The 53,735-nt window shown below is 61.0% G+C and carries 59 protein-coding genes (1 of these 59 running past the window's edge); 22 read left to right on the top strand and 37 right to left on the bottom strand.

Annotation, left to right across the window (positions count from 1 at the left end; all coding sequences use genetic code 11):
• Positions 1-587 carry the 5' portion of a SulP family inorganic anion transporter gene (locus HMPREF2635_RS02710; protein WP_070821245.1) on the bottom strand. 1,141 nt of this gene lie to the left of the window's left edge, so only the first 587 of its 1,728 coding nucleotides appear in the window; its start codon is at positions 585-587; its stop codon lies beyond the left edge, outside the window.
• Positions 588-828: 241 nt separating this feature from the next.
• Between HMPREF2635_RS02710 and HMPREF2635_RS02705 the strand changes: the two genes are divergently transcribed.
• Positions 829-1,725: an NAD(P)/FAD-dependent oxidoreductase gene (locus HMPREF2635_RS02705; RefSeq protein WP_070821244.1), complete on the top strand. Its 897-nt coding sequence runs from the start codon at positions 829-831 to the stop codon at positions 1,723-1,725.
• A 15-nt stretch (positions 1,726-1,740) separates the two neighbouring features.
• Positions 1,741-2,697: an NAD(P)H-quinone oxidoreductase gene (locus tag HMPREF2635_RS02700; protein WP_070821243.1), complete on the top strand. Its 957-nt coding sequence runs from the start codon at positions 1,741-1,743 to the stop codon at positions 2,695-2,697.
• Here the strand turns inward: HMPREF2635_RS02700 and HMPREF2635_RS02695 are convergent.
• On the bottom strand, positions 2,694-3,905 hold the full coding sequence (locus tag HMPREF2635_RS02695; protein ID WP_070821242.1) for an aminotransferase class V-fold PLP-dependent enzyme: 1,212 nt from the start codon (positions 3,903-3,905) through the stop codon (positions 2,694-2,696). The two genes, HMPREF2635_RS02700 and HMPREF2635_RS02695, sit on opposite strands and share 4 nt — an antisense overlap.
• A gap of 195 nt (positions 3,906-4,100) precedes the next feature.
• Between HMPREF2635_RS02695 and HMPREF2635_RS02690 the strand changes: the two genes are divergently transcribed.
• Positions 4,101-4,952 carry a galactan export ABC transporter permease subunit Wzm/RfbD gene (locus tag HMPREF2635_RS02690; RefSeq protein ID WP_049156811.1) on the top strand — a complete coding sequence of 284 codons (852 nt, stop codon included), beginning with the start codon at positions 4,101-4,103 and terminating at the stop codon, positions 4,950-4,952.
• A 12-nt stretch (positions 4,953-4,964) separates the two neighbouring features.
• A complete protein-coding gene (locus HMPREF2635_RS02685) occupies positions 4,965-5,762 on the top strand; it encodes a galactan export ABC transporter ATP-binding subunit Wzt/RfbE (protein WP_010188329.1) in 798 nt (265 codons plus the stop codon).
• On the opposite strand, the gene HMPREF2635_RS02680 is transcribed toward HMPREF2635_RS02685, so the two are convergent.
• Together HMPREF2635_RS02680 and HMPREF2635_RS02675 are read right to left on the bottom strand one after the other, a co-directional pair.
• Positions 5,759-6,649: a Fic family protein gene (locus HMPREF2635_RS02680; RefSeq protein ID WP_070821241.1), complete on the bottom strand. Its 891-nt coding sequence runs from the start codon at positions 6,647-6,649 to the stop codon at positions 5,759-5,761. The two genes, HMPREF2635_RS02685 and HMPREF2635_RS02680, sit on opposite strands and share 4 nt — an antisense overlap.
• A gap of 63 nt (positions 6,650-6,712) precedes the next feature.
• A complete protein-coding gene (locus HMPREF2635_RS02675; RefSeq protein ID WP_239663636.1) occupies positions 6,713-7,363 on the bottom strand; it encodes a GNAT family N-acetyltransferase in 651 nt (216 codons plus the stop codon).
• Between HMPREF2635_RS02675 and HMPREF2635_RS02670 the strand changes: the two genes are divergently transcribed.
• Positions 7,353-8,267: a galactofuranosyltransferase GlfT1 gene (locus HMPREF2635_RS02670; RefSeq protein ID WP_180963921.1), complete on the top strand. Its 915-nt coding sequence runs from the start codon at positions 7,353-7,355 to the stop codon at positions 8,265-8,267. The genes HMPREF2635_RS02675 and HMPREF2635_RS02670 overlap by 11 nt on opposite strands.
• On the opposite strand, the gene HMPREF2635_RS02665 is transcribed toward HMPREF2635_RS02670, so the two are convergent.
• Genes HMPREF2635_RS02665 through HMPREF2635_RS02650 form a run of 4 tightly spaced genes read right to left on the bottom strand, consistent with a single transcriptional unit; the run spans position 8,264 to position 10,462 of the window.
• A complete protein-coding gene (locus HMPREF2635_RS02665) occupies positions 8,264-8,719 on the bottom strand; it encodes a GtrA family protein (RefSeq protein ID WP_070821240.1) in 456 nt (151 codons plus the stop codon). The two genes, HMPREF2635_RS02670 and HMPREF2635_RS02665, sit on opposite strands and share 4 nt — an antisense overlap.
• Positions 8,720-8,721: 2 nt before the next feature.
• The gene (locus tag HMPREF2635_RS02660) at positions 8,722-9,132 is read right to left on the bottom strand and encodes a GtrA family protein (RefSeq protein WP_046647042.1); all 411 of its coding nucleotides are present in this window, start codon (positions 9,130-9,132) and stop codon (positions 8,722-8,724) included.
• Between the two features lie 11 nt (positions 9,133-9,143).
• Positions 9,144-10,019 carry a plasmid pRiA4b ORF-3 family protein gene (locus HMPREF2635_RS02655; RefSeq protein WP_070510700.1) on the bottom strand — a complete coding sequence of 292 codons (876 nt, stop codon included), beginning with the start codon at positions 10,017-10,019 and terminating at the stop codon, positions 9,144-9,146.
• Positions 10,020-10,039: 20 nt separating this feature from the next.
• Positions 10,040-10,462 (bottom strand): hypothetical protein, encoded by a 423-nt coding sequence (locus HMPREF2635_RS02650; protein WP_070546093.1) that lies wholly within the window; start codon positions 10,460-10,462, stop codon positions 10,040-10,042.
• Between the two features lie 36 nt (positions 10,463-10,498).
• Here HMPREF2635_RS02650 and HMPREF2635_RS02645 point away from each other — a divergent pair, with 36 nt between their 5' ends.
• The 5 genes from HMPREF2635_RS02645 to HMPREF2635_RS02625 all read left to right on the top strand — a co-directional run bounded on the left by HMPREF2635_RS02645 (position 10,499) and on the right by HMPREF2635_RS02625 (position 18,409).
• Positions 10,499-10,777: a hypothetical protein gene (locus HMPREF2635_RS02645; protein ID WP_070821239.1), complete on the top strand. Its 279-nt coding sequence runs from the start codon at positions 10,499-10,501 to the stop codon at positions 10,775-10,777.
• Positions 10,778-10,922: 145 nt separating this feature from the next.
• Complete coding sequence (locus HMPREF2635_RS02640; RefSeq protein WP_070821238.1) at positions 10,923-12,326, top strand: decaprenylphosphoryl-beta-D-ribose oxidase; 1,404 nt, start codon at positions 10,923-10,925, stop codon at positions 12,324-12,326.
• Positions 12,327-12,340: 14 nt separating this feature from the next.
• Entirely contained in the window at positions 12,341-13,099 is a 759-nt protein-coding gene (locus HMPREF2635_RS02635; protein WP_046647037.1) for a decaprenylphospho-beta-D-erythro-pentofuranosid-2-ulose 2-reductase, read from the top strand.
• A gap of 38 nt (positions 13,100-13,137) precedes the next feature.
• Complete coding sequence (locus tag HMPREF2635_RS02630; RefSeq protein ID WP_070510693.1) at positions 13,138-15,084, top strand: galactan 5-O-arabinofuranosyltransferase; 1,947 nt, start codon at positions 13,138-13,140, stop codon at positions 15,082-15,084.
• A gap of 31 nt (positions 15,085-15,115) precedes the next feature.
• Positions 15,116-18,409: an arabinosyltransferase domain-containing protein gene (locus HMPREF2635_RS02625; protein ID WP_070821237.1), complete on the top strand. Its 3,294-nt coding sequence runs from the start codon at positions 15,116-15,118 to the stop codon at positions 18,407-18,409.
• A gap of 2 nt (positions 18,410-18,411) precedes the next feature.
• Here HMPREF2635_RS02625 and HMPREF2635_RS02620 read toward each other — a convergent pair whose 3' ends face one another.
• On the bottom strand, positions 18,412-19,221 hold the full coding sequence (locus HMPREF2635_RS02620) for an alpha/beta hydrolase (protein WP_239663635.1): 810 nt from the start codon (positions 19,219-19,221) through the stop codon (positions 18,412-18,414).
• Between the two features lie 13 nt (positions 19,222-19,234).
• Complete coding sequence (locus HMPREF2635_RS02615; RefSeq protein WP_070517101.1) at positions 19,235-21,151, bottom strand: M13 family metallopeptidase; 1,917 nt, start codon at positions 21,149-21,151, stop codon at positions 19,235-19,237.
• A 42-nt stretch (positions 21,152-21,193) separates the two neighbouring features.
• On the opposite strand from HMPREF2635_RS02615, the gene HMPREF2635_RS02610 reads away from it, so the two are divergent.
• Both HMPREF2635_RS02610 and HMPREF2635_RS02605 read left to right on the top strand, forming a co-directional pair.
• On the top strand, positions 21,194-21,685 hold the full coding sequence (locus tag HMPREF2635_RS02610) for a hypothetical protein (RefSeq protein WP_049156735.1): 492 nt from the start codon (positions 21,194-21,196) through the stop codon (positions 21,683-21,685).
• Positions 21,685-22,527, top strand: a complete 843-nt coding sequence (locus tag HMPREF2635_RS02605; RefSeq protein ID WP_049156732.1) for a PrsW family intramembrane metalloprotease — start codon at positions 21,685-21,687, stop codon at positions 22,525-22,527. Before HMPREF2635_RS02610 ends, HMPREF2635_RS02605 begins: the two co-directional genes overlap by 1 nt.
• Position 22,528: 1 nt before the next feature.
• Here HMPREF2635_RS02605 and HMPREF2635_RS02600 read toward each other — a convergent pair whose 3' ends face one another.
• Positions 22,529-23,131, bottom strand: coding sequence for a zinc metalloprotease (locus tag HMPREF2635_RS02600; protein WP_046647030.1), 603 nt, complete (start codon positions 23,129-23,131; stop codon positions 22,529-22,531).
• A 100-nt stretch (positions 23,132-23,231) separates the two neighbouring features.
• On the bottom strand, positions 23,232-23,999 hold the full coding sequence (locus HMPREF2635_RS02595; protein WP_141761672.1) for a hypothetical protein: 768 nt from the start codon (positions 23,997-23,999) through the stop codon (positions 23,232-23,234).
• 291 nt (positions 24,000-24,290) lie between these two features.
• Here HMPREF2635_RS02595 and HMPREF2635_RS02590 point away from each other — a divergent pair, with 291 nt between their 5' ends.
• Positions 24,291-25,565: an HNH endonuclease signature motif containing protein gene (locus HMPREF2635_RS02590; protein ID WP_070821236.1), complete on the top strand. Its 1,275-nt coding sequence runs from the start codon at positions 24,291-24,293 to the stop codon at positions 25,563-25,565.
• Positions 25,566-25,606: 41 nt separating this feature from the next.
• Here the strand turns inward: HMPREF2635_RS02590 and HMPREF2635_RS02585 are convergent, their stop codons facing one another.
• From HMPREF2635_RS02585 to HMPREF2635_RS02555, 8 genes are all read right to left on the bottom strand, one after another.
• Complete coding sequence (locus tag HMPREF2635_RS02585) at positions 25,607-25,915, bottom strand: DMT family transporter (RefSeq protein ID WP_046648595.1); 309 nt, start codon at positions 25,913-25,915, stop codon at positions 25,607-25,609.
• Positions 25,912-26,262, bottom strand: a complete 351-nt coding sequence (locus HMPREF2635_RS02580; RefSeq protein ID WP_070510682.1) for a DMT family transporter — start codon at positions 26,260-26,262, stop codon at positions 25,912-25,914. The genes HMPREF2635_RS02585 and HMPREF2635_RS02580 overlap by 4 nt, the downstream gene beginning before the upstream one ends.
• 2 nt (positions 26,263-26,264) lie before the next feature.
• On the bottom strand, positions 26,265-26,558 hold the full coding sequence (locus tag HMPREF2635_RS12855) for an MGMT family protein (RefSeq protein WP_080975120.1): 294 nt from the start codon (positions 26,556-26,558) through the stop codon (positions 26,265-26,267).
• The gene (locus tag HMPREF2635_RS02575; RefSeq protein ID WP_070821235.1) at positions 26,530-27,234 is read right to left on the bottom strand and encodes a VOC family protein; all 705 of its coding nucleotides are present in this window, start codon (positions 27,232-27,234) and stop codon (positions 26,530-26,532) included. Before HMPREF2635_RS02575 ends, HMPREF2635_RS12855 begins: the two co-directional genes overlap by 29 nt.
• Complete coding sequence (locus tag HMPREF2635_RS02570) at positions 27,234-27,512, bottom strand: RNA-binding S4 domain-containing protein (protein ID WP_046648682.1); 279 nt, start codon at positions 27,510-27,512, stop codon at positions 27,234-27,236. Before HMPREF2635_RS02570 ends, HMPREF2635_RS02575 begins: the two co-directional genes overlap by 1 nt.
• Positions 27,493-28,179 carry a LysE family translocator gene (locus tag HMPREF2635_RS02565; RefSeq protein ID WP_046648600.1) on the bottom strand — a complete coding sequence of 229 codons (687 nt, stop codon included), beginning with the start codon at positions 28,177-28,179 and terminating at the stop codon, positions 27,493-27,495. Before HMPREF2635_RS02565 ends, HMPREF2635_RS02570 begins: the two co-directional genes overlap by 20 nt.
• A gap of 80 nt (positions 28,180-28,259) precedes the next feature.
• A complete protein-coding gene (locus HMPREF2635_RS02560; RefSeq protein WP_046648602.1) occupies positions 28,260-28,952 on the bottom strand; it encodes an SDR family oxidoreductase in 693 nt (230 codons plus the stop codon).
• Positions 28,953-28,957: 5 nt separating this feature from the next.
• Complete coding sequence (locus tag HMPREF2635_RS02555; RefSeq protein WP_046648604.1) at positions 28,958-29,494, bottom strand: NADPH-dependent FMN reductase; 537 nt, start codon at positions 29,492-29,494, stop codon at positions 28,958-28,960.
• Between the two features lie 82 nt (positions 29,495-29,576).
• On the opposite strand from HMPREF2635_RS02555, the gene HMPREF2635_RS02550 reads away from it, so the two are divergent.
• Genes HMPREF2635_RS02550 through HMPREF2635_RS02540 form a run of 3 tightly spaced genes read left to right on the top strand, consistent with a single transcriptional unit; the run spans position 29,577 to position 33,539 of the window.
• Entirely contained in the window at positions 29,577-30,719 is a 1,143-nt protein-coding gene (locus HMPREF2635_RS02550) for a Fic family protein (RefSeq protein WP_049156716.1), read from the top strand.
• Between the two features lie 23 nt (positions 30,720-30,742).
• Positions 30,743-31,357: a sugar O-acetyltransferase gene (locus tag HMPREF2635_RS02545; RefSeq protein WP_369816117.1), complete on the top strand. Its 615-nt coding sequence runs from the start codon at positions 30,743-30,745 to the stop codon at positions 31,355-31,357.
• On the top strand, positions 31,350-33,539 hold the full coding sequence (locus HMPREF2635_RS02540) for an ATP-dependent RNA helicase (RefSeq protein WP_070821234.1): 2,190 nt from the start codon (positions 31,350-31,352) through the stop codon (positions 33,537-33,539). The genes HMPREF2635_RS02545 and HMPREF2635_RS02540 overlap by 8 nt, the downstream gene beginning before the upstream one ends.
• Here the strand turns inward: HMPREF2635_RS02540 and HMPREF2635_RS02535 are convergent.
• Positions 33,536-34,312, bottom strand: coding sequence for a TSUP family transporter (locus tag HMPREF2635_RS02535; RefSeq protein ID WP_369816137.1), 777 nt, complete (start codon positions 34,310-34,312; stop codon positions 33,536-33,538). The genes HMPREF2635_RS02540 and HMPREF2635_RS02535 overlap by 4 nt on opposite strands.
• On the opposite strand from HMPREF2635_RS02535, the gene HMPREF2635_RS02530 reads away from it, so the two are divergent.
• Positions 34,305-35,381, top strand: a complete 1,077-nt coding sequence (locus HMPREF2635_RS02530; RefSeq protein WP_070821233.1) for an AbrB family transcriptional regulator — start codon at positions 34,305-34,307, stop codon at positions 35,379-35,381. The two genes, HMPREF2635_RS02535 and HMPREF2635_RS02530, sit on opposite strands and share 8 nt — an antisense overlap.
• On the opposite strand, the gene HMPREF2635_RS02525 is transcribed toward HMPREF2635_RS02530, so the two are convergent.
• From HMPREF2635_RS02525 to HMPREF2635_RS02515, 3 genes are all read right to left on the bottom strand, one after another.
• Positions 35,361-36,611, bottom strand: coding sequence for an ATP-binding protein (locus tag HMPREF2635_RS02525; RefSeq protein WP_070517082.1), 1,251 nt, complete (start codon positions 36,609-36,611; stop codon positions 35,361-35,363). The genes HMPREF2635_RS02530 and HMPREF2635_RS02525 overlap by 21 nt on opposite strands.
• A 93-nt stretch (positions 36,612-36,704) precedes the next feature.
• The gene (locus HMPREF2635_RS02520) at positions 36,705-38,366 is read right to left on the bottom strand and encodes a DUF885 domain-containing protein (protein WP_070821232.1); all 1,662 of its coding nucleotides are present in this window, start codon (positions 38,364-38,366) and stop codon (positions 36,705-36,707) included.
• A gap of 70 nt (positions 38,367-38,436) precedes the next feature.
• The gene (locus tag HMPREF2635_RS02515) at positions 38,437-39,006 is read right to left on the bottom strand and encodes an LOG family protein (protein WP_070821257.1); all 570 of its coding nucleotides are present in this window, start codon (positions 39,004-39,006) and stop codon (positions 38,437-38,439) included.
• Positions 39,007-39,103: 97 nt separating this feature from the next.
• Between HMPREF2635_RS02515 and HMPREF2635_RS02510 the strand changes: the two genes are divergently transcribed.
• Positions 39,104-40,180, top strand: a complete 1,077-nt coding sequence (locus HMPREF2635_RS02510; protein WP_046648615.1) for an ROK family protein — start codon at positions 39,104-39,106, stop codon at positions 40,178-40,180.
• On the opposite strand, the gene HMPREF2635_RS02505 is transcribed toward HMPREF2635_RS02510, so the two are convergent.
• The 6 genes from HMPREF2635_RS02505 to amn all read right to left on the bottom strand — a co-directional run bounded on the left by HMPREF2635_RS02505 (position 40,177) and on the right by amn (position 45,159).
• Positions 40,177-40,746 carry an HAD-IA family hydrolase gene (locus tag HMPREF2635_RS02505; RefSeq protein WP_049156695.1) on the bottom strand — a complete coding sequence of 190 codons (570 nt, stop codon included), beginning with the start codon at positions 40,744-40,746 and terminating at the stop codon, positions 40,177-40,179. The two genes, HMPREF2635_RS02510 and HMPREF2635_RS02505, sit on opposite strands and share 4 nt — an antisense overlap.
• The gene (locus tag HMPREF2635_RS02500) at positions 40,688-41,074 is read right to left on the bottom strand and encodes a hypothetical protein (protein ID WP_046648617.1); all 387 of its coding nucleotides are present in this window, start codon (positions 41,072-41,074) and stop codon (positions 40,688-40,690) included. The genes HMPREF2635_RS02505 and HMPREF2635_RS02500 overlap by 59 nt, the downstream gene beginning before the upstream one ends.
• A 64-nt stretch (positions 41,075-41,138) precedes the next feature.
• Positions 41,139-41,621: a ferritin gene (locus HMPREF2635_RS02495; RefSeq protein ID WP_046648618.1), complete on the bottom strand. Its 483-nt coding sequence runs from the start codon at positions 41,619-41,621 to the stop codon at positions 41,139-41,141.
• Positions 41,622-41,738: 117 nt separating this feature from the next.
• Positions 41,739-43,187 carry a SulP family inorganic anion transporter gene (locus tag HMPREF2635_RS02490; protein ID WP_049156692.1) on the bottom strand — a complete coding sequence of 483 codons (1,449 nt, stop codon included), beginning with the start codon at positions 43,185-43,187 and terminating at the stop codon, positions 41,739-41,741.
• Positions 43,187-43,702 (bottom strand): phosphoribosyltransferase, encoded by a 516-nt coding sequence (locus HMPREF2635_RS02485; RefSeq protein WP_049156689.1) that lies wholly within the window; start codon positions 43,700-43,702, stop codon positions 43,187-43,189. The genes HMPREF2635_RS02490 and HMPREF2635_RS02485 overlap by 1 nt, the downstream gene beginning before the upstream one ends.
• Positions 43,703-43,755: 53 nt before the next feature.
• Positions 43,756-45,159, bottom strand: a complete 1,404-nt coding sequence (gene amn / locus HMPREF2635_RS02480; protein WP_049156686.1) for an AMP nucleosidase — start codon at positions 45,157-45,159, stop codon at positions 43,756-43,758.
• Between the two features lie 167 nt (positions 45,160-45,326).
• Here amn and HMPREF2635_RS02475 point away from each other — a divergent pair, with 167 nt between their 5' ends.
• Positions 45,327-46,076 carry an esterase/lipase family protein gene (locus HMPREF2635_RS02475; RefSeq protein ID WP_049156683.1) on the top strand — a complete coding sequence of 250 codons (750 nt, stop codon included), beginning with the start codon at positions 45,327-45,329 and terminating at the stop codon, positions 46,074-46,076.
• On the opposite strand, the gene HMPREF2635_RS02470 is transcribed toward HMPREF2635_RS02475, so the two are convergent.
• From HMPREF2635_RS02470 to bioB, 3 genes are read right to left on the bottom strand one after another with little or no spacing between them, the layout of a single operon-like run.
• Positions 46,073-46,996: a Sir2 family NAD-dependent protein deacetylase gene (locus HMPREF2635_RS02470; RefSeq protein WP_070821231.1), complete on the bottom strand. Its 924-nt coding sequence runs from the start codon at positions 46,994-46,996 to the stop codon at positions 46,073-46,075. The genes HMPREF2635_RS02475 and HMPREF2635_RS02470 overlap by 4 nt on opposite strands.
• A gap of 11 nt (positions 46,997-47,007) precedes the next feature.
• Positions 47,008-47,262, bottom strand: coding sequence for a biotin synthase auxiliary protein BsaP (locus HMPREF2635_RS02465; RefSeq protein ID WP_046648628.1), 255 nt, complete (start codon positions 47,260-47,262; stop codon positions 47,008-47,010).
• Positions 47,262-48,242 carry a biotin synthase BioB gene (gene bioB, locus HMPREF2635_RS02460; RefSeq protein ID WP_046648630.1) on the bottom strand — a complete coding sequence of 327 codons (981 nt, stop codon included), beginning with the start codon at positions 48,240-48,242 and terminating at the stop codon, positions 47,262-47,264. The genes HMPREF2635_RS02465 and bioB overlap by 1 nt, the downstream gene beginning before the upstream one ends.
• A gap of 78 nt (positions 48,243-48,320) precedes the next feature.
• Here bioB and HMPREF2635_RS02455 point away from each other — a divergent pair, with 78 nt between their 5' ends.
• The gene (locus tag HMPREF2635_RS02455; RefSeq protein WP_070546055.1) at positions 48,321-49,637 is read left to right on the top strand and encodes a M20/M25/M40 family metallo-hydrolase; all 1,317 of its coding nucleotides are present in this window, start codon (positions 48,321-48,323) and stop codon (positions 49,635-49,637) included.
• A 35-nt stretch (positions 49,638-49,672) separates the two neighbouring features.
• Complete coding sequence (locus HMPREF2635_RS02450; protein ID WP_239663634.1) at positions 49,673-50,185, top strand: hypothetical protein; 513 nt, start codon at positions 49,673-49,675, stop codon at positions 50,183-50,185.
• 4 nt (positions 50,186-50,189) lie between these two features.
• On the opposite strand, the gene HMPREF2635_RS02445 is transcribed toward HMPREF2635_RS02450, so the two are convergent.
• Both HMPREF2635_RS02445 and HMPREF2635_RS02440 read right to left on the bottom strand, forming a co-directional pair.
• Complete coding sequence (locus HMPREF2635_RS02445) at positions 50,190-50,480, bottom strand: CHY zinc finger protein (RefSeq protein ID WP_049156675.1); 291 nt, start codon at positions 50,478-50,480, stop codon at positions 50,190-50,192.
• Positions 50,477-51,199, bottom strand: coding sequence for a PaaX protein (locus HMPREF2635_RS02440; RefSeq protein WP_141761671.1), 723 nt, complete (start codon positions 51,197-51,199; stop codon positions 50,477-50,479). The genes HMPREF2635_RS02445 and HMPREF2635_RS02440 overlap by 4 nt, the downstream gene beginning before the upstream one ends.
• 69 nt (positions 51,200-51,268) lie before the next feature.
• On the opposite strand from HMPREF2635_RS02440, the gene HMPREF2635_RS02435 reads away from it, so the two are divergent.
• A complete protein-coding gene (locus HMPREF2635_RS02435) occupies positions 51,269-51,901 on the top strand; it encodes a VC0807 family protein (protein ID WP_070681632.1) in 633 nt (210 codons plus the stop codon).
• Here the strand turns inward: HMPREF2635_RS02435 and HMPREF2635_RS02430 are convergent.
• Complete coding sequence (locus HMPREF2635_RS02430; protein ID WP_070821229.1) at positions 51,898-52,725, bottom strand: lipase family alpha/beta hydrolase; 828 nt, start codon at positions 52,723-52,725, stop codon at positions 51,898-51,900. The genes HMPREF2635_RS02435 and HMPREF2635_RS02430 overlap by 4 nt on opposite strands.
• Before the next feature lie 62 nt (positions 52,726-52,787).
• A complete protein-coding gene (locus tag HMPREF2635_RS02425; RefSeq protein ID WP_070512812.1) occupies positions 52,788-53,585 on the bottom strand; it encodes a trypsin-like serine protease in 798 nt (265 codons plus the stop codon).
• Positions 53,586-53,735: the final 150 nt, after the last annotated feature.

Here is a 53,735-nt window from a genome sequence, read left to right as displayed (position 1 = left end):
CCGGCCGCCACCGCGAGGGTCATAACGGGCGCCTGCCATACCGGAGCATCCAGCCAAGCTTTGATTGCGTCCCACGCCAACCCGAGGACCTTCTCGCCGTCCACGTCAACACCGAGTGCAGCAGGCAGCTGCTGGAGGCCGATGATCACCGCAATACCGGCTGTGAAACCTTCGACGACAGGCAACGGCATGTATTTCATCGCGCGGCCAGCGCCGGTGAATGCCAGCAAGAGCAGCATGAGCCCCGCCAGCACGCCAACGACGAGCACCCCATCGGCACCATGGTCGGCCACGATGGGGATAAGCACCACGGTCATTGCGCCGGTCGGGCCGCTTACCTGGACATTGCTACCGCCGAAGATCGCGGCCAGGATGCCCGCGACGATGGCCGTCGTAATTCCGGCTGCCGCGCCGACACCGGACGCAACACCAAAGCCGAGCGCCAAGGGGAGTGCAACGAGGGCCACCATGAGGCCTGCCGAGAGGTCGCGCCCGATCGTCGCGCGGGACCAGTCCGAGCGGCGCGGTGCAAAACGCAGGGCACGCGATCGGATGCCCACCTTGGAGACGGTGGAGGGGTAGGTCATGCTACTTTCTTGCTCCTTAGAGGCTCAACGACATCCAGCTCAACGACATCCAAAGGATACACAAGGCGCCATCCTTCGACGGGCCGCATTCGCAATTCTGGCCGATGCCTCATGTTGACGAATTCCCACCACACCCCAACCCTTCGGCACTAACTTGGCCAAGTCAGGGTTGGGCGTGACGCCTGCCACAAACTACTGAAAACCATTGCCATATAAACCCTCCTCTGGTTTGCTCGGGGCCATGCAGACAGTAGATACCCTCATCATCGGCGGTGGCGCGGCCGGCCTGCAGGCAGCCCTAGTCATGGTCCGCGCCCGCCGCAGCGTGCTCATTGTTGATTCCGCCACTCCCCGCAACCGTTTCGCCCATGAAATTCATGGAGTCATTGCCCTCGAGGGCACGCCACCCCTTGAGTTCCAGGAGCGCGGCAAGGAACAGCTGCGCAGCTATGGCGCACAAATCGTGAACGCCACCGTGGATGCTGTCACCGATAATGACCGCACGCTCACCGCCACGTTGAGCAACGGTGAGACCGTCGCTGCCCGCTCCATCATCGTCGCCAGCGGCGTGGACGACGAGCACCCCAACATCCCGGGCTTGGAAGAAAACTGGGGAAATACGGTCCTCCACTGCCCCTACTGCCACGGATACGAGGTGGCGGACAAGAAGCTCGGCGTGCTCTACATCGGCGAGTTCTCCTTCCACCATGCCGCGGTTCTGCGCCAGTGGTCGAAGGACATCACCTTCTTCACCAATGGAATGGAATTCACCGACGAGCAGCGCGCGGACCTGACTCGGCGGGGCATTGCGCTTATCGACGGCCCCGTCACCGCCTTCCAAGACGGAAAAGTCCTGCTGGAAAGCGACGAGCATGCCGTCGATGCACTGTTTTACATGCCCATTCCCCGCCCCCACGATGAGTTCCTCGCTGACCTCAACCTCGAGCGCCATAGCCCGCCACCGGCGATGGGCGGCAGCCTGATCGAGGCTGATCTCACCGGTGCCACCAGCCACCCGCGCGTCTGGGCGGTGGGCAACGTGGTCAATCCAGCCGCACAGGTGGCGATGGCCATGGGCCAGGCCAATGCTGCTGCTATCACGGTCAACGGCTTCCTCGTCGAGGATGATTGGATTTAAGTACGGTGGTGTGGCATGAAAGCTATCATTCAGACCAACCTGGAAGACCCGCACTCGCTGGAGTTGGGGGATGTCGCCACACCAGAACTAGCTGCCGGCGAAGTCCTCGTTAAAGTCAAAGCCGCCGGCGTAAACCGCGCCGACCTGCTCCAGGCCCGCGGGCACTACCCACCGCCGCCGGGCGCTTCGGAGATTATCGGCCTCGAAGTTGCCGGCGAAGTCGTTGACGCAGGCGATACCGACGTCGAGGTGGGCTCCAAGGTCGGCGCGCTGCTCGCCGGCGGCGGCTACGCCGAGTACGTGGCCGTGCCCCAAGGCCAGCTGCTGCCCATCCCCACCGGCTATTCCTTTGCCGAGGCCGCATCCGTCATCGAGGTGGCCTGCACGGTCTGGTCCAACATCGCTATGGAAGCTGGTCTTACTCAAGGCCAGACCATCCTCATCCACGGCGGCGCGGGTGGCATCGGCACCTTCGCCATCCAGGTGGCGAAGCAACTGGGCGCCACCGTCGCCGTGACGGCTGGCTCGGACGAAAAACTCGAGACCTGCAAGGAGCTCGGTGCGGACATCCTCATCAATTACAACGAGCAGGACTTCGCCGAGGAGCTGAAAAACCAATGTGATGTCATCCTCGACATCATGGGCGCGAAGTACCTCAAGAAGAACCTCATCGCGCTAGCCAAGGGTGGCCACATGGTCACCATCGGCATGCAGGGTGGCACGAAGGCCGAGCTCAACATGGGTATTCTGCTTAACAAGCGCCTGACCCTGCAGGGCACCACGCTGCGCTCCCGCTCGTTGGAGGGCAAGGCCACCATCGTCGCCGACACCGTCAAGAATGTCTGGCCTTGGCTAGAGAACGGCAGCGTCAAGCACCACCTGCACGCGACGTATGCGCTTGCTCGCGCCGCCGAAGCCCACAAAGCCCTCGACTCCGGCGAGGTCACGGGCAAGCTCGTCCTCGAGGTCTAAGCCAGCGACGCCACGACGCGGGTGAGGTGCTCCACGTCGTAGTACGTGCTAAACGGACTCAGCGAGACCGTAACGGCACCGCCGACCTCCTCCACGCCCATCTCCGTGAGCAGTGGGGTGTGCGGGGCGATCGTAATGACCAAGCCATTGTCGAAGAGCCGGCGGTGAATCACATCCGCCGGAACATCGCGCACGGCGAAGGTGAGACGCGGGAGGCGGTCATCGGAGGCGTCGGCAGCCGCCTCACCCGTCACACCCAGGATGTGAACGGCCGGCAGCGTGCCCAACAAGCTGTAAAGATCCCCGGTGAGATCCTCCATATAGCCGGAGAGAGCTTGCATCGAACGCGTCAGGCGCACGCGGCGCGAACCCCGCTCCCCGCCGGCGAGTTCCGCCAAATGGTCCACCAGGGGGCCAACGCCACCCGCCAAGCCCGCGGAAACCGGGCCAACGACAAGCTCATCGAGGCGGCGGAACATCGCGGTATCGCGGAAGACGAGCGCCGCCATCTGCGGGCCACCGAGAGCGCCCACATCCACGCCGAGGATATCCGCCCCAATCGCGTCAAAGTCGAGGAGGCGGTAGGGGGCGATCGAGGAGACGTCGACAAGCACCCAGGCGCGGGAACGCTCATGGACCGTATCAATAATCTCCGACGCCGGCGTGACCGTGCCCAGCAGCTCATGGGCAGCCGAAAAAGCAACAAACCGCGTGGAACCATCGACCAACTCGGCGTACTGGAACGCCGGCAGCTCGCCCGTGCCCAAGTCCGGCTGCGACCACCGAATATCGGCGCCCACGTGCGCAAACGGACGCGTGAGCTCTGGAGAATCAAAACGGGAAAGCACCACCGAAGACTGGCGGCGCAACAGCGGGCGCAGTGCGACTCCCAGAGATTGATACAGCACCGGCAGCGACGGGCCCAGGATGACCCGCTGCGCTGTCGCCCCCGTGAGATCCGCCACTGCCCGGCGCGCGGAAGCATACATGTCTGCCGCGTGGAGCTCCCCGGGGTCGTGATGCGCCGAGTGCGCGCCCACGGCATCCTCCAGAGGCTTCACCGTGGCGGACATTCGGAAAGAACGGGCAACGCCAGAGGCCACGCGTTCCGCAATCTGCGGCGCGGCGTGCGCGTTCAGGTAGGTCCAACCATCGGACAGACCAGTGTAAAGACCTCGCACGCTGGCGACGTCATACTGTTCCGTCATGCTTCAACCCTTCCTCGAATCGTCCGATCGACTCCCTACTCTATACGCCCTACGTAAATCTTTCCTAACCCGAGATTTTCCCAGCTCGCTCGTGTTTTCCCAGGTTAAGGGCGTGTGTGTAGGTTTTTAGCGGATGTGCGCGCTAGGGTGAATGGCGTGCAAGACAAGAAAAACCTGCGTGACGACGTCGCCCGCATGACCTCCGCGCCTGCACCCGGCGAGGAGCCGGCCTCGCGTTCCATGACCATGTCGGCGGCCTTCGCTGATCTGTTGCAAGGCGCTCGCCAGCGCGAGCTGTGGTTCAAGCTGGGCATCCAAGACATCAAGCAGCGCTACCGCCGCTCGGTATTGGGTCCCTTCTGGATCACCATCGCGACCGGCGTGATGGCCGCGGCGCTTGGCCTGCTGTACTCCATGCTCTTCCAGATCCCCGTGGCAGAGTTCCTGCCCCACGTGACCGTGGGCCTTATCATGTGGAACTTCATTTCCGGCGCCATCAAGGAAGGCTCGACGGTCTTCATCGACAACGAGGGCTTGATTAAACAGCTGCCCGCACCACTGTCGGTGCACGTCTACCGCCTGGTCTGGCGGCAAACTCTCTTCTTGGGGCACAACCTCATCATCTGGCTGCTGCTCATCATTATTTTCCCGCGCCACCTGGGCTGGGAGTTCTTCCTGTTCATCCCGGCGCTGGCGCTCTTCTTGGTCAACGGCGTGTGGGTCGCCATGTTCTTCGGCATCATCGCCACCCGCTTTCGTGACGTTGCCCCGCTGCTGGAGGCTCTAACCCAGCTGCTCTTCTACGTCACGCCTATCGTGTGGATGACCAACACCCTGAAGGAACAGGGAGGTGCCGTGGCCAGCCGCGCGCGCATCGCTGAGATCAATCCGCTCTATCACTACATGGAGATCATCCGCGCCCCCATGATTGGTGAACCCGTTGCCGGTTATCACTGGCTTATCGTCATCGGCTGCACCGTCGCCGGCCTGCTCATCGCCGGACTGGCCATGCGCCAGTGGCGCTTCCGTGTCTCCTACTGGGTCTAGAAAGGATCGTCCATGGTTTCCATTGATACGTATAACGCTTGCGTGGACTTTCCCATCTTTGATGCCAAATCCCGTTCACTCAAGAAGGCGATGCTCTCCACGGCCGGTGGCTCCATTGGCAAAAATGACCAGAACGTGGTCATGGTGGAGGCACTCAAAGACATCAACCTCCACCTGCGCGAGGGCGACCGTGTGGGCCTCGTCGGCCACAACGGCGCGGGCAAAACCACTCTGCTGCGCCTGCTGTCCGGCATCTACGAACCTACGCGCGGCGCTGCCGACGTCCGCGGGCGCGTTGCCCCAGTCTTCGACCTCGGCGTGGGCATGGACCCGGAGGTTTCCGGCTATGACAACATCATCATCCGCGGCCTCTTCTTGGGCCAGACCATCAAGCAGATGAAGGCCAAGATGGATGAGATCGCGGAATTCTCTGAGCTGGGTGATTACCTCTCCATGCCGCTGCGCACTTATTCCACCGGTATGCGCGTTCGCCTAGCGCTGGGTGTGGTGACCTCCATCGAGCCGGAGATCCTGCTTCTCGACGAAGGAATCGGCGCCGTCGACGCCGCCTTCATGGCCAAGGCCCGCGTGCGCCTCCAGGACTTGGTGAAGCGCTCCGGCATCCTGGTCTTTGCTTCCCACTCCAATGACTTCTTGGCCCAGCTGTGCGATACCGCCCTATGGATCGACCACGGCCAGATTCGCTCGGTGGGCGAGGTCTCCGAGGTCGTCGGCGAGTACGAAGGCCCAGAGGTGGGCCAGTACGTGCGAGATCTGCGCAAGCGCTTCGATAACGAGGAGAACGTTTAGCCCCTGCTACCTGCCTCGTTGACATATTGCGCGTCAATCATCCACGTTCCGCGCTGTCGGAAGGCGGGAATGGTACCCCGCGCCGCCTTATTGGCGGCGACGGACCCAGAGACACCGTTAACCTTTGCCCATTCCGACAGGCGAATTACCCTCGGCGCGGTCATGAGCGTGATGCGCTTGTGCAAGGACTCGACGAGTTGCCGCGCGATAAGTGTGCTCAATGCAGAAAAGTCCCCACTCACCGGGTAGCCACGGAACACTGGGTAGTAGTGGCGCTCTTTTCCTTTGTTCGGAATGATGATGGGTGGCGCCCCTAGCTCTAAGAGTTGTTGATTGATAATGACGCGCCCGATGCGCCCATTACCATCTGAAAAAGGATGGATGGTTTCAAATTCCGCGTGGAACCGCGCGATTCGGTCAACAAAGAAGCTAGTGTCCTCGTAGTATTCGACAATGGCTGTGTCCACCAGCCTGTCCACGTATTCAGGGTTGGCCCCCATATGAGCGCCCACGCGAACCCACTCTCCCCTTCGACGAAAGCGCCCCGCCCAGTCGTCGTTGATGCCGCGAAGCAACATGCCATGCAGTTTCAGAATGAGGTGTGCATCGAGCTTACCGACGCCCCGAATAAGTTCCTCAGTCACGTCCGCCAGGTTTGTGGCCTCAAAGACTTCCCGCAAATTATGCGCCCTAGTTGTAAGCCCGGCCAGAATGTTCTCGGTGTCCTCCAAAGTCAGCGTGGAATTCTCAATGGCGTTCGAGTTATACACTGACTCGGCCACCTCTGCGCGTGCTATCTCCGCGATGGCCTCGGGGGCGTCCTCCCGCAACGCCGCATACTGATCAAGAAGAGCGTCGATTTTTGAGGTGGTCCGCGCGTTAAGCATGCCAACATTCTACAAGTTTCCGTGAAAATGAGTACAAATTTACTCCGTTTCACGAAATCTCCGTCATAGTGCGAAGTTAATTCCCAACATCGCGCGCAGTTCCTCGGTCATGCCACTGACAGTCACTTCCGGCCCCGGCTGGTAATCCTCTTTGCGCAACACTGCTTTGTTGCCGTTGATGGTGTAGCCCAGCTTGCGTGATACCGCCTGGGAAGCTTCATTTCCCGGCTCCCACTCCGAGCGCAGCTGGCGCGCGCCCAAGTAATCAAAGCAGAAGACCGCAACGGCGTGACGAATCTGCGTACCAATACCGCGGCCCTGAAGGTGGTGGTAGATCCACGATCCGGTTACAACCTCATGGTTATCGGGAAAATTCTTCGCCCGCAGATCCACCGAGCCGATGATCTCACCATCAAGATGCACTCCGAAGTCGAGCGACCATTCTTCCGGGGACATCTGCGCGCGGTGCGCCCACCGGAAGCTCGGGTCCGGTTTCTCTTTCAGCCAGGGGAACGTGTACTCCGGAAGCGGCTCACCAAATATCGCAGCGGCGCTAACACCGTGGATGGCGGCGATGTCACTATCGCGCAGCACCCGCAAGGTCAGCTCGCCGACCTGTACGGAAATCCCAAAAGGAGCCCACATCTCTTCAATACCTTTTACAGCCATGGCTAGCATCGTATAGCTCAGCACGGGTGGCACAATGGAACGCATGACTGCCACTCTGTCCCAGGCCGGAACGACGGCCGCTGTGATCGTCACCCACCAGCGCGTGGAGCTGCTGCGCGCCTCCCTTGAACAGGTGGTGAACCAAACACACCCGGTGCAGTGGGTCATCGTGGTGGATAACGGTGCGGAACAATCCGTGGAGGATCTCCTCCACGAACTGGCCGGCGAGCGCGGCGTCTATGTGCCTTCCGAAACCAACCTCGGTGGCGCGGGCGGCTTCGCGCTGGGATTCCTCACCGCACTCGCCCTCGGCGCGGACGCAGTGTGGTGCGCTGATGATGATGGCCGCCCCGCCGACCACCACGTGCTGGAGGAGCTCTACCGCGTTGCGGAAAACAACGCACTCCACGAAGTCTCCCCCGCCGTGTGCAATATCAATGAGCCCGCCAAGCTCGCCTTCCCTCTTCGCCAGGGACTGATATGGCGGCGCTACATGAGCGAATTAGAGGGCGACTTTCTGCCCGGTATCGCCTCGCTTTTTAACGGCGCGCTCATCTCCGCCGAGGCCATGGAGATCATCGGCGTGCCAGATTACCGCCTGTTCATCCGTGGTGATGAGGTGGAGTACCACCGCCGCCTGGTCAACTCGGGCTTGAGCTTCGGCACTGCGCTGACCACCAGCTACCTGCACCCGGACGGCTCCGACGAGTTCAAGCCCATCCTCGGTGGCAAAATGCATACGCAATATCCGGAGGGCGAGTTCAAGCGCTTCTTTACCTACCGCAACCGCGGCTACCTTCTGTGGCAGCGCGGCATGCGCAAGCTGCTGCCGCAGGAATTCGCACGTTTTGGCTGGTTTTTCCTGGTCCAGCAACATGACGTGAAGGGCTTTGTAGAGTGGTTGCGCCTGCACAACCGTGGCCGCAAGGAAGACTTCCGCAGGCCCTAAAACTCAAAGGACTTGCGCGTGCTGCGGAAAATCACCCAGCGCTGCACAAAAAAGTTGATGAGTGTGGCGGTGCCTTGGGCTATCACGAAAGCCACCGCCAGTGCCCAGGACGAGGGCCAGTCCAGCGTGTGATCAAAGAAGGGAAAGGCCCAGCGATACAACAGAATGTTGATCGCATAGGTCATGGCGTAGGTAGCAAACACGGCAGCGAAGCGGCGCTTCGAGGCCCGCGCGTTGAAGGTCCAGCGCCGGTTCAGCAGATAAGCCACGAAGGTGCCCACAGCAAAGCCAATAGTTCGGGAGCCCACGTCGCCGAATACGCCTAATCCGATTTGGAAGAGCCAGGTCAGGGAGACGTCGATAAGCGCGGCAATGGCTCCCGTAATGGCGAACTTCGCGCCCTGCGCGTGCAGGGAATTCGATCGTGAGAGGCGTTCGGCGCGACCTGCCATAGTTACTTGCCCTTAAAAATGAACACGCGCTGAATGGCGAAGTTAGTCACCGTGGCCACGCCCTGCGCGATGACGAAGGCGATAGTGTCCTTCAGTGCACCCTCAAAGCCCAGACTGATCAGCGGAGCGTTGAGCACCCAATACAGAAAATTCTGCACGGCGAAGGTAGACAGGTACAGCATGCCCACGGCACCGGCGGTACGACCAGACACTTGCGCACCGAAAGTCCAGCGAGCATTGGCCACATACGCGGCGATGGTACCGAAAACCCAACCGATCGCCTTGGCCAGGGAGCGGTGCAGGCCTAGGTACGTCAGGAAGAGGGTGAGGCCATAGTCGATGGCCGCAGTGAAAACACCGACGGAGACAAAGCGCACGAGCTGTGTCTTTAGGGTGGAAGTAGGTTCAGTCACGGCGGAATACTCTACCCGCGGATGAGGGCGCGGTAAATGTCTAGGCGATCCACGGGTGCGACGGCGTCTTCACCATAGGCGCCGAGAGAAGAAAGCACCTTAAGCGAAGCCGTGCACAGCTCCCGAATCTCAGCACCGCGAAGCTCCTCGCCGTCATCGTCGACCCAGCCTAACGCCGCCATGGCGGTCTCCACCACGGAATCCGTCAGCTCGCGCCCGCCCATACAGGACAGCGCCAGCGCCATCGACCAAAAGGCGTCCTTGCCTTCGTTTGTTACTTCTCGCGGCAGAGTACGCAGCTGGCGGTACGCCCGAGCATCAATGCTGACTTCGCGATGCAAGTCCAAAGCTTGGAGGAGCGGAACGAAGTCATAGAGCCGGGTTCTTTCAATGAGCGCGCGGACGGGACTAACCACCAGATCCAGAACTTCATCAATGGTTTCCTGGCCTGTGAGCTCAGCATTCACGGCGGTGAGATCAAACGGTGTCTGAAAAGATCCGGAGCCGCCCACGCACAGAGCCTCCGGCGTGCCGTTATCGCGCGGATAGGTCTCCACCACGACTATCTCGAAATCCCACAGCCCCCAGGCATAATCAATCTGCTCGCCTTCGCGGCTTAAGAATTCGCGCACGGTATGGCTCGGATCGATTCGTTGGCCGCGGGCATCGGTATGTTCAAAAAAGTGCCACGGCGAATTCTCTTGAGGCAGGCCGAAGCAGACCTCGAGAATATGATGAAGCTCTTCCAGCGTGAGTGCATCCGAGAAACCAATCTGGCGGTGCACCTCGGCTTCCGCGCGGACGTTGGACACCTGGCACAGCAGGGTTCGAGCAGAATCACCACGTTTGGCGCGGACCTGCGCCAAATCTGTGACCTGTGAGCTCATGTGCCCCACCATACGCACTTTTAGTTGCGGGCGGCGTTCTCGCGCGCTTCGAGCTCGCTGAGGATGAACACGATGGCGGCCCCGATTCCGCCCCACACCGTCCACGGTTTTGCCACGCCGCGGCGGCGGATAAAGCCAACGATTCCCCGCTGTGCCTTAATCCCCAACCAGCCGCCAACCACAAGCGCACCAAGGCCAACCGGAAGCGCCCACAGCGGCACCTCCGGCTTCTCCGGTTCCGGTTGCCCCTCGTGGCTCTCGGCATTAGTAATGGCCACGAGTGCACCAAAACCTAAGAAAGACAGGACATAGGCGAAAACAAGCGCAGTCTTGTTCTTGATCCAATCTGGATAAGAAGTCATGATCGCCACGGCTGCGGCTTGGGTGATGCGTCCGGCAAGGGTGTCATCCAGCGCATAATTATCTTGCTTGGGAGAAGTCATACCGCCCCACTTTAGGCGGGCGGTAGGCTACCGTGCATGTACTCCTCTAAAAAAGAGCACCTCACCCCAGCACAGCGAGCAGCGCAAGATGAGCGCGCCGAGGAAGACAAGCGCCACGGCCACTTTCTGGCGACAGAACACACGTCGCTACCGCTCAATGGTTTTATGACGCGGCTCATCGCCGAGGAACTGCCCATCCTCGACTCCACTTCGCGCGGCCGTGTCTATGAAATCCTGCGTTCTTATGAAGGCCCTGAGATCACCTCGCAGGATGAACTTCCCGAGGAAATCCGGCAGATCATGGATCTGTACTAGCCATAGAAAACCATACAACCGGACGGCACAAATGTTCCGTTTGCTTGGCTTTTGTACCTAATCTCACGTTTTCACTCCCGCCACAGCCACTGCCGCCTAGGTAGTGTAGAAAACCGACCCATCACATCGATTTAAAGAGTAAGAGATGGAACTGCATACTACTGAGAAGTCCCTCTACGGTTGGGGCCGCACGGCGGCGACAACCGCCCATGTTTTATCCACCCCGGACGTCGACGTCATTAAGACTGCCGTCGCCCAGGTGGCCGAGGATAACGCTGATAAGCCTTCCCACCTGCGCCGCGGTGTCATCGCCCGCGGTATGGGCCGCTCCTACGGTGACCCCGCGCAGAACGCCGGCGGCCTCGTCATCGACATGCAACCGCTCAACAACATCCACTCCATCGACCCGGAGTCGGGCATCGTCGACGTCGACGGTGGAGTCACCCTCGACCAGCTCATGAAGGCTGCCCTGCCCTATGGGCTGTGGGTTCCAGTTCTGCCGGGTACCCGCCAGGTCACCATCGGTGGTGCTATCGGCCCGGATATCCACGGCAAGAACCACCACTCCGCCGGTTCTTTCGGTGACCACGTCGCCTCGATGGAGCTGCTCGTGGCAGACGGCCGCGTGCTGCACCTGACCCCGGAAGGTGAAAACAGCGATCTTTTCTGGGCCACCGTCGGCGGCATGGGCCTGACCGGCATCATCCTGCGCGCCAAGATCAAGATGACGAAGACGGAAACCGCCTACTTCATCGCGGACACGGACCGCACGGATAACCTCGAGGAAACCATCGCCTTCCACTCCGATGGATCGGAGCACAACTACACGTACTCCTCCGCGTGGTTCGACGTCATCTCCCCGGAGCCGAAGCTGGGCCGCTCCACCATTTCCCGCGGCTCGCTGGCCACCCTGGAGCAGCTGGAGGAGCTGAACCCGAAGCTGGCGAAGGATCCGCTGAAGTTCAACGCCCCGCAGCTGATGACCGTTCCGGATATCTTCCCGAACTTCACCATGAACAAGCTCTCGCTCATGGCCATCGGCGAGGCCTACTACCTCATGGGCGCCCCGGCCCGGAACCAGGTCAAGAACCTCACGCAGTTCTACCAGCCGCTGGATCTCATCGGCGAGTGGAACCGCGGCTACGGCTCCAACGGCTTCCTGCAGTACCAGTTCGTGGTGCCGACCGACGCCGTCGAGCCCTTCAAGGACATCATCCGGGACATGCAGCGCTCCGGCCACTACTCCGCGCTCAACGTGTTCAAGCTCTTCGGCCCAGGTAACAAGGCCCCGCTGTCCTACCCGATGCCGGGTTGGAATGTCTGCGTGGACTTCCCCATCAAGCCGGGCCTGGGCACCTTCCTCGACGATCTGGACAAGCGCGTCATGGAATTCGGTGGCCGCCTCTACCTGGCCAAGGAGTCCCGCACTTCGGCGGAGAACTTCCACAAGATGTACCCGGGCCTCGAGGGCTGGCTCAAAACCCGCAACGACATCGACCCGACTGGCGTCTTCGCCTCCGACATGTCCCGCCGCCTCGAGCTGCACTAGAAAGGATTAACCTCATGCTGAATGCAGTAGGCCAAGCACAACACATCCTCCTTCTCGGCGGCACCTCCGAGATCGGCCTCGGCATCGTCGAGGAATTCCTCGAGCGCGGTCCGGCCAAGGTCACCTTGGCTGCTCGTGCCGACTCCCCACGTATCGCGGAGGCCCGCGCCACCATCGAGTCCCGCGGCGGCGACGTTGAGGTCCTGGACTTTGACGCGACTGACTTCGAGGGCCACCCGGACGTCGTCCAGCGCGCGTTTGAACGTGGCGATGTCGACGTCGCCATCATCGCCTTCGGCACCCTCGGTGACCAGGAGGAACTCTGGCAGGACCAGGCTAAGGCAGTTGCCTCGGCCCAGACCAACTTCACCGCACCGGTCTCCCTCGGAGTCTTACTCGGCCAGAAGTTCCAGCAGCAGGGCCACGGCACCATCGTGGCGCTCTCGTCTGTCGCCGGCATGCGCGTGCGCCGCTCCAACTTCGTCTACGGCGCCTCCAAGGCCGGCGTGGACGGCTTCTTCATCAACCTCGGCGAAGCCCTGCGCGGCTCCGGCGCCAAGGTGCTCGTGGTTCGCCCGGGCCAGGTGCGCACCAAGATGTCGGCGGAGGCCGGCGAGGCGCCGCTGACCGTTAACGTCTCCGACGTGGCCAAGGCCACCGTCAAGGCAGTGCTCGACGGCAAGCAGTCCATCTTCGTGCACCCGCTCTTTGAGTACGTGTCCTTGGGATTCAAGTTCATCCCGCAGGCCATCTTCCGGAAGCTGCCTTTCTAAAGTTCCGCTATGTCCACGGCGTGTGGGAGACTAAGTGCATGACTGAGTCTCCCGCCACGTCGTCTATGTCCCCCACCGTGGAATATAACGTCGACCGCTTGACGCGTCGCGCCACTCTCGTGGGAATGGCCGCCGCCGCTGTAGGTGGCGGCCTTATCACGCTCATTGGTTTCTTCGCCTTCAAGACGGTCTCCCTGCCGGCGTTCAGCACGTCGATGGTGACCCGCGCATTGAGCACTGCGGGAACTGCGCTCACCGTTCTCCTAGTGGGCGCGTTATGCGTGTGGTGGGTGATTGGCGCCTCCCCGCGCCCCCGCTGGCGAACGTGGCTCACCACCGCTGTGTGTTATATCTCCCCAGCGCTGCTCACGCTGACCAGTATCGGCCTCCCCCTTTCGGCCTCCCGCCTGTGGCTCGACGGCGTCCAGGTAGACCAGGTTTTCCGCACCCAATTCCTGACCCGCGCCACGGAAGCCGGTTCCTATGCGGACATGAACTACGAGGGCCTACCCACCTTCTACCCACTGGGCTGGTTCTGGATGGGCGGGCGCCTCGCAAACCTCCTCAACATGCCCGGCTGGGAGGTATACCAACCGTGGAGCCTCATCTCCCTGGCCGTATCCGGGTGCATCCTGGTTCCCCTGTGGCAACGGCTGTCCGGTTCCCTTCCGGTTGCCGCCGCCATTGCCCTCACCACCACAGCGGTGACGTTGGCCATCGGCGCTGAGGAGCCGTATTCCGCGGTCATCGCCATGGGGGTGCCGGCCGTGGCCGTGCTGTGCTCGCATGCTTTCCACAGCTCCTCCTGGTTCTCCACCGCCGGAATTGCCATCTACCTGGGAGTTTCCGCCTGCTTCTACACGCTCTATACCGGTGCCGTGGCATTGACCATCGTCAGTCTCATTGCGCTCGTCACCTGCATGGCCGAACGTACATGGACTCCCCTGATACACCTCGCCACTATCGCGGCCGGTTCCCTGGCCATCGCCGCGATCGCCTGGGCGCCATACCTGCGCGCGGTTCTGCATGCCACCGCCCCGCTGGAATCCACCGCGCAGCATTACCTGCCGGAGGAGGGAACCCAGATCCCGGCCCCCTTCCTCTCCTTGTCCGTCATCGGCATTCTCAGCCTCATCGGCTTGATCTACCTCGTCCTACGCATCGACGAACCCGACATCAAGTCAATGGGCACCGCGATCGTCGGCACCTACCTGTGGATCTTGGCTTCTATGGTCATGACCCTCGCCGGCAGCACGCTGCTGGGCTTCCGCCTCGAGCTGATCGTCGCGGTGCTCTTCGCCACTGCTGGCATCCTCGCGCTGGCCGACGTCCGCCTCATGGGCCTTCCCACGCTCTACCCGGCGCGCTTCACCGAGACCACGAGCAGGCGCATAACCTTGGTATTCGCCATCATCATGGGCCTTGGCGGTATCTACTATGCCCAGCAGATCCCGGCGACGAACGTGACCGCCCTGGACCACGCCTATACCGATACCGACGGCTACGGTGAGCGCGCGGACCGCTACACCAGCGATTCCTCCGCCAACTACGCCAAGATCCGCGAGTTCATCGACTCCCAGGGCTACGACGCCACCGACACGGTTGTCCTGACGGATGAAAAGCTCTTCATGGCGTATAACCCCTACTACGGGTTTAACGCCTTCACCAGCAACTACGCCAACCCGCTGGGAGAGTTCAGCACCCGCAACCTGCAAATCGAGGAGTGGGCCTCTAAGTCCTGGGAACAAACTCCGGAGGAGTTCGCGCAGTCTCTCGAGTCTGCGCCGTGGCGCGGGCCCGACGTCCTCATTTTCCGCGGCGACATGGAAGAACCCGGTGGTGGTTACAAGACCCACTTGGCAGAAGACATCTACCCCAACCAGCCCAACGTGCGCTACCGCGCGGTGTTCTTCAACCCGGAAGTCTTTGAGAAGGGTTGGGAAGTCGAGCAGATCGGCCCCTTCGTCGTCGCGGCCAGATCTTAATAAGGCACGTCGGTGACGTACACTGATCGCCGTGTCAGATCGGAATACCTCTTCACTGCGAGCACCGCAATCGCTGCGGCTCACCGCCATCATCGCGGGACTCATCGGTTTCCTGTGCTTTGTGGCCACGCCGCTGCTGCCGGTGAACCAGACCCAGTCCTCCTTCGATTGGCCCCAGCAGGGCTCCCTGCAGTCCATCAACGCCCCGCTCATCTCGGTGGCGCCGGAAGAAATTGATGCAGAGATCCCCCTGAGCGCCGTCGACAAGCTGCGCGATGGCCAGGACCTGCTCTACGGCACCGTGCCACCGGAGTCCAAGAAGGCCTCCAACCGCGGCATGTTTGTCCGTGCCGGCGAGGGTGGTCTCTCGGTCACCAGCCTCGATGAGGTCATTTTCTCGCTCACTGCCGAGCAAGTGGCGAAGCTGCCTGACGACGCCACCCTCCGCATCCAGTCCACCGGCGACGGCACCACGGTGACCCTGGGCAAGCACAAGAAAACTTCCGATGAGGATCTGCGCCCGCAGGTTACCGGCGTCTACACCGAAATCGACGACACCCCGGAAGCCCTTAAAGAGCTGGGCGATGACCTCCGTATCCACGTCGAGATCAACTCGCGCTTCACCTCCTCCCCGACACCGCTCAAGCTCATCGCCATGTGGCTGGGCTTGGCCATGGTGGTCATCAGCCTGGTGTGTTTGTGGCGAATTGACCGCCTCGATGGCAAACGCTTCGGCTTCATGCCCGAGACCTGGAAGCAGATCCGCCCGCTGGATGGCGTCGTGGCTGCCGTACTCGGCTGGTGGTATATTTTCGGCGCCAACACCTCCGATGATGGCTTCATCCTCACCATGGGCCGCGTTTCCGATCACGCGACCTACATGGCGAACTACTACCGCTGGTACGGCGTCCCCGAGGCCCCGTTCGGTGCTCCCTACTACGACCTCGTAGCATGGCTGGCGCAATTCTCCAGCGCCTCCATCATCGTGCGCCTGCCCTCCCTCATTTCGGCGCTCATCATCTGGTTCGTGTTGTCGCGCGAGATGCTCCCGCGCTTCGGTGCCCGCGTCAACGAGCGCCGCTTGGCGCACTGGACCGCGGCCTTCATGTTCTTGGCTTTCTGGCTGCCGTATAACAACGGCATCCGCCCGGAACCCATCGTGGCCCTCGGCGTCATGCTGACGTGGGCCTCCTTTGAGCGCGCCATCTCCAACCAGCGCCTCCTACCAGCGGCCGTAGGCACCATCATCGCCGCCATTACCCTGGCCGCAGGCCCCACTGGTCTTACCGCGGTGGGCATTTTCCTGGTCTGCCTGCCCTCGCTGTTCCGCATCATGGGTACGCGCGCTTCCCAGGTCGGCTGGACAGCCCTCATCGCCCCGTTCCTGGCCTGCGGCACTGCGGTCATGGTTGCCGCCTTCGGGGATCAAACGTTAGCGTCCGTGCTCGAGTCCACTCGCGTTCGTTCCGCGGTCGGCCCGTCCCTGCCGTGGTACTCGGAGTTCGTGCGCTACTCCACGCTGTTTGAGCCCTCCGTGGATGGCTCCCTGACGCGCCGCTTCGCCATGTTCACCATGCTCTTCTGCCTGGCGCTCATTATCTACGCTTTCATTAAGGACCACCGCGTCGTGGGCGCGGAGGCAGATCCCACCAAGCGCCTGCTAGCCATCATGGCGCTGTCGGCCTTCTTCCTCATGTTCACGCCGACGAAGTGGACGCACCACTTCGGCATCTACGCCGGTGTCGCCGGCGTTATCGCCGCGCTCGGCTCGGTGGTCCTTTCCCAGATCGCCATGCGCTCCCCGCGCGCCCGGACCTTCTCCATCGCCGCGGTGATTTTCCTCATGGCCATCTCCCTGGGCGGCTGGAACGCCTGGTGGTACGTGTCTTCCTTCGGCATCCCGTGGTGGGACCGCACGGTGCAATTCAAGGCTATTGAGGCCAATACCGTGGTGCTCGCCATCGGCATGGTGGTGCTGGCGATTGGCCTCTACCAATCACTTACTCACAACAGCCGGAAGGCTGAGGTGTCCCGCTGGGCAGGCGCCATGTCCGCACCAATCGCAGTGGCCTGCATCCTCATCGTCGCCTTCTCCTGCGCCTCCTTTGCCAAGGGCTACGTGGCCCAGGCGGATTCTTACTCCGTGGGCAAGGGCAACCTGGCCTCCCTACGCGGCGATGTCTGCTCGCTCGCGGATGCCACGCTGGTGGAAACCAACACCAACGACGCTTTCCTCACTCCGGTTACAGGCGAATTCAAAGACTCCCTGGTGGATCCGAAGGAAGACAATTTCGGCTTCGGCCCGAACATGATCAAGGAGGATATTGAACCGGAGAACCTCAACTCGGCGTCGGTAGGCGCCATTGCCAACACCACCGGTGATTCCTCTGCGTCTTCTAACGAGCAAAAGGAGCTCACCGAGACCGAGGAGAAGGCCACCGAGGTCACCGACTCTTCCGCCGGCGGCGTGCGCGGAACCTTGGGCGTCAACGGCTCCGAGATGCACCTGCCCTTCAACCTGGATTACACGAAGGTCCCGGTCATGGGCTCCTACGATGAGTCGCAGCGCTCCACCGCCACCATCACCACGCAGTGGTACAACCTGCCGGAATCCTCAGAAAACTCCCCCATCCTCTCGGTTTCTGCCGCCGGCAAGATTTACCACCACGACGTCAACGGCGTGGAGCAGGAGGGCACCGAGCTCACCCTGGAGTACGGCACCCTCAAGGACGGCAAGGTCACCAACAAGGGTGAGGCCGAGCTTTCCGACGTCGGTGCTACCCCCAAGTGGCGCAACCTGCGAATCGAACTGGACAAGATCCCCGACGAGGCCAACGTCGTGCGCCTCGTTGCGGTAGACGATTCCACCGATGAGGATGATTGGATGGCGTTTACCCCGCCGCGCGTGCCGGAGCTTGCCACCATCAACTCGCAATTCGATTCCTCCACCCCGGCACTCCTTGACTGGTCCGTCGCCCTGCAGTTCCCCTGTCAGCGCACCTTTGACCACTACGCCGGCGTGACCGAAATTCCGGAGTTCCGCATTCTTCCCGACGCCGCCGCACAAACTTCCCTCACGGACTTCCAGTCCTTCTCCGGTGGTGGCGCGCTGGCAACCGCGGAGGCAGTGAACTACTCCTATGAGATCCCGAGCTACCTCAACAACGATTGGGCGCGCGACTGGGGCTCTATTGAAAAGTACGAGCTGCGCACCAACTCCCAAGGCGAGGCCCCGCTGGAGGCGGAGATCGACCAAGAAATCATTCAGCGCTCCGGCTGGTGGAAGAACTCTGAGATGAAGATTCGCCCAGAGGGCGAGCAGTAAGGCTAGAGGAACTTGGCAGCGTCACGCACCCGCTGGCGCGCCACGGCCGGGGTAGAAATGCGGTGCATCGACACGTACTCCGCGGTCTGTGCACCGGGAATCTCCACGGGCTCAGCAATCTCGTCCTGTACTGCGGTCTGGACCAAGATGTCGGAATACAGGCCCGGCAGCTTCTCAACATCGAGGACATAGTCGCCGCGGATCTCCTCCGGAAGCTTGGCAAGCGCACCGAAGTCGGGGAAGGTGAGGAGGAGGGCGTCGGCAGGCACCAGCGCTGCGAGCGCCCCACCGGAGGAGTAGCCCCACACCGTGACGCGGTTGGCACCATGATCGCGCGCATAATCGACGGCCGCTTGAACCGACTGAACCATCTGCGCCACGGTGTGCTCGGGTGCCAACGGATAATCCACATCAATGATCGTGGTCCCCGACAGCTGCGCCGCAGCAGCCACTTCGGGCCGCCACTGCATCTCTAGCGCCTTGCCGTCACCGCGCCACCAGCCACCGGAGTGCAGCGAGACTGCCCAGCGGCCATTCTGTTCCGAAGGAACAAAGATCGCTCCGACCTCGGATTCCTCAACACGCACCCCCTCCGTGAAGGCAGTACCGGGCAGCGAGTGATCCACCGCGGAACCCAGCACCATCATCGAGGCCTGCACGATGCGATCCGGCAGCAGCGCACAGTAGCGGTCCGCCTCCGGCGAACCTCCACCGGCCCACGGCGGGCGGAAGTCCGGCAGCGGGTAGTGCACCTCCATGTAGGAGGAGAGTTGCTCGAGCTGTTTTTCCGGACTTAGTTGGTAGTCACTCATGGATCCAAGGGTACTACCAGATGGTGACGCGCTCCTCTGGGACCAATCCACCCTCGACATCAAAAGCCTCGTAGAACTCGTCGATGTTCTCGGCGATGATGTTGCAGCGGAACTCCGCCGGCGAGTGCGGGTCAATAGCCAAGTACTGCGTAGCCATCTCCGGACGAATAGCAGTGCGCCACACGCGCGCCCACGCCAGGAAGAAGCGCTGCAGACCGGTGTACTCGTGTTCGGCCAATTCAGGCTCAGCACCCTCTGCCTCAAACGGTGCGACCTGGCCGTTGATATCCAGGCCCTTGTCGGCGCAGTAGTTCTTGTAGGCCACCACGGCAATGCCCAATCCACCCAGGTCACCGATGTTCTCACCCAGGGTGAAGCTGCCGTTGACGCCTGCGGAATCAGTGCCCTCCAGTACCTTCGGCACCTGGCCTTGGAACTGATCCACCAGCTTCGCGGTCAACTTCTCGAAGGCCGCGCGGTCCTCATCCGTCCACCAAGAGTTGAGGTTGCCCTGGCCGTCATACTGCGAGCCCTGATCATCAAAGCCATGCCCAATCTCGTGGCCAATCACCGCGCCGATAGCGCCGAAGTTCTCTGCGGCATCAGCTTCTGGGTTATAGAACGGCGGGCGCAAAATAGCCGCCGGGAAGGTGATGTCATTGACCACCGGATTATAAAAAGCATTCACCGTCTGCGGGGTGGAGAACCATTCATCGCGGTCCGCCGGCTTGCCAATCTTGGCCAACTCATAATCGTGGTTCCACGCGTTGCCTGCGCGCACATTGGCCACCAAGTCCGCGCCCTTCGGCGAAAACTCCAGTTCAGAGTAGTCGCGCCACATATCCGGGTACCCAATCTTGGCCTTGAACTGGGAGAGCTTTTCCAGCGCGCGCTCGCGGGTAGCCGGGGTCATCCACTCCAGCTGCGAAATCCTCTCGCGGTAGGCGGCGGTAAGGTACTCCACCAGCTCATCCATCTCGGACTTCGAGGACGGCGGGAAGTGCTTGTCCACGAAGACCTTGCCGATTTCCTGGCCCACCATGTTTTCCGCCAACCCGACGGCGCGCTTCCAACGTGCACGCTGTTCAGTAGCACCCGAGAGCTTAGTTCCATAGAACTCGAAGTTCTTCTTACCGATCTCCTCGGTGAGGTAGGGGGCACGCGACAACAGAATGTGCCACGTAGCCCACAGTTGCCAATCCGCCATACGGCCGGCGGTGAACAGGCCCTCGAGGTGCTCAAAGTAGGACGGCATCATGGCCACCACACGGTGCTCCGGCAGTCCCCCACCCTGCAGGATGGCGCGGGTGATGTTGGGCAGCTTGGCGACGTCCACCGGGTTATACGTCTTTACCGCATCACGGGAGGCCACCACATCCCAGTGCCCTGCCGCAATTTCCTTCTCCAGGTTCACGATGCGGGTAGCTGCAACCTCCGCGCCCAGCCCGAAGAGGCGGGCGGGATCTAAGAATCCCAGCATCGCCGCAACGTGCTTCTCGTAGTCAGCGAGCGTCTGCGCGTGAGCTTCCTCGCGGTAATAAGCCTCATCCGGCAGACCTAAACCAGACTGAATAATGTAGGCCACCGCGTCCTCAGAGCCGGAGTCTTTTTCTACCCAGAAGGTCACTGGGGCACCAACGCCCTCGCGCTCCAGAACACCCAGGTTGTGCGCCAACTCCTCCGGATCAGCCGCAACCAGCTTATCCAGATCTTCGGAAAGTGGCGCCGTCCCCGCAGCATTGACTCCCTCAACGTCCATGTGAGAGGAATACACGATCCCAGGACGGCCAGCGTCTTCCTTAACGATCTCGTGGACGAGTTCCTCGGCTTCGTCGCGCAGCGCGTGGAAGGTGCCGTCGACACCGCGATCATCGGGGATAACGTGGGACTCAATCCATGGGCCATTAACAAATTGATACAGATCCTTCATGCACTTCACTCTATGTCAGAAGCACGCGTTAGTGTGGTGTGCATGACTTCTTATCGTTTCCCTCCGGCGAAGATGACGGGACCTTTCTTCGCCGTGCTCGGGGCAACCTTGCTCGTCCTTGGGCTGCCCGCTGTGCTGAGCTTGGCCTTGCCGGAACGTGAACCTGAAATGGAAGAAGTGGTGCTCGATGACCCTGAGTGGCGCCAACCCATCGAGGGCCTTACGTGCAGCGTAAATCATGATTCCATGGCCAACCAGGCCTGGGACTGCGGCGATACCTTGGTCGAGGCCTATGTCACCGAAGGCGTCGAGGACGATGCACTCGCTTTGCGCCGCGCCGTGCGCGCAACCAGCTTCGAGGGCATGCCGAAGAAAGAAGACGTTAAAGATGCCGGAGGCATTCTCACCCTTGAAACGGATGGCTTTATTCCGGTCTTCGCCTTCAGCGTGGCTAAAGGCGATCTCAACTATCAGATCGTCTTCTCCAATGGTGACCCGACCGACCTTGCCCAACAATTTATGGAGGCCTTCTGATGAGCAAAATCTTCCGCGTTACCTTGTGGATCATCATTGGTCTCTGCCTACCGATTTCCCTGATTAATCTGCTCGGCATTTTCTTCGTGGCTCCTCTGCCGGGCCTCGTTAGCTTGATCCTCGGCGTCGGCTTCTTAGCGCTGGGCCTGTTCCTGTGGAGTCGCAGTCCGATGTGGGCAAGGCCGGGGAAAGGGTGGGCGTCGGCAAGCGTGCTCTGGGGAGCCGGCGCTGCTGTGACCTTGGCGCTGCTGTCAGCCTCCCCACTGACCGACCTCTCCGTGGGCCTGGGCTGGGAGGAATCCATGATGTCCTGGGCCGGTGCTTATCCGGAAGAATTTGCCAAGGCCCTCGGCGTGGTCTTCATCCTCCTCAGCTTCCGACAGCTCAACCGGCCTTGGCACGGCTTCATCGTCGGTGCGCTCGTGGGCTGGGGCTTCGAAGTCCTGGAAAACAGCCTGTACTCCGCGATGGGTGCACTGATGCACCCGACCTCAGACTGGATCGGCATGCTCCAGATGTGGGGTCTGCGCCTTGTTGCAGGCCCGTGCCTGCACATGTGCTTCTCTGCCATCGCAGGTTTTGGCATCGGCTGGGCTATCTACGCCGCGCATAAACCATGGTGGTGGCGCCTCGGCATTGGCGTGGGCGCGCTGTTTTTCTCCTTCTGTCTCCATTTCGCGTGGAACTACATGTGGGAGGAAACCTGGCAGCTCGTCACGCAGTATGTCCTCGTGGCGCTCATCATGTACCCGACGGTCATCTACCTGGGAATCCGCGCTCACCGCCTGGCCAAGACCGACGACACCTATTCGCATTCGCCGGGCGCGGCCAGCCTGCGGTGACTTAGTCGAACTGTCCTTGCAGGACAGCCACCGCATCGAGCGGAGTCACATGATAAGAAATGGGATTCTGGTTCGCACCGGCCATGAGCGCGTGGGCGCAGGAGTGACCCGCGCCCATCATGTGGCCGAGCTCGTGGGCGATAGTGCCTTGGAGCGCCTCTGGGTACTGAGCGTTAGCGGTCTTGATGAAGAGCATCCCATGGTCCGGGTAGGCCGTACCTTGGACGTAACCGTTCGGTTCCGGCTTGTAGATGATGGCGATGGTGTCTTCATCAGCCTCGGACGGCGCTACTTCCTTAAGCGAGGCCTTCCCGTCGAGCGCGTCGTTCCACTCAGCTACCGCGGCATCGAGCTGCTCGCGGTAGGGGAAATCATCCGCCACCTTGTACTTAAGGACCCCGCTCTGGAAGTAAGAAGGAACGGAATCGGCATCGCGCAGAATAGACGGATCCGGAACGGGCTTTCCTTCATTTGCCAACTTGGTAATGGTGGCACACGTACCTGGGGAAATAAGCGAACGGGTTTGGTCGCTCTTCGCAGTCGCTGCTGGGGCAGCGCTCAAAGCTGCAACAGCAATGGTCAAAATGGACAACGTCTTGCGCATCAGAAATACCTTTCGGGCTAGCAACTGCTTCGTTGACAGCCGAGAATATATTGATTTCTTAGCAAGCGCAAAGGTACTTCTTAGCTTATTTCCTGGTTGGTCAGCACACCTGCGACGAGCTCGGCACAGCGCGCTTCAGTTCCGCACACGCCCTATCGCGCGCATCTTGGAGGGGCGTCGGCAAGCTCGGCGCCTGCGGAGAAACCTCCACCGCACCGAGAACATCCGTCGTGAGATCCGCCGGGGAACCATAGGTATTAGCCGCCACACTATAACCCGGACCAAAAGAGGCACTCGCGTGAACTTGGCGATCATCCGACCACCCAAATTTCGTGCCGATGATGCCCGGGATTCGTGCGGTGCCAAAGTCCTGGCGGTAACCGTCGGCCGCCGTGGGCGCTGCCGTCGCCATGCCCTTCGTGATCGGCGCGGCAACCGGATCGCCAGAAATCACCCCGATGAAGCGCGTGAGATCCTCCGTCGACGTCGTGACATTTCCCCAGTAGCCGTTGTGGTGGGTCTCCCCCAGCTGATACTCACCGATGATGGAGGGAATCGCCTGCGGATATTTCCACTCTAAGTCGCTGGCAGTTCCGTCCTCAGAGAAACGAATCATGTTCTCCACGCGGGCTTTATCCTCCGGCGCGCCGTACTTCAGCACCCACATGCCGAGGTATAGCTTGGCCAGGGATAGCGCGGCGCGGGACTCATGGCCATTTCCGGTGGAGACTGAGTTTCCGTCGGCATAACGCACGGTCATCTGGGTGCGTGGTGGAACCTTTTCAGGATTGAACGTCAGGGCATGGGCGGGTGGCGCCGTGAGAGCCGCAAGAGCAAGGCCAACGATGAGCGGGGTAGGTTTCAGCACGTGCATAGATTAACTCAAGTCACAATTTTAACAATCTCTAGTGAGGGAGCATTAACCAAACATACGTCCCACTCCAGGGGACTTCCGCACGCCCCGCTTCAAGTCGGAGACCGACTGAAACCACACCTCGCCAGCATCTGTCACCTCAGTTGCCTCCCCTTTAACAACTTTTCTTCCGGGGTAGACATCGTCGAGGGTGTGGCATAAACTCGTTTTTCGAAAGGGGTTTCGAACAGTGGGGGTTCGGATCCTCTCAGTAATTCACTTAAGAAAGAGGGGGTTGCGCGTTTCGTGTCTTCCACTACAGACGTTGTTAATGCGTCCTATTTTTCTCATTCCAATCCGAATGATCCGGTCTGCGTGGCAGGTCAAGGTGTACGCCAGGCAGACTATGAATTCTGGTCCAGCGTTCTTCCCGCACTTGACGAGGACGCCGATACTGCTTGCATGCGCCTTGGGATAAAGACCGGTAAATCTGCTGGCGCGGTAGCCCGCATTATCATGGGCCTTCACCGCCTTACCGAGCTTCCTCAAGTAAAGGCTCTGCAAGATGCCAACCATTTGCTGGATTTAGCGGCTTTGATTGCTATCGATCAGGTGATGGCTAAACTAGGCCAGCCTTCAAAGGAGGTGGTCGCCGCAATTGATGCCTCATTAGCTCGGTGGTTTACCCCGACTAAGCCAAATCAGGTATTTCCCACCACCGCGCAGATTCGCCGCCGGATACGCGACCTTGTCAAAGTGCATGATGACTCCATCGCCGTGGAGGATAAGCGCCCAAAGAATCGGTACTCCATGATGACCCGCGCCCAGCGCGCCACCCTAGAACTCGAGGTGGACAGCAGCGTCGGAATCATCATCCATGAAGCAATTAAGGCAGCAGCCGAAAAGCATGAGGTGTCCATGGCGGAAGCGCTGATCCTCCTCACTACCGGAAAGGTGGAGCCAGAAGCTGCCCGAGTAGTGCTCCACACATATAAAGCCGACGATGTAGAGGACGCCCCAGTGTACGTGGAAGGACATGGCTGGCAAGTGGGAGACATCCCGGCTCAGTCCACAACGGTAAGAGATTTGAGCACCAAGCCGGAGGCCTCTAAGAGCTACGGACCAGCCACGATGGTTCGCAAATACGTTGAAGGCCGCGATGGCACCTGCCGTGCCGCTGGCTGCGGAATGCCGGCGTGGTTGTGTCAGTTAGACCACCGGATTAACTACGCCGATGGTGGGCCAACGCATCCGGACAACATGGTGGCGTTGTGCCAGCACCACCACAATATGAAAACCGATGGACGGGCCTTTTATATCTTGGACCCTGATACCGGGGATGTGGTCTGGCTTTTTGAGGACGGAACCTGGGCAATCACAGAGCCTTCCGGGCCGCTGGCTCCTAAGCGCAAGCGCTGGGCACGGAGCATCGCACAAGATATTGAAGGATATCGCACCAGGAAGCATCGCGAGGCTCAGGAGCTTAAAGCCGAGCTAGACAAAGAACAACGAGAAGCCGCACGCCAAACAGAAAAGGCGAAGAACAAGAAATCTGAAGGCAGTGAAGAAATCCCCTTCTAGGAAGGATCCGTCGTTTACAACGACGAATGGGATAGCCGGCTCTACCCCATATCCACTAGGAGCACTCCGCCAATGATCAGCGCGACCCCTAAGCCCTTAAGCCAAGTGAAAGGCTCGCGGAAAAGCATGAAGGATAAAAGAGCAGTAAGCGCCACGCCACAGGCAGTCCAGATTCCATAGGCCACACCTAGCGGTATGCCCTGACGGAGAGCCAACGACAAGAAAACATAGGAGGACACATAGGCCACGACGACCCACGCTACCCACGCCTTCTGCCCATGAACGGCCAGCATACGCAGGCCCAATGTACCGGCGACTTCGATGAGGATGGCAAGGGATAACCAGATCAAGGATCCACCTCCACGAGCGTGGTCTTCGGTTCCCTGCCGCCCATTTCAACGCAGACCACGCCGGCGATGATGCACCCCATGCCCACCAACATGAGCGGCGTGAGCTGTTCGCCAAAGAGGTACGCGGACAACCCTGCGGTAAGCACCACGCCGGTTGCACCCCAGATGCCATAGGCCGCACCCACGTGCATGCCGCAACGCAACACTTGATGCAGGGCGGAAAAAGCGACGACGTAGCCCGCCACCACCACGACATAGACCGCGGGGTGCTCTAGCGCCGCCTTGAGGCATAAAGTCGCCACCACCTCACTGATGATGGCAATGGTCAAAAAGAGCCAAGCGCGCACTTTCACCCTCCCAGATCCGCCGCATCCAGACCGCACTTCGAAAGGATCACGCGGTCCCCACGGTGTGGGATACCTTCTTCATCCCAATGGACTTGGGCGGCGGAAGTGTGGGCGCGGCCGGTACTGTTAACCACCCGCCACCAGGGCAGATCTGTGCTTTTCGACATCACCCAGCCCACATACCGCGGGCCGACGCCCGCCACTTTTGCGATCTCTCCGTATGTGGAGACATTGCCGGGCGGTATGCGGCGCACGACCTCCGTAACCCTAGAGTTCGATGGGTTCTTCGGGGGCATCCTCAACCTCACACAAGGTCAGGGCCGTACCCGTGGAATCCTCAATCAGACACAGGCGGCCGAATGGTGAATCGTGGGGCTCGCGAATGATCTTTCCGCCGTTATCAATCACAGCCTTCGCCGCTTGGTCGATATCCCGCACGCCCAAGTAGGTTTGCCAGAAACTCGGCAAACCCTCCGCGTGCCAGAACCCGGCAAAGGCAGCGCCTTCTTCCTCCGCGACTGCGTAGTGCTCATCGCCGCGAATCTCCCAGTCGAAGAGCTCGCCATAAAAGTCCAACGTCGAGTGGAAATTCTCCGAGACCGTCAGCTCGTGCCATACCGGGGTCCCCGGCTCGCCGCCAGCAACGAAGCGGTCGAGCTCCGGCTGCGTCAAACCAAACATGGCACCACTGTTGTCCAGAACAAGCGCCAACGGCGCGCCTAATGCGAGGATCTTGCCGCCGAGTTGTTCTACCCGGGCGCAGTCGGCTTCCAAGTCGCGGGAAAGGAAGTACGCTGCCCAAGTGTCTTGGCCAGGGACGATCTCCGCGATCGGCAGGCCCTCCAGACGGGCAATGCCCTCTTCGAATTCCCAGCCCAACACGGCGGAATAAAACTCCTCGGAAGCCTTCACGTCGGAGCTAGCCAGAGTAATCCAGTAGGGCATTCCTACTTCTGCTTCAAAGGCGGGCATTAAAGGTTCCTCCACTTCTCCGGGTCGAAGTCATCATCGGCGGTGGCCTCATCAAAATAATCGTCGTCGTCTTCGACGACGCGGGCGCAGGTGTCGGAGACGCAGATGACGTCGCCAAGCGCCAGCGTTGCACCGCGCTGCTTAGTCACTTCCCCATTGACGGTGACCTGGCCTTGCTCGATAAGTTCTTTGGCCTCACCCCCGGTGGCGACCAAGGATGCCAGTTTGAGGAACTGGCCGAGCTTGATGGATTCTCCCTTAATTGAGACTTCTAGCATGCTGACCAGCATACCCAGCGGCTGCACTGAGCAGTCCCTCCACCAGAATGATGACGCCAAGCAGGGCAAACACTACGCCACTAAAGATATCGACACTGGCGGAGTTCTTCGCCATCCACTTCGACACCGCACGAGTACACAGCGCGACACCAACAAAAATAATGAGGCTTTCTATAACCAACACAGAACCAACCGTGGCATTGGCGCTCAAGCCCATGTCCGGATCGATAAAATTGGCAAAGATAGCGCCGAAGAAAATCAGAACCTTGGGGTTGGAAAGGTCGCTGACCAGGCCCATGCGGTACGCCGTGCCGAGTCTGATGATGCCATCCGGGGTGAACCCGCGCGGTTGAGGGTTCATAGTTGCCGGTGCACGGCGCTCTTTGATGCCACCGCTGATGGCAGAAAAAGCCATCCACAGCAGATAGCTGCCGCCGGCAACCTGCAGCGCCACCAGGATTTCCGGGTGCGCCGAAATCAATGCGGTAAGCCCCGCTAGCGAAGCAACGGTCCACATCATCAAGCCGGTGGTGCTACCGATTGCGGCCCACACCGCCGCGCGCGTAGAGCGTGCACCCAAACGAATAATCTGCACCACGTCTGGTCCTGGCGAGGCCATCGCCGCGAACCACACACCCATTAAGGCCACTATGGCGCTGAATGCCATCTAACACCCCCATACTCACATGTGTTTTCACTAACGCATGCCACTATAAGAGGCGTCTCACCTGCAGCGAAACAGGTAATTTAGCTTTGCGTGCGCGGCTTAATGGTCATGGTGTCAATGTTGACGTGCTCCGGCAGCGAGGCCACCCAACGCACGGCCTCAGCGATGTCTTCTGCGGTGAGGTTGAGTTCGCCGTCATACACCTGTGCAGCACGTTCGGTGTCGCCCCGAAAACGATTGAGGGAAAACTCCGCCGTGGCTACACGGCCCGGGTCGAGTTCGGTGACACGAACGCCGTGCTCCTCGATACGAAGTGCACGGGAAATCACGCGCACACCGTGCTTAGCGGCGTTGTAGCCGGAGCCGCCCTCGTAGACGTTCCAACCGGCAACGGAGCCCATGTTGATGATGAGCCCACCCCGCAGCTTCGGCATGAGGGCTTGGATCATACGGACAGTGCCTAGGACGTTGACGTCGTACATCCACTGCCAGTCATCGATAGTAGTCTCCACGAGGGGCTCCAGGCCCTTCGCGCCACCGGCGTTGTTGACCAAGAGGTCCACGCGGTCGAGGTGGGAGACGAACTCAGCCACGGACTCGTCCGAGGTTACGTCGAGGGCGTGCGCCTCGCCGCCGATGTCCTTCGCGAGGGCCTCAAGGCGCTCTACGCGACGCGCACCGACGACAACATGCCAACCGTCGGCCGCCAACGCTCTTGCCGACGCCTCCCCGATCCCCGACGATGCTCCTGTGACGACTGCTACCTTTTCCATGCGCCCTAGGATAGGACTTCTTCCAGCTCGGCGCAGATGTTTTCGACGATCCCGGCCTTGAAATCAGCCGGGGTGAAGGTGCCATCCTTCATGTCGGTATTCAGCGAGATATCCAGCTGGGTGCGCAGCTGCTTCATAGAGAAGTTCGCCATGATGAGGCGCCACGCCTCTACCGCGCGGATGCCGCCGCTGAAGCTGTAGCCCACATACGCAATCGGCTTGCCTACCCACTCGGCGCCGAGGGAATCGACGGCGTTCTTGAAAGCGCCCGGCACGGAGTGGTTGTACTCCGGGGTGACAAAGATATAGCCGTCGCAGGAATCGACAGCATCGGACCAAGCCTGCACCTGCGGATCCTCGTAATTCTTGTTTGCCGCCATAGGAATGACGGAGGTGGTGAGGATCGGAACGTCGAAGGCCTTGAGGTCAATGAGCTCGTAGTCCACGTCGCGCCCCTGAGCGAGGTCGGTGACCCACTGGGCGATGGCCAGTCCGGCGCGGTCGTCGCGGGTAGAGCCGAGGATGATGCCGATTTTCGCCATAAGGATGCCTTTCTTAATTTGTTAACACGTCAACGTCTGAGGGTACGCCGATATGTCGACGCAATCGACAAGTCATCCAGATATGTCGAAAATTCTGAAAAAAATCGACATATCTGCTCAACATGTCTATTCTTTTACCATGCCAACCTATAGCCCGGACACCCCCTACAATGAGCTTCCACCCCTCCCCCCTGCAGAAGTGGTGGAAACCGTTCCCGTGCTTAAGGCCATCATCGATGCTAAGGAAAAACTGGCTGAACTGCGTACGGCCTGCCAGCTCATCCCTAACCCGGAGATCATCACCTCAACGATTCCACTGCGTGAGGCTCGTGCTTCCTCCGAGATTGAGAACATCGTCACCACTAATGACGAGCTCTTCCGTGCGGCGTGGCACGTCGATGCCGAGCCGACTCCTGCCACCAAGGAGGCTCTTCGCTATAACGCCGCGCTCCACGCTGGACTTTCCTCACTATCGCAGCGACCTCTATCAGAAAAGACAGCAAAAATCGTATGCAGCACCCTTCTAGATACTCAGGCCGAGGTGCGTTCACTTCCGGGCACGTTTATCGGTAACCCTGTAACGAAGGAGAGGCTCTACACCCCACCTGAAGGAAGGGAGATTATCGAGGACCATCTCGCAGCGTGGGAGGACTATATATATTGCAGCCACGACGTTGATTCCCTTGTAAAGATGGCACTGCTTCACTATCAATTTGAAGCAATCCATCCTTTCTACGATGGCAATGGGCGCACTGGACGAATCCTTAACGTCCTCTACCTCATCCAAGAAGATCTTCTTGAGCTGCCGGTTTTGTACCTGTCCGGGTATATCGTCGGAAACAAAGCAGACTACTATCGCCATCTCAACGCTGTGACAGCTAAGGGAGCATGGGAAAACTGGCTTCTTTTTATGATCCGCGGCGTTCACGCAGCGGCTGCCGACGCCTCCTCGATGATTACCCAGCTTCGGGCTATCCAGGAAAACACTGCGCAACGAATACGTTCTGCGGGCGTGATTAACCATCCCCTCGAGATGGCCGAGCTCATTCTTATCAAGCCCTATGTACGCATTACTGACGTGGTAGAGACGGGCTTCGTCAAACGCCAAACCGCCAGCGCGTGGCTGGCGCATCTCGTAGATTTAGGAATCCTAGAAGAAATCCAACAAGGCCGCTCCAAGGTTTTCCTTCACCGTGCCGCTCTCGATGTTCTGACTCGAGACTAAGAGGAGGGAATAGGATGGCTGACATGCATCACCCAGACGAAGGATCCTTTGAACGCATGACCAGCGGGCAGTGGTTCATGCCCAGTGTCAACGAGGAGGTTAGCGCCGAACATCGACGCGGCTTCCTGCTGGCCAAGGAGCTCAATGAGCTGCAAAACACCAACCCAGAGCGCGCGAAGGAGATTTTGCGGGAACTGTTGTCGCCCGAGTCCGAGGTTCCCGGGCTGCACACGCCGCTCAACGTCGAGTATGGCTGCAATGTGACCATCGGAAAAGACGTGTTCATCAACTTTGGTGCGACAATCCTGGCGCAGGCGCCTGTAACCCTCGGAGACCGCGTCATGATCGGGCCGAATTGCTCGCTCATCACGGTGGGCCACCCCGTCAACGATCATGAGATGCGGGCGGAGGGCTGGGAGATTGCGAAGCCCATTAGCGTCGGGCGCAACACGTGGTTCGGCGCCAACGTCACGGTGCTGCCGGGCGTGACCATCGGCGAGGATTGTGTCGTTGGAGCGAACACACTGGTCACCACAGATATCCCGGATAGGTCACTGGTGCTGGGTCAACCCGGTCGTGTGGTGCGCACGCTGGAGGACAACGAAGATAGGTGGGAGCGCCAGGATCTCGATGTTTGATCTCAAGGCGATCGGCAAGGGGCTACCCGTCCTGGAGACCATCGATTCTCTGCCTTCCGCCGGTCACGTCGTAGTCCAGGCTCCGCCCGGCACGGGTAAGACCACGCTCGTTCCGCCGGCGCTGGCTAACCAAGTAGAGGGCAAGGTTCTCGTCACCGCGCCGCGCCGCGTAGCTGTGCGTGCTGCGGCAAACCGCCTTCAAGAGTTGTCAGGCCAGCGCATCGGCTATGCGGTGCGCGGTGATTCCCGCAAAGGCGCAGACGTCGAGTTTGTTACCCCAGGTGTTTTGTTGCGCCGCCTGCTGCGGGATCCGGAACTTGAAGGAATTTCCGCCGTAGCCATCGACGAGGTGCATGAACGCCAGCTCGATACTGACCTCGTACTCGGCATGTGCTTGGAGTTGGCGCAGCTCCGCGATGATTTTCGGGTCATTGCCATGTCCGCGACTGTCGACGCCTCCCGCTTCTCCCAGCTCATGGGAGGGGCGCCGATCCATTCCACTGAGGCCGTTACATATCCGCTCAACATCTCCTATGAACCGATTCCGGGGCGCGCTGCGGGAGATCGAGACTTTTGGAAAGGCGTGGCGAGGGTTGCCGCGCGGCAGCACGAGTCCACGCTGGTCTTTGTGCCGGGAGTTCGCGAGGTCAACCTGGTGTGTGATGCATTGAGTGGCCACAACGTTTTTCCGCTCCACGGCCGCCAAACCGCGCAGGAGCAGGACGCGGCGTTGTATACGCGAGAGCAGCGCATCGTGGTGGCCACCTCCATCGCCGAGTCTTCGCTGACCGTGCCGGGCGTGCGCACCGTCGTCGATGCCGGGTTGTCCCGCGTCCCCAAGCGAGATGCGCAGCGCGGGATGAGTGGGTTGGTGACGGTGTCGACGTCGAAAAGCAGCGCCGATCAACGCGCCGGACGTGCCGGACGTGAGGCGCCCGGCACCGTCGTCCGCTGCTATTCGCAAGAGGACTACCAGCACTTTTCCCCGCATGTGATTCCGGAGATTCTATCCGCGGACCTCACGCAGGCGGCGCTGTTCATGGATTGTTGGGGCGCGGGGCCGGACTTCCCGTTGCTTGATCAAGCACCGGCACCCTCGCTTGCCGACGCCCACCGCACCCTAGATCTGCTCAACGCTGGCGAAGAGCTGGCGCTACTGCCGACGCACCCACGGTGGGGCGCGGCACTGTTGAAGTACGGTGCGGGGGCGGCGCAGACGATTGCCCGCCTGGATGATTCGGACCCGAAGCGGCTGGCCCGCTTGGTGCCTAACAAGGGTCCGGTGGACCCAGGCGTGGTGGTCGCTACTGCCTTCCCGGAGTTCGTGGCCAAGCGCGTAGGTGACAAGGAGTATTTGTTGGCGAGTGGCACCCGCGCGCGGTTTCTCGAGGATGGTCACGAGTGGTTGGCGGTGGCGGAGGTGTCGTTGGCGCAATCTGGAAACGCCATCATTCGTGAAGCAGTGCCGATTGCGGAAAAGGACGCGCTCGAGATCATCGGCGTGACCGAGGAAACCCGAGCTTTTCTCGACGGCCCCAAAGTGCGCGGCGTGCGCGTGCGTGCGGCAGGTGCCATCGTGTTGTCGGAAACCCCAGTGAAGGTTTCCGGTGATGAGGCGGTGGAGGCACTCCGTAACTCCGGACAGAGTTTAAACCTGTTTCACTTCAGCGACAAGGCCCAGAACCTGCGGGAACGTATGCGGCACTTACACGCTGCATACGGTGAGCCATGGCCGGACGTGGACGGTGATGATCTGAGCTGGCTGGAGCCGGAGCTGTATGAACTCGCTGAGGGGAAGCGCCCAGACATGTACCCGGCGCTGCAGCGCCTGCTGCCGTGGCCCGAAGCTAGCCGCTTGGATGAGCTCGCGCCGGAACGGTTATCGGTTCCGTCCGGACGTGCTGCGAGGATCGATTGGTCCGGCGAGCGCCCAGTGGTCTCCATCAAGTTGCAGGAATGTTTCGGGTTGGCGGAGTCTCCCGAATACTGCGGCCATCGCGTGCAATTTCATCTGTTATCCCCCGCCGGCCGGCCACTTGCCGTCACCGATGATCTAGCGAGCTTCTGGTCTGGGCCCTATGCCGGGGTGCGCGCCGACATGCGCGGGCGCTATCCCAAGCACCCGTGGCCGGAGGATCCGTGGAATGCGGTAGCAACCGCAAAGACGAAGAACCGGATTTAACCCCACTGCTGCCAGGCCAGGTACACGCTCATCACCACGACGAGAGTGAGCAGTGCATAGCGGATGAGCTTCGCACCGCCGCCGAGCACTGTTCGCGCGCCCAGCTGCGCGCCGATGATATTTGCTGCTGCGAGAACAAGTGCTAGGCCCCATACCACGTGCCCGCCCACGATAAAGACCACGAGCGCGCCGACGTTGGTACATGTGTTGACCACCTTGGACATCGCGGCGGAGGTAAGGAAGTTCTGGGAAAAGATGGCGGTGAAGGCCATGATGAGGAACATGCCGGTGCCGGGCCCAAAAATACCGTCGTAAAAGGCAATGGCCGCCACGGCGGCTAACCCGGTCCACGTGCGCCAGCCGCCACGGATACCGTCCCCTTCGCCGCTGCCGAAGTCTGGGCGAAAGGCCACGAAAATGCCGACTGCCACCATGAGCACGATGATGACCGGCCGCATGACGTCCTTGTCCATGAGTGCGGCTGCTGCAGCGCCGAGCCCGGAACATAGGAGGGCGATAAGGCCCATACGGATGAGCTCGCCCTTCGGCGGGCGGACCTTCTTGACGAGCGTAACGGCAGCAGAGGCCGTTCCAGAGACCGCCGCCACCTTGTTCGTGGCCAGGGCGGTGGCGGGAGCAAGCTGGGGCGCGACCGCCAGAATGAGCGGAATAAGCACGAGCCCGCCGCCGCCAATGACGGCATCGATCCATCCGGCCACGGCAGCGCCAATGGTGAGAATCGTCCAACCGCTTAATCCGAAATCCATGTCCATCATTAAACTCGATTCCATGTCTGTTCGTACGAGATGGGTCATCGTGGCCCCGGGGTCTGCAGCACTGGGGGCATTGTTTAGCTACCTTCACGTACCCGCAGCCTGGATCCTCGGCGCCATCGTGGTCTCGGGAGCCATGGCCTTGACGACGGGCAAAGAACTCGCCGTTAATGAGCACTTTTATTCTGTCGCCCGCGGGTTCATCGGAATGATGGCGGGCATACCACTGACCTTAGTTCCTGCCTCCACGCTCCTTGGCTTTGTGCCAGCCGCGGTGACGATGTCACTCATCACTGTGCTTATCGGTGTCGCCGGCGGCGTGCTGCTACACCGCTCACAGCCGAAGGATATTTCCTGGGAGACGGGTATTTTGTCGATGCTGCCGGGCGGGGCCTCCCTCATGCCGGCACTAGCTAGCGAGCTCGGCGCGGACTACCGCTACGTGGCGCTGACGCAATACCTGCGCCTTCTGGCGGTGTCGGTGTCGCTGCCTTTGGTGGTGTCGTTGTTGGATGCCCCCGCTGGTCACGGTGTCGACATGAGCGTTGACGGCGAGGTCACGTGGTGGATCGTACTGCTGACTCTCGCCATCGCTGTGGTTGGTGAACAGCTGGGCAAGCTGGTGCGTTTGCCAGCTGCTGCTGTTTTGGGGCCGCTCATCTTGACGGTGCTGGTTGCGCAGGTTATTCCAGCCGGCCACACACTGGAGCCGCTCTACGTGTTCAAGATCATGGCCTTTATGTCCATCGGCTGGGTCTGCGGTGGTGGGCTTTCGGTACCGGCACTGCGGGCCTTCGCCAAGCAGCTACCGGCGACGATCCTCTTTATCGTTGTCGTGATCGGCGTGTGCGCATTGACCGCACTGCCTCTGACCGCATGGCTGGACATAACCTACTTCGAGGCTTACCTCGCCACCTCACCCGGCGCGCTGGAGACGGTGCTTGCGCTGTCTGCGGAAGGAGGCGCGGGCCCAGCCGTGGTGGCCGTGCAGATTATCCGGCTCATCATCGTGCTGGTCATCGCCGGCTACCTGCCGCAGATTTTGCGGCTATTCCGCAAGCGCCGCTAGTGGAACCACCCACACTCCATCTGACCGTTGGAAAGCTGGTCCGCTGGGAATAACCACGATGAGAGCGGCCGGTGGCAAGGAGACCTTCTCTGCCACTCTTAACAAATGTGCCGCCGCGGCATCGACCTCGTTGTGCGAAAGTTTCGCTTCAAATCCCACCCACGAGCCATCCCTGAGTTCCACTATCGCGTCAATTTCTTCGCGGCCCTTCATATCCCGCAGATGGAAGACGCCTCGTGCCCTTAATGCTTGAGCATAAACGCGCAGATCGTGCACCAGTTGCGCCTCAAAGAGAATGCCCAAAGTCTCTAGATCACCAAGCAGTTTGTCTGGCCCAACCGCCAACAATGCAGCTGCCAAGCCAGGATCCGCGAGCTGACGCTTCGGCATCTGAACCATGGTTGTCTTAGATCTCGTCTTTGGTGACCACGCGGGCTGGTCTTCAACTAGGAACAAACGTGTAGCAAAATCATGAATAACGTTGACGGTTTCTGCTGCCGGCATAGGAGTAGCACTGCTGAGCTCGCCAATGCGTTTACGAATCGCTGCAGCGGTGGCCGGTTGAGCAACTAGCCCCGCGTAGGCGCGAAGAAAAGACTGGAAACGGCGCGGATCGCGGCGCGGACCCCCAAGTTCCGGGTAGTCGTGCTCGCTCATCTCCGTGAGGTAAGACTCCATCCCCTCTTGGGCATCTAGAGGATCAAGGTCGAAAAACTCTGGGAAGCCACCGGCAACGATCCAGCGGGCATAATCCGCCACGGTGGCGTCCGTCCCAGCCGTGGGATCCTGATTGCCGGAAATAATCGCGCCTAGTGATACGCGCTCAGCCAAATCTCCACGCTCTGCCAGGCTCAACGTACGCAACTGAATCGAGCGAATACGCCCAGCCCCCGAATGGCGGGTGGCATCGTCATCGGGTGTCGAGGAACCCGTGAGGAGGAACTGTCCCTTTTCTCGCGAGTCATCGACCGCATGACGCACTTCGTTCCAGATAGCAGGAACAACCTGCCATTCATCGATAAGCCGGGGCCGCGCCCCTTGAAGCCCTAGTGCCGGTTGCATGCGAGCAACGTTTGCTTCAGGAGTGTCACGGTCAAGCTGAATGACAGACTTAGCAAACTGGCGCGCCGTCGACGTTTTGCCGCTCGCGCGGGGGCCTTTCAGGAAGAGGGCTCCGGCAACGCGAAGGCCTCTTTCTACTTCTGCATCAACAATTCGCGGCAGGTACATACCAGGTACCCTAGTCCGAAACATGGATAAATTACAGAGTCACTAGTGGATAAATCCAAGAGTCAGGTGTGGATAAATCCAAGAGTCTGACAGCTAGTCCAGAATCGTCTCGCGCAGGATCGACATCGGCACAGAACCTAGGGCCAATGCCTGGGAGTGGAAGTCACGTACGTCCATCCCCTGTTCGACTGCGGCGTCGCGGGTCTGCTGCCACAGGCGCTGGCCCAAGGCATACGACGGCGCCTGGCCCGGCCAGCCCAGGTAACGGGTGACCTCGAAGGAGAGGTTGGCATCATCCATCGCGGTGTTCTCACGCATGAAGGTCTTGACGTGGGACTTGTCCCAGACGCCGGACGCGGTGCACTCCGGCAGCGCCTTGCCCAAGTGGAGTCCGATGTCCACCACGACGCGGGCGGCGCGGAAGCGTTGGGCGTCGAGAAGCCCCATGCGGAAGCCCGGATCATCCATGTACCCCAGCTCCGCCATGAGTGCCTCAGCGTACAGAGCCCAGCCCTCACCGTGACCGGAGTTCCACGTCACCGCACGGCGCCATAGGTTGAGGTCCGGCTGGGTCAGCGCGGCGCCAATCTGCAGATGGTGGCCCGGCGCGCCCTCGTGGTGGACGGTTGTCAGCTCCTGCCAGGTGTGGAAAAGCTCCTGGCCAGCCGGTACGGACCACCACATGCGGCCGGGGCGAGAGAAATCGTCAGAAGGCGAGGTGTAGAAGATGCCGCCGGTGCCTGCCGGATCGATGCAGCACTCGATCTCTTTAACCGCTTCCGGGATGTCGAAGGCGGTGCCGTCGAGGTCCTTGATGACGCGGTCCGCGGTGGACTGCATCCACTCCACTAACGAGTCGGTGCCGTGCAGCTGGTAGCGCTCCTCTTCGTTGAGCTTGCGCATGGCCGCGCGCACGGTGACGTCGGAGCCGTAGAGCTCGTGGGCGATTTTTTCTTGTTCCGCCTTGATGGAGCGCACCTGGTCCATGCCCCACTCATAGGCCTCGTCGAGGTCCACGGCGTCGCCGACGAAGAGCTTGGAGAAGCGCTCGTAGCGCTCGCGGCCCACCGCGTCCTGCGATGGTGCCTGCGGCTGCAGCTCGTTAGAGAGCCAATCGGCGAACTCGCCGAAGGCTTCCTTGGCCGCGTCCACCTCTGGGCCCTCAACGCCAAGGTCCTCGAGCATGGAGCCGGCGTCGGCAAGCCGCTCGCATTGCACGAAGACATCGGAGATCTGGCGCTGCGGCGCGACCATGCCACGCGAGGCCGCCTCGGTGAGGGACTCCTTGTAGCCGTTGAGGGAGGCCGCCACCTTCGACAGGCGCGAACGCAATGCATCAAGCTGCTCCGGGGTGTCCTTCGGCATGAGCATGAGGGTGTCGCGGATGGTCTGCACCGGGGAGGCAATGTTGTTAAGGCAGCGGATGTCCTCACCGGCATGGTGCAGGTCAAGATCCAGGCAGAGACGGTCGCGCAAGACGGCGGCGGTGACGTAGTCCACCTCGTCAAAATCGTCGTCATCGTCGGATTCGTCGGTGGTGTCATCGAGGGCGTCGAGATCCGCCATCATCTCACGGGTGCGATCCGCCACGGAGGAGTAGTACTCCGGGGAGAAATCTTCCAACTCCCCGTCGAAGCCGGGGATTCCCCACGCGGTGGCATCGGTGGGCGTGAGCTGCGCGAGGTCGTGGACGAAGTTATCGCACGACGCGTCCAGCAGCGAAGGCTGGCGCTCTGCGTTCTGGTCAAAACTCATAAGGGCGAAGTCTAACGAAGATCCAGGGGGTTGGGCCAACCCAGCACCGCCTTATTTACCAGGTTGTTAGCTAATTGTTGCTCCACTTACTTCCCGGGCTCCTCCATGATGCAAATTGATCCAGGACTTCAGCTGGATACGGGCTGACCACGAGCGCGTCGAGGAAGCGTTTTTGAACGAACCCCTCCTGCACCATTGCGGAGTACATGTTTATAAACGGCTGCCAGAAACCGTTGACGTCTACTAGGCCCACCGGGCCATCGAGGTTGCCTAATTGTTGCAGGGTAAGCACCTCGGTGAGCTCCTCTAGAGTTCCCACACCGCCCGGCAGGCACACGAAGGCATCCGCGAGCTCCTCCATGCGCGTCTTGCGCTGCGCCATGGTGTCCACCACCTCGAGCTTGGTAACTCGCTGGTGTGACATCTCGTAATCCACGAGCTGCCGCGGGATAACCCCAATGACCGTGCCGCCGGCGGCAAGGCAGGAATCTGCGACGATGCCCATCAGGCCTACGTCACCGCCGCCATAGACCAGGGTGAGGTTGCGCCGCGCGAGCTCCTCCCCCAAAAGGTGTGCGGCTTGGCCATAGGCTTCAGAGTTTCCGGCGGCGGAGCCGCAGTACACAGCAACAGAATCCATGAACACCACTCTAACGCAGGCACACTTCTAGACTATGATGTCTACTGAATCCCAATTTCTATTAGACAATGCGGTCTGGTGAATTTATACTTGCGCCATGATTAAATCTGGTCCCGTGTTCACTCGCCCCCGCACCCCGGCGGCGAAGTGCCTCCACATCATTCGACTCAATCCCGTTGTGACCCGCAGTGAACTTGTCGAAGCCACGGGGCTATCCCAGCCCACGATTACCCGCGCCACTGCCGCGCTGCTGGGCGCTGGGCTGATTCGCGAGCGCACGGATTTGACTCAGTCCCGCGGGCGCGGACGCCCCACCGTGCCCCTAGAGGTAGCGGATAATAACTGGATGCTCGCCGGCATTGCGGTTGGTACCGCCTTTACCCACATCGCCTTCTTCGATACCAAGGGGCGCACCCTCCGCGAGGAAGACGTGGCTACCCCGGTTTCGCGTTTGAGTGCAAGCGATGTCATCGAGCACATCATCGCTGGTGTCAATCGCCTCATGACCGGCCTGGATCTCCGTTTGGTTTCAGTCGGCGTGACCACCTCCGGCAGCGTCAACGAGGCCGGACGCATCACTGCCCACAACCTGGGCTGGGACGAGATGGACATCGCCAGCCGTCTGGAGTACCAGTTCGGCGTTCCGGTTGTCGTGTCTTCCGTCATCCCCGCCATCCTGGGATCCGAAACGCAGTCCGCGGAGCTGGGCGCGGAAAAGCCCGTCATGGTGCTCTACGCGGATGACTCCGTCGGTGCTGCGCTCACAGTCGGCGATGAAATTGTGCAGCTCGAACTCGACGGTGCTGACGCCCTGGCCACGCAGGCGATACTGAATGAGACCGGCGGAGACTCATTCCCAGACGTGGTGGCGAATGCTAACGATCAGACGCGAGCGCTTCTCGACGACCGCGCGCGCTCCCTCGGCACCACCGCCGCTGAGCTGTTGACGGAGCACACGCCCGATACTCTCGTTGTGGCCGGCGGTGCCTTTTCGGATGATCCGGCGGCCCCGAAGCTCTTTGCTTCCGCCGTGCGCCAGGCCACCGATCACCCAGTGGAGCTGCGCATGATCCCCTCGCACACCGAAATTGTGCGCGCCTGTACCCGCGCTGTGGCGCTCGATCCACTGCTGCGCGTACCGCTGGAGCTCGGCCGCGAGGCGAAAGCTGCCTAAAAAGGGATCGAATTGATGCCCGTAAAAAGGTGGGCCTTGAGCCCGAGGCGCTGCGCGCCAGTGACGAAGTCGGGCCGATCATCGAAGAAGTGCGTGTCCTTGGCCTGCGCGCCCAGGGCATCGACGGCCACGAGGTAGGCCTCCGGATCTGGTTTAGCTACCCCGATATCGCAGCTCAGCGTCACGGCGGCGCATTCCTGAAGCCAGGTCTGCGTCTGGCGGATCCGGGTTCCCAGTACCGCCGGCACATTCGCTAGGATGCCGACGCTGTGGCCTTGACCGATGAGGTTTAGCACCGCACGAACTACCTGTGAGTCGGCAACCAGCAGGCGCTCAGTGTCCAGTTCGGTCGCGTGGCTGACGTCAAAGGAGTCCAGTTCAGTCAGCGCGCGGATGCGCCCCCAATATTGCGAATCACTCAGGTGCCCAGAATTATAAGCTGGGCGAAACTCCTCATAGAGCGACCAAAAGTGCTCCGGGTTTTCGGGACGGAGATAATCCTCCAGCTCAGCGTTCCCAGCGGGCCGCATGAGCACGCCGTAGAGGTCGAAGAGCAAAGTGGCCATGCGCCCAGTGTAGCCAGACCGCAATAGCGCCGGTCAGGGTGCCCGCCACGAAAAGCGGAAGCGACAGCGTGCCGTGGGCCCACAACGTCGAGATCGCTCCCACGAGGAACAAGCCGCCCACGCTAAACAAGGAGCGGCTCAGCGCCGTCGATGCCGCAGCCGCGCCCAACAAGAGGGCAAGTCCTGCAAACGGACCAAGCATGACGGCAAGAGCAAAGAAGAAGGTTCCCAGCGCCATGTTCGTTGCCGCCAGCCACGTGCCGCCGACCAATGCGATCACAAGGCCGGCCAGGGCACCGCAAATGAGCATCAGGCGCGTTGTAGTCATAAAAGAAATTCTCCCACCAACCGCAGGGGGCTGTGGGAGAATTCGTGCAAACTATATGGCTTCGTTACCGTTGCGCCAGCGAACCATCGATGCGCAGCAGGCCCGAGCCGTCATTGCCCACCAGCTTGAGCTGGTCAATGATCTCGGACACGGTGGACTCCTCCTCAACCTGCTCCTCGAGGAACCAGTTGATGAGGGCGCGGGAATCGAGATCCCCGGCGGCATCCGCGGTGCGGGCGATCTCCCGGATCTGCTCCGAGACCTTCTGCTCATGCGCGAGGGAGGCCTCAAAGGCATCGAGCGGGGTGGCGGCCTTGACGGAGCCGACCTGGATATCCCCCAGCTCGACGCGGTAGCCGCGGTCCAGCAGGTGCTCAGCAAATTTCTGTGCGTGCTCGCGCTCTTCCTCTGCCTGCTTGAAGAACCAATCGCGCATGCCCGGGAAGGACAGGTTGTCCATCTCGTAGGCCAGCTGGGTGTAAATCAGGGCTGCGCCGTGCTCGTTGATGACCTGCTCGTTAAGGAGGGTTTGCAGCTTCTCGTCCATGAAAGTGATTCCTTTCGTCTGTTTGGTGTTACCCACAATACAGAAAAAATTCGGGCACGCTAGCAAGGCGATCTTAAGCAAACTCGCACGTCATAACACTTTTTCTGATAGGTTTACCTAACTCAAACCGGAAATCCTCTGGTAGCGCGCGAGGCTAACGCCATCGAGGCCGCGGAATTCCACCGCTATGCCACGGCTTGCGTACTTGTTCTCCACGGACTCGAGTACCGCGACGGTCGAGGCATCCCAAATATCGGCCTCCGAGAAATCCACGATGATTTTGTCCACCGGCAGGGTGTAATCGAAGGCGTAGACCAAGTCGTTCGAAGAGGCGAAGAAGAGCTGGCCGCGCACGGTGTAGACGTTGCCCTCCAGCTCCACCGACACCAGGTGCGCCACGCGGCGTGCAAAGGCTATCGAGGCGGTCAGGACGCCGAGGATCACACCGACCGCCAGGTTATTTGTCACCAGGGTGCCAATCACCGTCACGAGCATGACGAGGGTTTCGCTCAACGGCATGCGGTGAATCGTGCGCACCGAGTGCCAATCCACGGTGTGGAAAGACACCATGAACATGACCGCCACGAGCGCGGCCATGGGGATTTTTCCTACGGTATCGCCCAACACGAGGATGAGGATGAGGAGGAAGACGCCGGCGAGGAACGTCGACAAGCGCGTGCGCGCCTGGGATTCCTTGACGTTAATCATGGTCTGGCCGATCATTGCGCACACGCCCATGCCGCCGATGGCCGCGGCGAGCATGTTGCCGATGCCCTGGCCCACGGATTCGCGCGTCTTATCGGAGTGGGTATCCGTGAGGTCGTCGACAAGCTTGGCGGTCAGCAGGGATTCCATAAGGCCGACGAGTGCAACGCCCAATGCATAGGGAAGGCAGAGGAGAATAGTCTCCTTCGTCCAAGGTAAGTCCGGAATAACAAAACCGGGCAGGGAGGTCGGCAGCTCGCCTTGGTCCGCGACGTTGGGAACCTGCCAGCCGAAAATCACAGTGAGTGCGCTAACCACGATAATCGCGACGAGCGGGGCGGGGATCACCGTGGTAATCCGCGGCCACACCACCATGATGACGAGGCCTAGCGCGACAAGGGGGTAGACCAGCCACGGCACCTGCCACAGGTGGCTCAGCTGCGCCGTGAACATGAGGATGCCCAGGGCGTTGACAAACCCCAGCATGACGCTGCGGGGGATGAAACGCATGAGCTTGGCGACGCCCAGCACTGCCATCACTACTTGGAGAATTCCCGCCATCCAGATGGTCAGCAGCACGTACTGCAGGCCATGCTCGTGGGCAAGTGGTGCGATCACCACGGCGACAGAGCCAGCTGCAGCAGAGATCATGGCCGGGCGCCCGCCGGTGATGGCGATGGACATCGCCATGATGACGGAGGCGAAGAGCCCCACCTTGGGGTCGAGTCCGGCGAGGATGGAGAAACTTAAAACTTCCGGGATGAGGGCGAGCGCAACAGCAAGCCCGCCAAACACCTCCTTGCGGAAGCGGGCGGGCGAGCTAAAGGCCGCGCGGAAAGACCCGGCTGCGTGCTCCGACACTAGTGGCCGTCTTTGAAAGAGCCGTCGCGGGTGATGACTGGCAGGACGGACCATGCGAAGTTGATCCACTGATCGGTCTTCTTCCACGAGAAGTCCGGCTCAAAGATGGTGGTCGGCTTCGTGTAGATCACCGCGGACTTGACCTCGGACGCGGTCTGCTCGAGCAGGTTGACCACGAGGTCGAGGGTCTTGCCGGAATCCGCCACGTCATCAACGACGAGGACCTTCTTGCCCTTGAGCGAATCAGTGTCCAGCTGCGGGTTAAGGAGAATCGGCTCCGGGAGGGTCTCACCGATATCGGTGTAGAACTCCACGTTGATAGCACCCATCTCCTTGACCCCGATGGCGTAGCCAATAGCGCCGGCTGGGATCAATCCACCGCGGGCCACGCCCACGATAAGGTCGGGGAACCAACCCGAATCCACGATTTCTTGGGACAGGGAGCGACTGGCCTCACCGAAGACCTCCCACGTCAGGTTCTCGCGTTCCGGGTTCCACCACTCCGGGGTGCTCATCGTCTAGGTCTCCTTCGCCAGATTGTGCATTTCCCTCAGTCTAATCATCAACCTCAGCGAAACGGTACCTCTCCTACCGTTCGGCGCAATTTGCGGGTGCGCAGCCGCTCCGGATTTTCCGCCAAAGCCTCCACCGCGCGCACCGCGCACATCACGTGTGCCTCCTTCGAATTGGAATAAAAGGCCTGCGCTTGGGCGGGAAGCTTGGGCACGGCATGCAGAGGGAGATCGGAGACCGACAGCAGCGTGCCATAAGGGATGCGGTAGCGGTAGCCGTTGGCGGCGAGGGTGCAGGATTCCATATCTACTGCCACCGCGGTGGAGTGGCGCAGCCACTCCCACAGATCACGGGAGGTGCGCCATTCCCAGTTGCGATCATCGGTGGAGAGCACCGTGCCGGTGCGCATGAGCGAATTGTCTTTTCCATAGACCTCGTCGACGGCGGCCTCCAGCATGCGCTGGATCTCCGGGATGGCGGGAATCGGGTTGCTGGTGGTGACGGTGCCGTCGAGGATGTGGTCTTCGCGCTGATAAGCATTGCCCAGGATGAGGTCACCGATGCGCATGCGGCCATCAAGCCCTGCGCAGTGGCCGATCATGATCCAGGCCTCCGGGCGCAGGACTGCCAAGCAGTCCGTGATGGTTTTGGCATTGGAGGGGCCGACACCGATGTTGATCATCGTGATGCCATCGCCGCCGGCGGTGATGAGATCAAAACGTGGCATCTGGTAGCGGGAGGTGAGGGTGAGCTCGTCGACGTCGAGAAGCACCGCGTCATTGGGGTGGATGGTCTCCCCCGTGGGCAGCACGAGCGCGGTGTAGCGGGAGTCTTCCCGCGCCAATTCGCGCAGCCCGAACTTGACGAACTCGGTGGTGTGCATGGCGTAGTTGGTGAACAGGATGTACTTCTGCACGGTGTCCACCTCGATGCCGGTGTAGTGCTCGATGCGGGCGCAGGCAATGTCGAAGCGCTGCGCACCAAAATGGAACAGTGGTTTTTCCTTGCCGTGGAAAGCCTTCCAAGCGCCGTCCACGATTCCGTCATGCACCGCATCGAGGGTGGGCCGGGGGATGTCGCCACGGTCCTGGGGAATCTGTGTAATCCCCCGAATATATTCCGGCGGGATGCGCTCATCCGATTGACCGACGTAGAGATCGCACAGGTAGTTGTTGGTGAGCCGCGTGAGCTGCTCTGTCAGGTAATCACGAATCAGCCATGGTTTGGATATCACCGCCGAGTAGCGGCCCTCTTGGTCCACGTAACCGAAGGGCTCGGAGCGGTCGATGGGCGTCCACTGGCGTACATGCACGGTGATCTTTGGGTACACCACGTGGCGGTAGGCATCGTGGTCCCCTGAGGCCAATGCTTCACGTGCCAGCGCACAGGAACTGTCATAGAGCTCGCAGAGACGAGCAACCGCTTCGTTGACGGAGTGGACATGCTGCAGGTCGGTCATGCCCGCGAGTGTATCCATGAAAGAAGCCCGCCGCGGTGAAGCGGCGGGCCCTATCCCCATGACTAATCCGGTAACGCGTACGGTGTGGAGCTCACCGCCGTTCCGTATTAGGCAAGCCTTAGCTTAGTACGAAAGTTGGATAGGGGTCAAGAGTAAACTGAAATTTCATGACCCCACTCCCCCTCGGTGCCCGCAGACGCCCACGCGGCGTCTACGAAGACGACTGGTCCGCGCGCCCTACCGCCGAACGCCCCTGGCCGGTTGTCTTGATCCACGGAACCTGCGACAGCAAGGGGATATGGCAGGTTCTCGCAGACATGCTCCGCGCCGCTGGCTGGGCCACCTTCGCCCCTGACTACGGGACCCGCGCCACTGGCCCCCTGCAGGAATCCGCTCGGCAGCTCGACGCCTACATCAACGCCGTCCGCACCGTCACCGGCGCGGAGCAGGTGATTCTCGTGGGCCACTCCCAGGGTGGATTATTGGCTCGGTACTGGATGCGCATGCACGATAGCGCGGAGTTTGTACGGCACGTGGTGTGTATCAGCTCTCCCAATCACGGCACGACCCAGGGTGGAATCGCCAGCCCCCTCTTTCGCAGCGAGAGGCAGGAGGAGGTGGCGCGCTCGCTTATCGACGGCTGGTTTGGCCCCGCCGGCATGCAGCAGGTCACCGGCAGCGAGATTGTTGAGGCCACGAACCGCGGCAGCGAGGTCGAACCCGGGGTGAGCTATACGTGCATCGCCACGCGCGCCGACGCCATCGTGGTTCCGCCCAACACCTGTTTCCTCAATGGCCCGAATGTCCACAACGTCTATATCCAAGACATCGAGCGCCTTGCGATTATTCGCCACGAGGATATGCCCATGGATAAACGGGTATGCCAGTTTGTCCTCGAGGAACTGGAGCGGCTCTAGAGCTCCAGCTCGTCGAGAACCGCGTCGAAAGCTGGGCCCACCTGGGTCCGCCACAGTGTGTCCACGCGGTCATCCGCGCGCCCTGGCCCTCCATTGATGGTGGCCACGCGCTTGCCCTGTTTCTTTGCCTCCAGAACGAAGCGGAAGCCGCTCATCACCGCCAGCGACGAGCCGGCTACCAGCAGGGAGTCAGACGCGTTGACCATCGCGTAGGCGGCGTCCTTTTTAAAAGTCGGAACGGGCTCGCCGAAATAGACCACGTCTGGTTTGAGGCGCTGTGAGCCGCACCGCACGCAGCCGGGCATGACAAATTCTTCGACCGCTTCTTGGCTGAGGGCAACGTCGCCGTCAGGGTTAACGTCCTCTTTGTTGACTGCCCAGCGTTGGAGGTATGTCGGGTTGGCTGTGGCGGCGCGGGCGTCGTAGTCCGCGCGTTTTTCTTCGTGTCCGCAGCTCAAGCACACCACGTGCTGCATGTCCCCGTGCAGGGCAATGAGGTTGCGCTGCCCGGCTTCCTCGTGCAGGCCGTCCACGTTCTGTGTGACAACACCTGTCAGGAGCCCGGCGCGTTCGAGTTCGACCAACGCATAGTGCGTGCGGTTGGGGTGTGCAGCTTGCATGACCCGCCAGCCGACGAAAGCACGCGCCCAATAGCGGTGCGAGGCCTGCGGGTCGTGCAGGAACTCCTGGTAGGTCATGGGGCGGTGCCGGCTGAGGGAACCGCGCGGGCCGCGGTAGTCGGGCACGCCCGATTCCGTGGATACGCCCGCGCCGGTGAGGACCATGACGTTGCCGCGGCGCAGTTGATCGGTGACGGCGTCCAGTGCTTGTTGTGGGGGAGTCGGCTCAGCGATCTCGGCGACGACCCGGGAGATGGAGCGCAACGCGGACTGGTGAGCGTGGGCAACGGCGGGATCCATGGTGCCCCAGCTTACGGGAGAGCCTCCTCGTAGAGATGATCTGAGTCGAGCTCGCCATGGCGCGAACAGCGCGCGTTCCAGCCATCCGGGCGCACCTGCACCACCATGCGGCGCCCACACAGCTGGCAATAGCGCGGGACGTCCAGGCCCGCCGCGGCCGCCGGGTGCAAGGTGAATTCCTCGCTTAGTGGTTTCCCCGTGTTGGGGTGGAACAGCGGCTCATCGCCGGCAAGGACGGCGGCGGCCAACTCCGTCGAGCTGTTCATCAGAGCGCCTTGATGGGCAGATCGATGCGGCCGAGCATGTCGACGTCCTTTTCAATCTGCTTGCCCAGAGTGGTCAGGTAGTTGCCGGCGATGATGGCGTTGATGCCGCCGAGCAGCCCCTTTTCGGTTCCGTCATCACCCAGGGAGAGCTCGCGGCCGCCCGCAAAACGGAGGGTTACAGACGGCATGGCCAGGCGGAATGCGGCCACTGCGCGCAGTGCCTCACCGAGCGGGACCAACGGGTAGTTCGCGAATGGTGTGCCCGGGCGCGGGTCGAGGAAGTTCATCGGCACCTCGCAGGGCTCGATCTGGGCCAGCTGGTAGGCGAACTCGGCGCGGTCTTCTAGTGATTCGCCCATTCCGATGATGCCGCCGGAGCAGATCTCCATGCCGACTGCACGGACGTTCTCGAGGGTCTCTTTGCGCTCCTCCCAGGTGTGGGTCGTGACGACGTTGGGGAAGAAGGACTTGGAGGTCTCCAGGTTGTGGTTGTAGCGCTGGGCGCCCATGTCCTTGAGGCGCTGGGCCTGCTCGCGGGTGAGGGTTCCCAGGGATAGGGAGATTTCGATATCAACTTCATCGAGGATGGCCGGGATGGCCTCGGCAACCTGGGACAGGAGGTTCTCGTCTGGGGCCTTAACGGCCGCCACAATGCAGAACTCCGTGGCGCCGGTCTTGGCGGTCTTCTTGGCGGCCTCCACCAGCTCCGGGATGTTGAGGCGCGCGGCACGCACGGGGGACTCGAAAAGGCCCGACTGCGAGCAGAAGTGGCAGTCCTCCGGGCAGCCGCCGGTCTTGATGGAGATGATGCCTTCCACGGAGACGTCCGGGCCGCACCACTTGAGGCGGGTTTGATGCGCGATGTCCGCAATCTCTTCCAGCTGCTCATCCGGGATCTGAAGGACCTGCAGCAGCTCTTCTTCGTTCAGGCCGATGCCCTGCTCCAGGGCCTTCTCGCGTGCGATATCTACGATGCTCATGCGGGAAACCTTACTTGAACACCGTTCAAGTTGTGGTAAATCCGCGTGTTTTGTTCGGTCCGGACTAACCTCTAGGCCATGGAATCCACGCTCTACGACGACACCCTCGCACTACTTCAGGAGCTTATTCGCAATGCCTGCGTTAACGATCTCACGCCGGATTCCGGCCACGAGGTCCGCAACGCCGACACCTTGGAGCGATTTTTTGCAGGCACCCCGGTGGAGATTCAACGCTATGAATCGCACCCAGGGCGCGTGACCATCGTGGTGACCGTTCCGGGTGACCCGGGCAAGGAGCCGCTCACACTAATGGGCCACACGGATGTCGTGCCCGTGGACGAGCCGAAGTGGACCAAGCCGCCTTTCGACGCTGTCATCGAGGATGGCAAGCTGTATGGCCGCGGCGCGGTGGACATGCTTTTTATTACGGCGACGATGGCGGCGGTAACGAGGGACGTCGCCAAGCGCGGCAATCCCGGCGGCACCCTGGCCTTTGTCGGCATGGCGGACGAGGAGGCCCGCGGCGGTTTGGGATCCATCTGGATGGACAAGCACCACCCGGAGGCCTACTCGGTGCGCAACTGCCTCTCGGAGACCGGCGGTAGCCACCTGCCCGGCGCGCTCGGCTTCAACGTCGGTGAGAAGGGCGCGGGCCAGCGCCGCCTGCACGTGCACGGCGATGCCGGCCACGGCTCGACGCCCTTTGGCAAGGACTTTGCCATCGTCAAGATCGGTGAGGTCGCTCGCCGCATCGCCGCTGCCGAGCCGCCCGTGGCCACGGATGAGGTGTGGCAGGGATTCGTCAAGACCTTCCGCTTCGACCCCGCAACGGAGGCAGCGCTTCTCGACGGCTCCGCTACCGCCGCAGATTATGAGAAATTCGGTAATTTATCTGCCTACGCCCACGCCTTCTCGCACACGACGATTGCCCAAACCGTCCTGCGCGCTGGTGGTGCCATCAACGTGCTGCCCTCCCACGCCTATCTAGAGATGGACATCCGCCCCTTCCCCGGCCAGACCCAGGAGGAGCTTGATGATTTCCTACGCGAAGCACTCGGCGATATGGCCGCGGAGGTAGAGATCGAGCACCTTATTACCGAGGACGCCACGCAATCCTCCACCGATACTGAGCTGTGGCGCTGCATCGAGGAGACCGCCCACGAATTTTTTCCGGATAAGGAAGTACTGCCGGTGCTGGCGACGGGTGGTTCCGACCTACGCGTGGCGCGCCGCCACGGCGGCAACGCCTATGGTTTTGCGCTGCATGCCGAAGATCGGGACATGGCCAGCGCGAACTCGCAGCTGCACAGCCACGATGAGCACCTTTACCTGGAAGACTTGGAGCTGACCGTGAAGGCGTATTCTTCGCTGGTCGATCGTTTCCTGAGCCGCTAACGCAAACGTGTAAAAGCTGTGGCACAATGTGGCGCATGAGAAAAAAGCTTGTCCTGTGCTCCGTTGCTGCCGCCATCGGCCTGTCCGCTCCTACCGCCTCCGCCGACATGGTGGATGACTACCTGGCCAAGGTCCCGGCCGGCCAGATCTCCTGCGAGCAGGCCACCAAGTACTACACCAACCCGTCCGACTACAACAGCAAGAAGTCCCAGGCGCTCGCTGCCGCTAACTTCCACCCGCGCGGCGGCGAGATCCGCGACGCCGTCGCCCGCGCCGACGAGGCCATCGCGCGCTGCGGCCTGAATGGCGGCGGTGGCAACGCTGCTAACAATGGTGGTGCCCCAGCCAACAACACTGCCCCAGCTAACAACACCGCGCCTACCAACAACGGTGGTACCCCAGCCAATAACGGCAATAAGGCCCCGACAAACAACGCTTTTCCGACGATTCCGGTGACCTTCGGTAACTTCACCATTCACGTCCCGGATATCGTGGCGTACCTCAAGACCCTCGTCGAGGGCACCCCGCTGGCCCAGCTTTTGCCGTAGAAAACTAGCGGAAATACGTCCCCGCGTGCAGCGCGCAGCCAGTATTGAAGGCATGCCCGCACGCGGGGCATTTATATGCGGAGTACTCGGCAAACGTCATTGTTCGGCCGCACGCTCCGCACATGACGCAGAGCTCGTCCTTCGGCATGGGTCCAAAATCATGATCCGTTAACTCCGCATGGCAGAGCGAACACGCGAACCAGCCGCCGCAGGTGTGGCACTTGTTCGCAATGACGTCGACAAGCGTGTGCCAGTGGCGGCACCGGCCCTCCGCGTCAATGGCTCCGTGGATCATGGCCGCGACTCTAACAGCCGCGCCATCGCCCGGTAGGCCGGCGTGATGTCCATGCGCAAGCGGTTCTCCAGCAATTCCGCAGGGAAATCGGCGGGGAGAAGCTGTGCGGGGAAAGGCGGGGTACGGCGCAGCGCCGCGAAGGCGGCGGCGTGGCGGCGCGTGGTTTCGACGACGATGCCAACGTCATCGGTGGGCAAAGGGGGAACGTCGCCCAGCGCGCTAATACGGGCAGCACTGTCCTCGAGGTCCCACGCGGTGGCGATAACGTCGCGGGCAGTGTCCTCATCCACGGACCAGGTGCCGATAAAGGTTTTCTGCGCCCACTCCCCCGGCGCGTGGGCGCCCACCAGGACTCCGGGCCGCAGCTGCCGGAAACCGCTGGCATGGGCGGCGCGCAGGAAGGCATCTTTCTCCGCACGGCGATCCTCGCCGATATCGAAGATCACCGTGTGAAACGCCCCCTCCCACTGGAAGTCGCGCGGCGAACCTAGGTGACGAAACTCCGCAAGGTAGTCCCCCACCATGGAATACACGGAACAACGCCCCGCTCGGCGCGAGGATAGGTCGCCCGCGCGCACCATACGGGATAGATACGTGCGCGCACCGGCCGGCGACAGACCCAGCCCAGTGAGGATCGGTGTCAGCACAGGCCCGGGGAGCTCCTCGCGGCGGGCCAACCCACAGAGGTATCCAAAAGTTCCTGGTCCAACGTCAGCCATGCCCCAACCCTAGGGTTTTTATGTGTCAGAAACAAACCGATTCGTATGTTTTGTGGCACACTATGTGGCATGAGTCTCAATCCACGCCTGCTCAACTTCCTCATCCTCGGCGTCTTCGACGTCGGCCTGGCCATCCTGCTATTCCAGATCGTCGATTCCACAACCAACAACCACGTCTATGCCTACCTGGCCGCCAGCATCGGCCCCCTCGTCGGCGGCATCATCCAGCATGTGCGCCAGAAGTCTTTTTCTGGGATTTCTGCGTTGATCCTTGCCTTCAACGTTGCTGCGGCGTTGGCCACGCTGGTCGGTGGCACCGATGAGCGCCTCCTGCTAGTTAAAGGCAGCGTTGTTACCGGCATTATTGGCTTGCTCTTCCTCGGCAGCCTGGCCCTTGGAAAGCCCCTTGCCTTCTACTTTGGCCAGCGCTTTGGCACCGACGGCACAAAGGAAGGCGTCGCCTACTGGAACGGGTTGTGGAAATACCCGACCTTCCGCGCCTCCCAGCGCTACATCACCATCGTGTGGGGCGTCGTGTTCCTGCTCGAAGCCATCATCCGCGTCGTCGCCGCCTATTCCCTCCCCTTCACCACCGCCTACTGGCTGTCGAATGCGTTGCCCTTCGTGGCCCTCGCTATCTGCCTAACGGCCACCTTCGCCATTGCTGCACGCGCCCGCAAGTCCGCGCCGACCCCGGCCTAGCGCGTGAGCCCCCACAGAATCTGCTCGTGCACGCGCGGGTCATGGGGCAGCTGCCCATGTTCGACCGGGGCCGATTCCACGTTGACCACATCCGCCCCCGGAACAGCGCTCAGCTCAGAGGTCTGATTCGGCGTCACAGTGCTATCCGCCGGCGAGTAGATGGAGGTATAGGTGAGGCCGGACGCGGTGTCCGGCAACTGGTTGAGATTCTCCATGAACTCCGAGCCCTCCAACTGTTGAATGCCGGCGCTGGTACCCACGAATTTGACCACGCTGGGGGCGATTTTGGCTGCCGTGCTTAGCGACGTTGCCCTACCGCCCCACGTCGTCCCGTGAAAATTTGCGCCGATGGTGACCACGCGGTTCACTTCGTCGGGCGAACCGTAGAGTTGGGTGAAGGTCTTGGTGTGCAGGCCGCCCTGGGAGAAGCCCACGAGGTTTACTTTGTGTGCTCCGGTGACCTCTCGGACGTGCTCTATCTGCCTGGCTATTTCGCGCCCAGAGGACTCTAGATCCGCAATCCCCTTCAGGTAGTCATAGGCGTTCTGGTAGGCCACGTCCTCGGCGCCATAATCGAAGGCCCACACGCACATGCCTTGGTCATTGAGCTTCGGGATGAGGTCGTTCCACTCAGCCGAGTTAGCCGAGGTTCCGTGCAGCAAAACGACCGGCTCGGTGACAGGACCCGTGGGCTGGCAGTCGGGATCGTTGATGCCGAGACCCTCCGCAGCGGAGGTTTCCATGGTTTGAGCATGGGCCGGAACGGGGGCCGCAGTGGCGAGGAGAATAGCGAGGAAGGCACGCTGCAGGAAGCCGTTTTTCATAAGGAGACAGCTTATCGCCGATCCCTGAGCATCTGCTGTACGGTTCCTGTATGCCTGCCGAACTACCAGGAGGAAAGGCTGCTCAAGCTGCTGGAGCGCTTGGATTCTTTCTTTTGGGTCTGGGCGTGTTTCTTTGCTTCTTCGAATGCTGCGGGCGAGTCGAAGTCATCGTAGCTATCCATCAGCGTCCGCAGAGACTGCAGATTCGGATAGATTTCGCTGTGCCACATGTGGCGGCGCGTGCCATCGGTGCACTCCTCGTTTTCTTCACCGCCGGTGTGCACCGCGAAGATCATGGTGTCCTGGTAGAGCGGCGCGCCGGAATCTCCGTTGCACGTGCGCGAAGCAAACATGGAGCGCGATTGGATGAGATTATCGAAATCGTAGCCTTGAATCTCCCCAGCGACCCCAGTCTCTTCGACGCGGACCACGGCCTCGGAGGCAAAATTGTGCATCCCCCCGTAGCCCACGAGGAAGAGCGAGTCATTGACGCGCAGTGGCCGCGAGGGCAACTCGAAGGCTTCCGCGTCCATGGGTTCCGCTTTCAGCAGGGCGACGTCCGACTTCTCTGCTACCGGGGTGGAGGCGAGCACCTTGGCACTGTCACCATCCGCCTGCGTGAGACGCAGGTCGCGGCCCAGGCAGTGTGAAGCAGTAAGCCACCAATCATTGCCGATGTACCCCGCGGAGCACTCGCGTTTGCCGTTTCGCCACAGCGCCGCGACGCGGTCATCGCTGGCTGCAACCGTGCTCGTTGCCTGTAGAACCCCGGGGACGTTCGCAGAAGTGGGGGCGCCAAACAGGGAGGACGTCACTGTCACGATGATGGAGAGCAAGGAAGCGAGAATACCAGGGAACACAAGGCGTAACTCTATCAGTGAAATCGCATGCGTGCTCACCGCACACCACGGCATATCATTAGGACCTGTGATGAAGCGATTTCTCTCTCTTGCCGCTGCACTCTTCTTACTCAGCGGCTGTTCTGTTGCGACCGGCTATTTGGTAGCAGT

Source organism: Corynebacterium sp. HMSC035E02 (genome assembly GCF_001836065.1).
In the GTDB taxonomy this organism is placed as follows: Bacteria; Actinomycetota; Actinomycetes; order Mycobacteriales; family Mycobacteriaceae; genus Corynebacterium; species Corynebacterium hiratae.
This window is presented reverse-complemented; position numbering and strand designations above follow the sequence as displayed.

What these genes read in the sequence shown, in the direction of transcription:
- HMPREF2635_RS02570 (WP_046648682.1), bottom strand. Translation starts at nt 27,512, where the DNA reads ATGCTAGAAGTCTCAATTAAGGGAGAATCCATCAAGCTCGGCCAGTTC.
- HMPREF2635_RS02635 (WP_046647037.1), top strand. Translation starts at nt 12,341, where the DNA reads ATGCTGAATGCAGTAGGCCAAGCACAACACATCCTCCTTCTCGGCGGC.
- HMPREF2635_RS02445 (WP_049156675.1), bottom strand. Translation starts at nt 50,480, where the DNA reads ATGATCCACGGAGCCATTGACGCGGAGGGCCGGTGCCGCCACTGGCAC.
- HMPREF2635_RS02485 (WP_049156689.1), bottom strand. Translation starts at nt 43,702, where the DNA reads ATGAGCACCCCGGAGTGGTGGAACCCGGAACGCGAGAACCTGACGTGG.
- HMPREF2635_RS02515 (WP_070821257.1), bottom strand. Translation starts at nt 39,006, where the DNA reads ATGGATTCTGTTGCTGTGTACTGCGGCTCCGCCGCCGGAAACTCTGAA.
- HMPREF2635_RS02700 (WP_070821243.1), top strand. Translation starts at nt 1,741, where the DNA reads ATGAAAGCTATCATTCAGACCAACCTGGAAGACCCGCACTCGCTGGAG.
- HMPREF2635_RS02695 (WP_070821242.1), bottom strand. Translation starts at nt 3,905, where the DNA reads ATGACGGAACAGTATGACGTCGCCAGCGTGCGAGGTCTTTACACTGGT.
- HMPREF2635_RS02655 (WP_070510700.1), bottom strand. Translation starts at nt 10,019, where the DNA reads ATGAGCTCACAGGTCACAGATTTGGCGCAGGTCCGCGCCAAACGTGGT.
- amn (WP_049156686.1), bottom strand. Translation starts at nt 45,159, where the DNA reads ATGACCGACCTGCAGCATGTCCACTCCGTCAACGAAGCGGTTGCTCGT.
- HMPREF2635_RS02430 (WP_070821229.1), bottom strand. Translation starts at nt 52,725, where the DNA reads ATGAAAAACGGCTTCCTGCAGCGTGCCTTCCTCGCTATTCTCCTCGCC.
- bioB (WP_046648630.1), bottom strand. Translation starts at nt 48,242, where the DNA reads ATGAGCATCGTAGATATCGCACGCGAGAAGGCCCTGGAGCAGGGCATC.
- HMPREF2635_RS02690 (WP_049156811.1), top strand. Translation starts at nt 4,101, where the DNA reads ATGACCTCCGCGCCTGCACCCGGCGAGGAGCCGGCCTCGCGTTCCATG.
- HMPREF2635_RS02650 (WP_070546093.1), bottom strand. Translation starts at nt 10,462, where the DNA reads ATGACTTCTCCCAAGCAAGATAATTATGCGCTGGATGACACCCTTGCC.
- HMPREF2635_RS02605 (WP_049156732.1), top strand. Translation starts at nt 21,685, where the DNA reads ATGAGCAAAATCTTCCGCGTTACCTTGTGGATCATCATTGGTCTCTGC.
- HMPREF2635_RS02440 (WP_141761671.1), bottom strand. Translation starts at nt 51,199, where the DNA reads ATGGCTGACGTTGGACCAGGAACTTTTGGATACCTCTGTGGGTTGGCC.
- HMPREF2635_RS02680 (WP_070821241.1), bottom strand. Translation starts at nt 6,649, where the DNA reads ATGCTTAACGCGCGGACCACCTCAAAAATCGACGCTCTTCTTGATCAG.
- HMPREF2635_RS02495 (WP_046648618.1), bottom strand. Translation starts at nt 41,621, where the DNA reads ATGGACGAGAAGCTGCAAACCCTCCTTAACGAGCAGGTCATCAACGAG.
- HMPREF2635_RS02530 (WP_070821233.1), top strand. Translation starts at nt 34,305, where the DNA reads ATGTCCATCATTAAACTCGATTCCATGTCTGTTCGTACGAGATGGGTC.
- HMPREF2635_RS02435 (WP_070681632.1), top strand. Translation starts at nt 51,269, where the DNA reads ATGAGTCTCAATCCACGCCTGCTCAACTTCCTCATCCTCGGCGTCTTC.
- HMPREF2635_RS02670 (WP_180963921.1), top strand. Translation starts at nt 7,353, where the DNA reads ATGGAACGCATGACTGCCACTCTGTCCCAGGCCGGAACGACGGCCGCT.
- HMPREF2635_RS02615 (WP_070517101.1), bottom strand. Translation starts at nt 21,151, where the DNA reads ATGAAGGATCTGTATCAATTTGTTAATGGCCCATGGATTGAGTCCCAC.
- HMPREF2635_RS02600 (WP_046647030.1), bottom strand. Translation starts at nt 23,131, where the DNA reads ATGCGCAAGACGTTGTCCATTTTGACCATTGCTGTTGCAGCTTTGAGC.
- HMPREF2635_RS02560 (WP_046648602.1), bottom strand. Translation starts at nt 28,952, where the DNA reads ATGGAAAAGGTAGCAGTCGTCACAGGAGCATCGTCGGGGATCGGGGAG.
- HMPREF2635_RS12855 (WP_080975120.1), bottom strand. Translation starts at nt 26,558, where the DNA reads ATGCCCCCGAAGAACCCATCGAACTCTAGGGTTACGGAGGTCGTGCGC.
- HMPREF2635_RS02450 (WP_239663634.1), top strand. Translation starts at nt 49,673, where the DNA reads ATGAGAAAAAAGCTTGTCCTGTGCTCCGTTGCTGCCGCCATCGGCCTG.
- HMPREF2635_RS02540 (WP_070821234.1), top strand. Translation starts at nt 31,350, where the DNA reads ATGTTTGATCTCAAGGCGATCGGCAAGGGGCTACCCGTCCTGGAGACC.
- HMPREF2635_RS02505 (WP_049156695.1), bottom strand. Translation starts at nt 40,746, where the DNA reads ATGGCCACTTTGCTCTTCGACCTCTACGGCGTGCTCATGCGGCCCGCT.
- HMPREF2635_RS02555 (WP_046648604.1), bottom strand. Translation starts at nt 29,494, where the DNA reads ATGGCGAAAATCGGCATCATCCTCGGCTCTACCCGCGACGACCGCGCC.
- HMPREF2635_RS02565 (WP_046648600.1), bottom strand. Translation starts at nt 28,179, where the DNA reads ATGGCATTCAGCGCCATAGTGGCCTTAATGGGTGTGTGGTTCGCGGCG.
- HMPREF2635_RS02640 (WP_070821238.1), top strand. Translation starts at nt 10,923, where the DNA reads ATGGAACTGCATACTACTGAGAAGTCCCTCTACGGTTGGGGCCGCACG.
- HMPREF2635_RS02675 (WP_239663636.1), bottom strand. Translation starts at nt 7,363, where the DNA reads ATGCGTTCCATTGTGCCACCCGTGCTGAGCTATACGATGCTAGCCATG.
- HMPREF2635_RS02665 (WP_070821240.1), bottom strand. Translation starts at nt 8,719, where the DNA reads ATGGCAGGTCGCGCCGAACGCCTCTCACGATCGAATTCCCTGCACGCG.
- HMPREF2635_RS02525 (WP_070517082.1), bottom strand. Translation starts at nt 36,611, where the DNA reads ATGTACCTGCCGCGAATTGTTGATGCAGAAGTAGAAAGAGGCCTTCGC.
- HMPREF2635_RS02475 (WP_049156683.1), top strand. Translation starts at nt 45,327, where the DNA reads ATGACCCCACTCCCCCTCGGTGCCCGCAGACGCCCACGCGGCGTCTAC.
- HMPREF2635_RS02630 (WP_070510693.1), top strand. Translation starts at nt 13,138, where the DNA reads ATGACTGAGTCTCCCGCCACGTCGTCTATGTCCCCCACCGTGGAATAT.
- HMPREF2635_RS02575 (WP_070821235.1), bottom strand. Translation starts at nt 27,234, where the DNA reads ATGCCCGCCTTTGAAGCAGAAGTAGGAATGCCCTACTGGATTACTCTG.
- HMPREF2635_RS02685 (WP_010188329.1), top strand. Translation starts at nt 4,965, where the DNA reads ATGGTTTCCATTGATACGTATAACGCTTGCGTGGACTTTCCCATCTTT.
- HMPREF2635_RS02610 (WP_049156735.1), top strand. Translation starts at nt 21,194, where the DNA reads ATGACTTCTTATCGTTTCCCTCCGGCGAAGATGACGGGACCTTTCTTC.
- HMPREF2635_RS02520 (WP_070821232.1), bottom strand. Translation starts at nt 38,366, where the DNA reads ATGAGTTTTGACCAGAACGCAGAGCGCCAGCCTTCGCTGCTGGACGCG.
- HMPREF2635_RS02705 (WP_070821244.1), top strand. Translation starts at nt 829, where the DNA reads ATGCAGACAGTAGATACCCTCATCATCGGCGGTGGCGCGGCCGGCCTG.
- HMPREF2635_RS02470 (WP_070821231.1), bottom strand. Translation starts at nt 46,996, where the DNA reads ATGGATCCCGCCGTTGCCCACGCTCACCAGTCCGCGTTGCGCTCCATC.
- HMPREF2635_RS02455 (WP_070546055.1), top strand. Translation starts at nt 48,321, where the DNA reads ATGGAATCCACGCTCTACGACGACACCCTCGCACTACTTCAGGAGCTT.
- HMPREF2635_RS02500 (WP_046648617.1), bottom strand. Translation starts at nt 41,074, where the DNA reads ATGACTACAACGCGCCTGATGCTCATTTGCGGTGCCCTGGCCGGCCTT.
- HMPREF2635_RS02535 (WP_369816137.1), bottom strand. Translation starts at nt 34,312, where the DNA reads ATGGACATGGATTTCGGATTAAGCGGTTGGACGATTCTCACCATTGGC.
- HMPREF2635_RS02620 (WP_239663635.1), bottom strand. Translation starts at nt 19,221, where the DNA reads ATGAGTGACTACCAACTAAGTCCGGAAAAACAGCTCGAGCAACTCTCC.
- HMPREF2635_RS02550 (WP_049156716.1), top strand. Translation starts at nt 29,577, where the DNA reads ATGTCGAAAATTCTGAAAAAAATCGACATATCTGCTCAACATGTCTAT.
- HMPREF2635_RS02465 (WP_046648628.1), bottom strand. Translation starts at nt 47,262, where the DNA reads ATGAACAGCTCGACGGAGTTGGCCGCCGCCGTCCTTGCCGGCGATGAG.
- HMPREF2635_RS02510 (WP_046648615.1), top strand. Translation starts at nt 39,104, where the DNA reads ATGATTAAATCTGGTCCCGTGTTCACTCGCCCCCGCACCCCGGCGGCG.
- HMPREF2635_RS02545 (WP_369816117.1), top strand. Translation starts at nt 30,743, where the DNA reads ATGCATCACCCAGACGAAGGATCCTTTGAACGCATGACCAGCGGGCAG.
- HMPREF2635_RS02645 (WP_070821239.1), top strand. Translation starts at nt 10,499, where the DNA reads ATGTACTCCTCTAAAAAAGAGCACCTCACCCCAGCACAGCGAGCAGCG.